The sequence below is a fragment of the Microbulbifer sp. TYP-18 genome (genome assembly GCF_040932045.1).
GTDB lineage: Bacteria > Pseudomonadota > Gammaproteobacteria > Pseudomonadales > Cellvibrionaceae > Microbulbifer.
Genome location: NZ_JBFRBC010000009.1, coordinates 1 through 57,671 on the forward strand (window position 1 = coordinate 1; position 57,671 = coordinate 57,671).

The following is a 57,671-nucleotide window of genomic DNA, read 5'->3' on the forward strand; positions in this document are numbered from 1 at the left end:
GAAATGAAGTAGAGCGTCTGTTTCGCCGCTTGAAAGGTTTCCGAAGAATATTTAGTCGATTTGACAAGTTGGATGTCGTTTTTAAGTTCTTCATCAACTTTTCACTGATCGTTGACCGGCTAATTAGTGTTAACAGGCCCTAGCTGAGCGGGCGGTCAATTGTGCCAGATGGATAATTTTTAAATTTTCTCCACTACTGATCCGAGTTGCGATTGCAGCAAAGTTTCCGCTAGATGCCGGTAATCTGGATTTGCGTAATACTCCTCTTCCCTCCAGCAACTGTAGGTCAGCTTAATGACGTGGGTGTCCCTGCTGCCGCAGGCGCTGGTGCGCAGTTCGCCCCAGTCCATGGATTCTGCCGGTGTTTCGCCTGTGGTGCGCTTGCGGTTTGTGCTTAGGAAAGCGATGACGAGTCCGCTCCAGAAGTACCGCAGCGCGGCTTCCGGATCAGTGCAATAGCTTAAAATCAGGCGCAATGCGTGACAGCCGGTGACGCCGTGCAACAGGGTAAAATCGCCGCTGTTGCGGTAAGCACTCAGTGCGACTTGGGCAATAGTCTGCAGGTCCAGTTGCTGGGGCTGCACAGGTGTGTCGAACCATCCACTCTGATGGGTGACTGCTGCCATGTGGGCGGCGATATTGCCTGGGGCCGCTGGCATGGTGGGATACCGGTAAGCCAATAGTGAGGGGATTTCTGCTGCCGGCACCTCTATTCTGTGGTCACAGGTGGGTAATGTCCGATATTCCAGATTCCAGTAGGCGAGGCCGGTAGCAATCTCCTGTTGGTGATTGGCATCCACACCGTAGGCGGTACGAATGAGTGGATGGAAAGCGGCGGAGGCAATCGCCGGCAACAGTGGTGGCAGTTCACGGCGCAGGCACTCTGCGATACCGAGCTGGCACAGCTGGTGTTGATAATAGTCGATGGCGGTGGGCAAAAGTTGTTCACGGTTGCGGCAATCGCCAATCGCAACTTCGGGGTTTGGCGGGGGCAACCGGGGGCTTTCCAAAAGGGGGGCGGAACGGTCGAAGGCCTGTTGCAGTTGTTCGCGGCTGGCCCCCATTTTGTCCAGTGCGATCAACACCATGGGCAGGTGGTTGGCCAGACGGTCGCCATAGTGAACATGGTAACGACTGGCCGCTTCCAACAGTTCTGCACAGTAGCGGGTAATGGCCATAGGTTCCCTCCTTGGCGGTGGTTTCTCTGTTATTTCAGTTTGCGCAATGGTCTATTGAGTGTTGCATACCGGATGGTTGAACTGCCTGGCGAAGCCGGTTGGTCACCAGATCAGAGCTAATCATAGCGCGCTCCGCAGAATTTGTGATTACGGAGTTGTTGTGGCACTGGCCTGGATGCTGTTCGCGCTGGTGGAATCCTGTCTGTTTGTTGCCCGTCGGTTTTGGTCGGTGGGCAACAGGTACAAAAAAGCCCGCAGTCTGCGGGCTTTGGCTCAGGTCTTGAGCTTCTTGTAGTGCATCCGGTGGGGCGCGGCCTGATCCCCTTTGCGCTTGACGAAATCCTCGTGGTATTCAGTGTAGTTGCCGGCGAAGAACACCGCTTCGCTGTCGCCCTCATAGGCGAGAATATGCGTGGCGACGCGATCGAGGAACCAGCGGTCGTGGGAGATTACCAGGGCGCAGCCGGGGAAGTTGAGCAGGGCCTCTTCCAGGGCGCGCAGGGTTTCGATGTCCAGGTCGTTGGAGGGTTCATCCAGCAACAGCAGGTTGGCGCCCTGCTTGAGGGTATAGGCCAGATGCAGGCGCCCGCGCTCACCGCCGGACAGTTCGCCCACGCGTTTCTGCTGATCACTGCCCTTGAAATTGAAGCGGCCTACATAGTTGCGTGAACCCACTTCGTAGTTGTTGATTTTGAGCATGTCGTGGCCGCCGGAGATGGCTTCCCACACTGTTTTGCTGTCATCCAGGCTCTCGCGCCCCTGCTCCACGTAGGCCACCTTGACGGTCTCACCGATGTTGATCTCGCCGGAGTCCGGCTGTTCGCTGCCACTGATCATGCGAAACAGAGTGGACTTGCCAGCACCGTTACCGCCGACGATGCCCACGATGGCGCCCTTGGGTATACGGAAGGACAGGTTGTCGATCAGCAGTCGGTCGCCGAAGCCCTTGCTCACCCGGTCGAATTCGATCACATTGTCGCCGAGGCGCTCGCCGGGTGGGATATAGATTTCGTTGGTCTCGTTGCGACTCTGGAACTCCTGGGACTGCATTTCCTCCAGGCGCGCAAGGCGTGCCTTATTTTTGGACTGGCGGCCCTTGGGGTTCTGGCGCGCCCATTCCAATTCCTTTTGCATGGCTTTGATACGGGCCTGTTCGCCGCGCTGCTCCTGTTCCAGGCGCGCTTCTTTCTGCTCCAGCCAGGTGGTGTAGTTGCCCTCCCAGGGGATGCCGTGGCCGCGGTCCAGTTCCAGTATCCAGCCGGCGACATTGTCGAGGAAATAGCGGTCGTGGGTGATGGCCACCACGGTACCGTTAAAGTCGTGCAGGAATCGCTCCAGCCAGAATACGGATTCCGCATCCAGGTGGTTGGTGGGTTCGTCCAGCAGCAGCATATCCGGGCGGGACAACAGTAGCCGGCACAGGGCTACGCGGCGTTTCTCACCCCCGGACAGGTTGCTGACATCCGCGTCCCAGGGTGGCAGGCGCAGGGCATCTGCGGCCACTTCCAGGCGGTGCTCCAGATTATGGGCATCCCAGGCCTGGATAATGTCTTCGAACTGTTGCTGTTTTTTTGCCAGGGCATCGAAATCCGCTTCCGGCTCTGCGTAGTCGGCGTACACCTGTTCCAGGCCGGCGAGGGCGTCGATGGCCTCACGCACACCATCTTCCACATTGCCCCGCACTGTCTTGCCGGCATCCAGCTGGGGTTCCTGGGGCAGGTAGCCCACCTTGATACCGGGCATGGCGCGTGCTTCACCATTATAGTCCTGGTCGACCCCGGCCATGATACGCAGCAGGCTGGATTTGCCGGCGCCGTTGAGTCCCAGCACACCGATCTTGGCGCCGGGGAAGAAAGACAGGGAAATATCCTTGAGAATTTCACGTTTGGGCGGCACTACTTTGCCCACCCGGTTCATGGTGTATACGTATTCGGCCATTTGGGGTTCCGTACTGGGTGTTGGAATCGGTCAGAATTTGCGCGCAACTTATCAGTTTGCGTAAAAAGTGCAACTGTGCCGGAGGTCCATGGGTGGCTGTAATCCGGTGTAGCTGACGCCGGCGTTGATCTGTGTTTAACTGCGGCGTTATCGCGGTCAACGGCAACAAGGCGTGCAGTAATGAATCAGGATTCTCCGGTATTGTTTTCCCGGCACGGCGCCCTGGCGGTCGCCACCCTGAACCTGCCCGGGGCCCTCAATGCGTTGAACCTGCAGATGATAGAGCTGCTGGCGGCGCAGCTGGACGCCTGGGTCGCGGATGATGAAGTGGCCGCTGTGTGGATAGACGGCAGCGGTGACAAGGCTCTCTGTGCCGGCGGTGACGTGGTGGCCTTGTACCGGGAGTCGACCGTTTATGGCGAGACCCCCGATTACAGCTACACCACCAGCTTTTTTTCCAGCGAGTACCGCCTGGACTACAGGATACACACCTACCCCAAGCCCATCGTGGTGTGGGGGGACGGTATCGTCATGGGGGGCGGTATCGGCATCATGGCCGGTGCCAGCCATCGCATAGTGACCGAGACCACCCGCATGGCTATGCCGGAGATCACTATTGGGTTGTTCCCGGATGTGGGGGGCAGCTGGTTTCTGAACCGTATGCCCGGCCGCCTGGGGCTGTTCCTGGGTCTGACAGGCGTACAGTTCACTGGCAGCGACGCACTGTTTGCGGGCCTGGCGGATCGGCTGCTGCCGGCAGAGGCTGCCCGGAAGGTACTGGATAGTGTGGCGGCACTGCCGTTTGGCGCCAATGCGGAACAGAACCACCAACTGGTTACCGACTGTCTGCGAGAGCTGGAGATGCCGCGAGACCGCTGGCCGATACAAAAGCTGCGGCCTCGCTATGAGATGATCCAGCAGTTGACTGACGCCGCCACGCTGCCGGAGGTTTGCAGGGAGATCGTCGATTACCGCGGTGACGACGAGTGGCTGCAGCGGGCCGCCACCACACTGGCTGGCGGCTCGCCACTGACACCCTGGATTGTCTGGGAGCAGTTGCGCCGGGGCAGGGACCTGCCGCTGGCCGACATATTTCGCATGGAGCTGGTGCTGGCGGTGAATCTGTGTGCCAGTGGGCACTTCCGCGAAGGCGTGCGGGCCCTGTTGATCGACAAGGATCGGCAGCCACGCTGGCAGCCGGACAACCTGTGGGAGATTCAGACTGCACAGGTGGACGCCTGCTTTGTGCCCCCCTGGCCAGAGAATCCGCTGAGGGATCTAGGGAACCTCTGATTAAGTCAGTGCAATCTCAGGCTTTGCGTCGAGTTCGCCAGTTAGGCGCAGTTGCGCAGGAATGCTGGCTACCTTTGTAGGGGCTGCAACGCAGCGGGCGGACTCGACGCAAAGCCCCGCAGGGCGGGCCTGTGGCGCCACTTGGACTTTGTTGCTGCGCTCATCAAGGACAACCAGCCTTGACCTTCGCGCAGCGCCTTGCCAAGCGGTGCCACAGGCTCCGCTGAGACAGTACTGACTTAATCAGAGGCTCCCTAGCAGGCTGTTGAAAAAGTCCTTTTCAGCAGCCTGCTGTCCCGAACAGGGATGTTCGGGCCGCAAATCAAGCATGTAACTGCTTGATTTGTCGTGGAGGGTTTGCGGACATGAGCCGCAAACCCGGGTTGAGGGAAGCCAGGGAGGGCTTTCTCAACAACCTGCTAGGAGTCTCTGACTAGCTAAGTGCAACCTCAGGCTTTACGCCGGGTTTGACATCAAGGCTGGCTGCCTTTCAAGCGCAGGGGAAGGGCCCGACACAAAGGCCACAGGACCTTGCCAAGCGAGGCCACAGTCTTCGCCGGGGCAGTACTGAATTAATCAGGGGCTTCCGGGCTGAGCGAGGCGGCGTCCGATAGGGCACAGGGAGATAATTACAATTTAGGAGCTGCAACAATGGCAAAGGTCGCGTTTATCGGTCTCGGCAACATGGGCGGGCCCATGGCCGCCAATCTGGTCAAGAAAGGTTTTGCCGTCAGTGCATTTGATCTGTCCCGGGAGGCGATGGCACAGGCGGAGGCCCACGGGTGCGCGCTGGCGGCGAGCGCGGCCGAGGCGACGGAGGGCGCCGAAACTTTGATCTCCATGTTGCCCGGGGGAGAAGCGGTGAAAGGACTTTTTCTCGGTGCGCGGGGGCTGTTGCAGGCCCTGGATGACGACGTGCTGGTGATCGACAGCTCCACTATCGCCGCCAATGACGCGCGTCAACTGATCGCCGCAGCCGGTGAGCGCGGTCTGCGTGCCATAGATGCGCCTGTTTCCGGTGGCACTGCGGCGGCTGCCGCGGGTACTCTCTCCTTTATGTGTGGCGGTGACAGCGGGGCGGTGCGGGCGGCGGAACCCTATCTCAAAGCCATGGGTACCAATATCTTCCATGCCGGACCTGCGGGCAGTGGGCAGGTGGCCAAGATCTGCAACAACATGCTGCTGGCGATTCATATGCTCGGCACTGCAGAAGCGCTGCAACTGGGTGTGGACAATGGCCTGGACCCACGGGTGCTGTCGGAGATTATGCAGGCCAGCTCCGGCGACAACTGGTCGCTGGACAAATACAACCCCTACCCCGGTGTGATGGAGGGTGTCCCGGCCTCCCGGGGCTACACAGGTGGTTTTTCCGTGGCGTTGATGCAAAAGGACCTGGGTCTGGCGATGGATACGGCTGCCAACAGCGCCTCTTCGACGCCCCTGGGCGCCCTGGCAAAAAATCTCTATCAGTTGCACGGGGTCGACAGGGAAACCCAGCAATTGGATTTCTCCAGTATTCAGAACCTCTTCCGCCGCCCTGCGGGCGACTGATGGGTTGCGAAAGCGCAGCGGTTTTCTTTAGGTGCAAAGGCGCTCCGGCGGTGCCGTGACGTAGGCGTGCAGCGATTCATACAGCTTCCGGGTCGGGGTGCCGAATAGCGGATCCTGCTGTCGCCGCAGTTGCCGACCAATCTTACGCCAATCCTCCTCTGTCAGCAGTTGTTCGAGCTGCGGAAAAATATGCGTGTTTTCGCGTTGCATGTGCTGTCGCTGCAGTTCCAGGTAATTCTCTGCGGCCCTCAGCAGCTGGCTGCGCTCCACGGCGACATCGTTGGCAACGGCATAGAAAAGCGCCGCCGTATGACTGGTTGCGGCGGCAATCGCCTTGTGTTCCTCCCGAACTGTCAGTATCTCCGCGCTGCAGTTGATGGATTTTTCCATTAGCCTGGCCATGGCCAAGTCTTCCAGTGGGTGGTGCCAGCGGTCTGGATAGACACTGATATAGTCGAGGGCGTCGAGAATCAGGCTGAGGGTGGAGGGGCTTCGATCGCGTCTATCCAGGTCGGCCAGCAGGCGTTCCACGGCATCCAGCAGCAGTTGCATATTGTGGTGGTCCCGGCACAGCTGTCGGTACAAGTAGTGCATGATGCCCTCCCAGGCAGGTTGACTGGTCCGATGTTATGGCGTCGCGGGGGCTGTCACTTGACGTAGATCAATTCCTGCCGCCGAGCTGGCGCGGCATTTGGCCTGTTGCCGGTAACCCCGAACAAACCGGACCAGGGCCACCTCGCCAGTTGGGTCAGGCAACCCGGCGTTGTTTTGATTTGGATCAAGGAGTTGCCCCCGGTCGCGGCTAACCTGGGCCTGCCCCGCTCATAGTCGTAGCGCCGATAACAATAAAATGGATGGATACCCTTGCGGGCGGGGCAGTTTTTTATGAAATTTTGGAGAGCCCGATGAAATTGTTTGCCGCTCTGGCTACATTGCTGTTGTCAGTCCCCACTATGGCTTATGAGGCCGGTACCTTTATTGTGCGCGGAAGTGTCGCCACAGTCAGCCCGGATGTCAGTTCCAGCTCCCTTTCCCTGGGGGGAGCCGAGCTGCCGGGCACTGCTGCGGATGTGGATGACGCCAGTGCATTGGGGCTCACCGGTACCTATATGCTGAGTGACCACTTTGGCGTCGAGGTCGTGGCGGCCAGCCCTTTCAGTCACGGCCTGGAAGTGAGTGGACTGGGGGATACCATCTCCCTGGGTGAAACCAGCCAGTTGCCCCCCACAGTGTTGCTGCAGTGGTACCCAATGCAACCCTCGACTTCGGTTCAGCCTTATCTAGGTCTGGGGGTGAACTACACGGTGTTCTTTGATGAGGAAGTCAGCGGGGCTGCCAATAGGCTCTTCGGGACCCTGGGGGCCACCGGCAATGCTGATTTGTCGTTGGAAAACTCCTTCGGTCTGGCGGCCGAGGCCGGCGTAGACATGGCTTTTGGCGCGGATCGGCGCTGGCTGCTGAACCTGGCGGTATTGTGGGTGGATCTGGACACAGAGGCGAAGGTTTCTGTTCCCGGTCTCGGCAATGTTTCTGCGGATGTGGATGTGGACCCATTGGTGACTATGGTAGGTCTGGGCTATCGTTTCTAATTTTCGCCGGATCAACGCGGAGCGGGAAGAGGTGCCGCCATTAGAGCAAGGGAAGCGCTGGCCATTGAAATATCGGCAAAGCGGCGTTGTCGCGCGGTTTTTCGCGGCAGGGGCAAGTTGACCATGCATTATTTATTAAATTGGCGATTGCCTAGCAGGGTAATGACTACCCGCGCAAACCCCATCGATAAAACCGTTATTTTGGTGGACCTCTTCCCCGGTATAAGCCCAGTCCCAGGGCAGGGTTCTCGCCTCTATCGGCGATAATCCCCAGGCACCTAACAAGGTTGCTGGTAGATACATAGGGTAGAGCGTTACGGCTATGAGTATCAAATTCATCTTAAAGAACCTCTGGTCAATTCAGTACTGCCACAGGCCCGCTCTGCGGGGCTTTGCGTAGAGCAGGCTCGCTGTGCTGCTGATGGGGGCACAACTGATATAGCGACCCGAAACCCTTGGAAATAGTGGGGCAATTGTTGCACCCTAGGAGGTTGCCAAGGATACCCCTGATTTTTTGTGCCTATGAGTTTTACAAAAGAGTTTTTGTCGCACCTGGCCTGGGCCCGGGCCCTGGTGGCCCAGAACCAGCTCAATCAGGCGGAACAGCTGTATCGACAGCTTTTGGAGACTGGAGAGGGGCGTGAGGGGCTGCTGCGCGAGATTTTCCAGCTGCATATGCAACAAAAGGAATTGGTCAAAGCGTCCGTTTGCCTCCACCAGCTGGCCAATGAGTTCCCAGCGAAACCAGACTACTGGTTGCGTGTGGCGGAACTGGCACAGTCGATGGGAGATCTTGACAAGGCCATCGGTGCCTATCGCAGTTTTTTGCAGCGGCTACCGGACAGCCCGGACAATATCTACAACTTTGCCCGCTTGCTCAAGGGGGCTGGCCACCTGGAGGAGGCCCTGGAGCAATATCGGAAAGCTCTGAGTAAAAACATCTCACACCCGGAGGAGGTTTATACCAATATCGGCGTGATCTGTTCCGAGCTGCGGCGGGAGCAGGAGGCGCGCCAGAACTTTGGTAAAGCTTTGGACATCAACCCCAACTATATTCCGGCGCTGGTGAATCTCGCCGGGTTATTAGAGGAAGAAGGCGATAGAGAATCCGCAGCGGATTACTATCGGAAAGTCCTGTCCATCGACGGCAACTATAGTCTGGCTCTGTCCCGCCTGGCTTATCTGCACAGGGCGCACAGTGCAGAGGATCCACTCATTCAACAGATTTCTTCTCAATTCGTCAGGCAGGGGATACCCCCGGAGAAGTTGGAAGAACTGAATTTTGCCCTTGGCAAGTTGCTGGATGACTGTGGCAGCTACGACGGGGCATTTTCTTCCTACAAGACCGCCAATGAGCTGGGCATACGGCGTCTTGCGCCCTACAGCCGGGCGGGTCACACGGAGCTGGTTGACCGGTTGATACAGGTGTTTTCGCGGGATTGGTTTTCCCGGGAGCGCCGGAGCCTATCCGATACACCGGTGTTTGTCTGTGGCATGTTCCGCTCCGGTTCGACCCTGGTTGAGCAAATTGTAAGCGGTCATCACCAGGTCACCGGGGGAGGAGAACTGGAGTTTTTCCCCGCTTTGGTTGCGGCCATGGGGGAGCATTATCCACAGGCAATAAAGGACAAGGGTAGTGATTTTTTTCGCCGGACCGGTGGTGACTACCTGAGTTACCTTAAAAGCAGATTTTCATCTGAGGATATTGTCACCGATAAGCGGCCGGATAATTTTCTGCATATTGGCCTGATCAAGAGTATTTTCCCCGGGGCCAGGATAATCTGGACCCGGCGCACCTTTCTCGACAACTGCCTGTCCATTTACTTTCAGCAGTTGGGTGGGGGTATGAATTACTCCGCAGATCTCGACAGTATTGGTCACTATTGCGTTGAACAGCTGCGACTGATGGAGCATTGGAAGGGGTTATTTCCAGACAGTATTATCGAGGTCAGTTACGAGAAGTTGGTGGCCGAGCCGGAGGCGGAGACGCGCAGACTGTTGCGCTTTCTGCAGTTGCCGTGGGATCCCGCCTGCATGAACTTTAGCGAACGAAAAAACTATGTGAAAACTGCGAGTATCTGGCAGGTACGTGAAGGCATCCACCGCGGATCCGTCGGTCGTTATCGGCATTACCAGTCTCACCTGGGGGTGCTGGAGAAATACCTCTCCGACCCATTGCTGGAAAAGCAGCCTTAAAACACGGACTTTAACCCGGCGGCCAGTTCGGCTGCCGGGTTATGGCACTGAAAAATCAGAAGTCCAGCGTCATGCCCAGGAAGGCGTAACGGCCCAGTGCGTCATAGGTGCCTGGGAAGGTGTTGCCGTTACCGAAAATATCGGCTCCGGCGTCTGCGGTGAGAGGCGGCTCCTCGTCCAGCACATTGTTGATTCCGCCGCGCAAGGTCACATTGTCGGTCGCGACCCAGGCCGCCGACAAATCGAAGTAATTCACCGCATCGAAGTTGGCGCCATTGGCCCCCAGGTCGTCAACTGCTCCGATATAGCGCCATCCACCGGTAACATCAACATCCCAGGGCGAGACCCAAGTCGCGCGGACCGTGCTGGCGAATTCAGGAGTTGGTTCGCCGCAGGCACCATTCCAGACACCGACGCAGTCTTGAACCGGTTCACCGATAAACTCCTGCTGATCCCACTTGGTCAGGTAAGTGGCGATCCAGTTGATGTCGATTGCGCCCAGAGAGCCGATGTCAAAGCCGTAGTTGGAGTTGATGTCGATGCCTTCGGTTTCGAAGAAGCCAATATTGACGTCGGTGGCGGTGATGCCGGCGGAGCCAATCCATAGGTTGCCATTGGCGCCACGGTTAATCGCATCACAGAAGAGAGCGTCACCGGTTTCCAGACACTTATTCAGAATGGTTTCGGGGTCGATGCCGGCGATAGCGTCGGTGACCTGGATATTGAAGTAATCGACGCTAAAGGTCAGGCCTTCCACGAAGGACGGCGAGTAGACAAAACCAAACGACAGGGTTTCAGACTCCTCCGGGGCTAAGTCCGGGTTGCCGCCGCCGACTACGTTGTACTGGCCGGCCGAATTGTCAATAGCATCGCCATAGGTGGCCGCTGTGATACCGGAGTTCTGGCACTGTTCCAAAGTGGCAGTAGGGCCTATGAGATTACCGCTAGCGTCGGTGCGCGAGCCGCAGGGGTCCTGGGTTAGATCGAATAATCCGATCGCTTCGGGGCGGAAGAGTTCGCGAATGCTCGCGTGACGTACCGCGGACTGGAAGCTGCCGCGCAACTTCAAGTCCTCGGTAGGTTGCCACTCGACGCCCAGCTTGTAAGTGTCGGTCTGCACGTCGGTGGAGTAGTCGGAATAGCGATAGGCCAGGTCCAGGCCCAGATACTCAATGCCGGGTCGATCGCTCACCAAGGGCACACTCATTTCACCGAACACTTCCTGCACGCTGAGAGAGCCGGATACCGGTAGAACCGGGCCGCCCTGGCCCGCGCCGTCACCGGTCTGAAAACCGTTGTCGGGGGAGAAATTCAGAGAATCGCGGCGGCTTTCCAGGCCCAGGACCACCGCTACACCTGTGTCGGCGGTGGGCAGCTTTACCCCATAGTCGGTGAGGTCGCCGGAAACATAACTGGAGAAGATTTCCTGTTCGGTGGTTCCGCGGGCAAACAGTGGCAGTACCAGATAGTCGATGGCTTCCTGGGTGACGCCGCCCTCCTGGAAGATGTTCCAGGGTACGCAGCTGGGATCCGAGCCGTCCAGCACTGACTGACAGACCGGGTTGCCGTTCTCGTCCCGGCGCACGTCGAGGGCGCGGCGGATGCGGTTGATGGAGAAGTCGTTGAAGTAGGTTTCCTCCAGGCTCACTTCTGAATATTGCCAATAGACATCGTAGGACCAGTTGTTGTTGAGGTCGCCCCGAAGACCGAACACACCGCGAAAAGTGGTGTGGCGCAAGTCGTCCTGACGGGCTCCGCCCTCCACATTGCGGCGGCCGATGTAGATAGCTCCATCAGTGCTGGTGACTGCGCCTGTATCCGGATCCGTATTGGTCACCGTCAGGTCGCTGACGAAATCGTTCTCCGTCAGGCCGTAAACGCCGCAGATGGCGTCAAACTGGGCGTCGGACAGAAAGGGGTTGCCGCAAAAGAGGTCATTGGTGACGAAAAAGGCGCCTGACGGAGCTATCTGCGCCACAGAGCGGTCGTCGGCGTACATGAGCTGCGTATAGATCTCCGCTTGGTCATTCACTTCATAGTGACCGAAGGCGCCCATGGTCCAGCGCTCGTCCGGGCGTTGGAAATAGTTCAGTGGGCCGAAATTGTAGTCACTGGTGGGCGGAACGAAATTGTTCCCGTCAACCGCGTACTCGAATCCTTCGGTGGTGTCGCCCTCGTTCAGGCCAAAATCGGTAAAACGACCCTCGGGTGTGGTAGGGGAACCGCCACAGCTAAAGGCGCCGGGCCTGCCCCCCAGCGCGCAACTGCTGTAGTCGCGGTCGGCCTGCAGCACTGGGTCTATCCTGCGATAGTTGGCATAGGCGGTAACATTGCCGCGGCCATTGTCCAGGTTGGCGCCCATGATTAAGGAGAAGTCGTTGGTTTCGCCGTCGGTCACGCTGCCATCGGCCGCTTCGAAGCCGGCGTTTTCCACCACGCTTTGAATTCCGCTGTTATCGTTGTTGTGCTGGTAGATGCCGGTTTGGGCCTCGAAGCGCACCCCTTCAAAGTCGTCCTGCATGATGAAGTTCACAACCCCAGCGATAGCGTCCGAACCGTAGGTCGCGGAGGCGCCACCAGTCAGAACCTCAACCCGCTCCACCAGAGCTGCAGGGATCTGATTCAGGTCGGCGCCGGACCCGCCTGCCAGCGGAGAGCCGGCTGGCATACGGCGGCCGTCGATCAGTACCAGGGTGCGCTGCGAGCCCAAGCCGCGCAGGGAAACAGTGGCGGTACCAGTGGCGCCGTTGGCTACGCCGGCGGTCTGGGTGGCGGCAACCTGGGGGAGGTCGTTGATCAGGTCTTCGACGCGCACCGTGCCGGTTGCCTTAAATTCATCGGCATCCACGGTAGCTACCGGACTGATGCTGACATCGTTAGCGCGCTGGATGCGCGAGCCGGTAACGACAACCTCTTCTACGGTAGGGTCAGGCGCAGAGTTCTGTGCCGATACACTGGCGGCGGCGACAGCGCCGAGAGCCGCAATAGCAACACTCAGTGGGGTCTTGATCATGGTTTATCCTTAGAAATGCAAGGTATTTATGTGAGATATGTGACGTACTTATATGTTGTACATTTACTTCTTTTAAGGAACTAATCGACTTTAATGTACTAAATAGGCATGGGGAATTTTAAGAATTAATTGTCAGTTCTTTCAGTTGATTGCGTTGATTTAAAAATAGCCGTAACGACTATTTGTTGGCCGACATGGCGGGGGAAATATCCCGCCTTAAATCGTTTAAGCGTTATTTTTTTTTAAAAAAAACCAATTTGTTGTGAAATTTTATTAATTTAACTGGCGCCTGTTTTTTGTGGTTAATATATAGCCAGCCTGTTGGTGAAGCCGGCCTGCGAGAGATTTGGCGAGAAAGTCAATCAAGGGAGGAGAGTCGCCCAAAGGGTTTCGCCCATGGGCCCTATGGCGTAGTCAGAGTCCTGCTACCGAGTCCCGATGACCGATACGGAGATTGATGTGGATCAAGCGGGTGTTGCGGCTGGTCGTTTACTCTCGCCGCGACCATTCGCTGCATGAGGTTGCCCTATGGCCCGAGTTGACGCCTGCCCGCAAGACGGTGCCGGCGCCCTGTCCGTCGAAATGCTCAACCGCTTCGCCGGCCCCTGTCCCCGCTATACCTCTTATCCCACTGCGGACCGGTTTTTGCCCCTGGAGGCCGGCAACTCGCCCGCAGAACCCTGGCGGGCTCTGCGCGGTAGTACCAGTCTGTCGCTCTATGTGCATATCCCCTTTTGCCGCTCCCTGTGCTACTTCTGCGCCTGCAATAAGGTGATTACCCAGCAGTACGGGCTGGTGTCCAGCTACATAGACCGATTGCTGGAAGAGGCGCACTGGTACCGCGACAAGGTGGCGGACCTGCCCGTTATCCAGTTGCATCTGGGCGGTGGAACGCCCACCTTCCTGACCGATGCCGACCTGCGCCGGCTGGTCTCCGGATTGGCGGAAGTGTTCAACCTGCATCCTCCGGGCCAAGTCGAGTACAGTGTTGAGGCGGACCCCCGCACCCTGGATCCGGAGACCCTCGAAACCCTGCGCGAGCTGGGCTTTAACCGCCTGAGTATGGGTGTACAGGATTTCGATCCGCGGGTTCAGCAGGCGATCAACCGGGTCTGTGACGAACGCTCGGTGGCGAACCTGACCCAGGCCGCGCGGGCCTGTGGATTTGGATCCATTTCCTACGACCTGGTCTACGGCCTGCCGCACCAGAGTGCCGACACCATGCGCGCCACAGTGAAAAAAGTGCTGCAGCTGGCCCCAGACCGCATAGCGCTCTATCACTACGCCCATCTGCCCGCTCGGTTCAAAGCCCAGCGACTGATCGATTCCGATGCCATGCCGTCGGCACAGGAAAAGATCACAATGCAACTGGCGGCATTGGAAGAGCTGGGTGCGGCGGGATACCAATTCCTGGGCATGGATCATTTTGCTCTTCCGCACGACGAGTTGGCCCTGGCCGCTCGGGAGGGCAGGCTGAGGCGCAACTTCCAGGGTTATACCCTGATGCCTGCCGATGCGCTGATCGGCCTGGGTGCCTCCGCCATCAGTTATAGCGCCGATGGCTACTGGCAGAATCACCACCGCCTGAAGGACTATGTGGAGCGGATTCGCGCCTGTGGCAGTGCTGCCTACAGAGGCTGGACCCTGAGCGAAGACGACCGGTTGCGCCAGCATCTGGTGATGGAGCTGATGTGCCGCATGCGCCTGGATAAAAGCGATCTGGCAGACCGCGCCGGTGGGCCCTTTGAGAAGAGGTTCGCGGAGGAGCTGCGGCGCCTGCAGCCCATGTTCGACTGCGGCCTGTTGCGCCAGGATGCGGACTCCCTCTACCTGACCGAGGAGGGCCGCTGGTTCGCCCGCAACGCCGCCTCTGCGTTCGACAGCTATCTGCACAGTGAGGCGGATACCGGTCGCTATTCCCGGGTGCTTTGACTGGCATATGGCGACTAAAAAGTGTTCAGCGGTTACAATGGCGCCTGGTGAATGTAATGGCGGCAGGGGCGCGGATATGGCGAGAAATTCGGCGGCGGTGAAGTGCAGTGAATGTACGGTCAGGCGGCTGTGCCTGCCAGCGGGGTTGCCCGAGCCGGACCTGGAGCGATTGGAGGCGCTCACCGGCGCCAGGCTCACGGTAAAGTCGGGGGAGGCCCTGTACCGAGCCGGCGACCCTTTCCACAACCTCTATGCCATCCGCTCCGGCAGTTTCAAGTGCTCGGTGCTGTCGGCGGACGGCGACGTCCAGGTGACCAACTTCGCCCTGCCCGGCGAACTGCTGGGGCTGGATGCCTACAGCACCCGCTGCCACCCGAGCTTTGCCCGGGCCCTGGAAGACAGCAGCGTGTGCGTCTTCCCATTTGCCCAGCTGGAAGTGCTGGCGCAACAGATACCGGCGTTGCAGCAGCAGATCTATGCGCTCTTTTCCGAGGAGCTGCGCCAGGAAAACGAAATTCTGTTACTGCTGGGCAAGCGCTCGGCCAATGTGCGGTTGGCCGCGCTGCTGGTGAATATCTCCAGTCGCTATGCGCGCCGGGGCTATTCCGCCAGCCGCTTCGTGCTGTCCATGCCGCGGACGGATATTGCCAATTACCTGGGCCTAACGGCGGAGACCGTCAGCCGCTTGTTTTCCGCCTTTCAGCGCGATGGGTTGCTGCGGGTATCCGGTCGCGACGTGGAAATTCTCGACATCATCGCCTTGAGCGAGCTGGCCGGTACGCATTTTGTCTGCGATGAGAACGCCGTTGGGCGGGCGGTAAACCTTTAGTAGCTCGTTGAAAAAGCCTTCCCCGGCTTTCCTTTTGTGTGAACAGGCCCTAGCCCGGGTCTGCGCCGGTTTCCGATACAGGTTTTTCCAGCCAGGACACCGCCTGCTCGGGCGAGTCGAATAGCTCTACCTCAGCGGAAACAAACCAGCCGGCCACTGCCGAAGCGGCGCGCAGCCAATGCTGATTGCCGACGATGGCCGCGCGGGAGAACTGATTGCCGTGCTTTAGCCCCAGCTTGAAATCATCCCAGGCCGCGCGCAGTTCCCAGCCCTCCAGTTCTCGGGCGTCGAACAGTGCTTTTACTTTTGGCTCAGTGACCGCGTCCAGGGCGCGGTCGATCATCGGCACGATGATTTCGTAATCCCGGTGGGTCAGTTTGCCGGTGGCTTTTAAATAGAGAAACACACTGTCATTGGTGCGTTGAATTCCAATGGATAAACCGTGCCTGTTGGCTTCTTGCATATCACTTTCTCCACTATCAGATTTCAGAGGTTCCCTGGTTCAGTATCCGCCGCCCCTGGGTCAGCGTTGCCAAGTCTATACCGAACAATTGTCCCGGCCGTGCAGTTGTCCCGCTTGATTTGGATCAGGCGGAAGGGGTTTGGGTTCCGAACGGCTGACATTGAGTTTGGTGATGTCGATGGATTTCGTAGCCCGGCCCGTAGAATCGATTTATGTCGCCCGGGTATTGATGTGAACCCGTGGCTGTTCGGCGCCTGAGAAGCCCGCTACAATCCGCGCAATTTTATCCGACAAAACACAGGAGATTATGATGCGTAATTTTGTAATGGGCGCGGCTGCGCTTGCCCTGAGCCTGACTTCCGCTGCCGCCATGGCGCAACAGGGCGGTGCCTACTGGGGTGTCACTGCGGGCATAATGGATATCGACTTGGGGAATGCTGACAGCCCGTTCAATGTCGGTCTGCGCGGAGGTTTCACTTCCCCGTCCGGTTGGGGGTTTGAAGCCGAGTACACCAACTCCCTGGTCAGCGGTGAAGCAGATCTGTTTCGCGGCCCAGCGGATGTGGATATCCAGACGCTGGCAGGCTACGGCACCTACCGCTCCCACGGCGATATTTATTTCAAGGGTCGCCTGGGTCTCCTGTTCGAAGATGTCAGTATTGGCAGTGCCAGTGACAACGATACGGGTATTTCCCTCGGCGGTGGCGTTGGTTTCAATATCAGCCCCAACACCAATCTGGAGCTGGAATACACCGTAATTGAGCAGGACGTAGGCTTCTGGTCCGGCAGCATGACGCTATCCTTCTGATCCCTGCGGGCGGCGTCCTGCCGCCCATGTCTTCGGCCCACCGGGCGCTGAGCTGATTCCCCCGGAGTGCTGCCTCGAAGAGGGCTGCGCAGCCGGCCCCCAAACCCGCAACGTGTTGGTGTACAATGCGCGCCCTTGCGGGGTGTGGCGACACTACACTGTAGCCACGGCGCCGGAGTTGCGGCCCTGGGCCGCCTCAATGCGCCACCGGCCCCTGTCATACCAGCCACCTGGCGAAATTGCCGGGGTGGGGCAGCGATCAAATAGGTCGCGTAAGGTCTGTTTGAATGCCCGATTAACCGTTGAAATCGTGGAATTTGGCATCCGCCAGCAACCCGCTTTACCGAGGGAATACCATGTTTGATTCGTCCGTGACACTGGCCTCATTCGATCCCGAAATCTGGCAGGCTATCCAGGAAGAAGACCGCCGCCAGGAAGAGCATATCGAGCTGATTGCCTCCGAGAACTACACCAGCCCGTTGGTGATGGAGGCTCAGGGCAGCACCATGACCAACAAGTATGCGGAAGGCTACCCGGGCAAGCGTTATTACGGTGGCTGTGAGTATGTGGACAAGGCCGAAACCCTCGCCATAGAGCGCGCGAAGAAACTGTTTGGTGCCGACTACGCCAATGTGCAGCCCCATTCCGGTTCCCAGGCCAACGCCGCTGTCTACCAGGCGCTGTGCGCGCCCGGGGATACAGTCCTGGGCATGAGCCTTGCCCACGGCGGTCACCTGACCCACGGCGCGCGGGTGAACTTCTCCGGCAAGATCTACAAGGCGGTGCAGTACGGTTTGAATCCGGATACCGGCGAAGTGGATTATGAAGAGGTGGAGCGGCTGGCGCTGGAGCACCGGCCAAAGATGGTGGTGGCGGGCTTTTCCGCCTATAGCCGCGTGATGGACTGGGCCCGTTTCCGCGCCATCGCCGACCGGGTCGGCGCCTATCTGCTGGTGGATATGGCCCATGTGGCGGGTCTGGTGGCAGCGGGTGAATACCCGTCCCCCCTTCCCCATGCGGATGTGGTGACCTCTACCACCCACAAAACACTGCGCGGTCCGCGCGGCGGTATCATCCTGGCGCGCGCCAACGAAGAGATTGAAAAGAAACTCAACAGCGCCGTATTTCCCGGCGGTCAGGGCGGCCCACTGATGCATGTCATCGCCGCCAAGGCGGTCTCCTTCAAAGAGGCGATGGGTACGGAATTCAAGGCCTACCAGAAGGCCGTGGTACAGAATGCCCGCGCCATGGCGGATACCTTTCTCGATCGGGGCATCAACATCGTGTCCGGAGGTACCGACGACCACCTGATGCTGGTGGATCTGATTGGCAAGGAATACACCGGCAAGGATGCGGATGAAGCCCTGGGCAGGGCCAATATCACCGTGAACAAGAACGCGGTACCCAACGACCCCCGCTCGCCGTTCATCACCAGTGGCCTGCGCGTGGGCACACCGGCCATCACCACCCGCGGTTTTGGTGTGGACGAAACCCGTCAGCTCACCCACTGGATCTGTGATGTTTTGGATGCGCTGGAAAAGAAGGATGCAGAGGCGACCATTGCCGAGGTGAAAGAAAAAGTACTGGATATCTGCGCGCAGTTTCCGGTGTATAAAAGCGACTGATCGACATTGAACCGCCGCCCGGTTTGCCGGGTTGCGGTTTGTATCGGCCTGTCCGGGCCGCGGTCCCAGTGCAATGGCTGTGGTAGACTGCGGTCTATTTTGATACAGGGACACAGCTCCATGCACTGCCCTTTCTGCGGCGCAGAGGATACCAAGGTGGTCGATTCCCGGCTGGTCGCGGAGGGCGACCAGGTGCGCCGCCGGCGCGAATGCCTGGGCTGCCGCGAACGCTTCACCACGTTTGAGACCGCAGAGCTGTTGCTGCCGCGGGTCATCAAGCAGAATGGCAAGCGCGAATCCTTTGACGAGAAAAAACTCCGCGCCGGTATCCAGAGGGCGGTGGAAAAGCGCCCGGTCAGCACCGAGCAGGTGGAGACGGCGGTGGCGCATATCAAGCATTCATTGCGGGCCGCCGGCGAGCGCGAGCTGCCCGCCAGGGCCATCGGCCAGCTGGTGATGGAGCAGCTGCGCGAACTGGACCAGGTAGCCTATGTGCGCTTCGCCTCGGTCTATCGCCGTTTCGAGGACGTCAGTGACTTCGGAAGGGAAATCGAGCGCCTGACCCGCAAGCCGTCGGAGATCAGATGACCCCCACAGCGGAGTCCCTTATGGCTCGCGCCGTACAGTTGGCGCAGCGGGGGCTGTACACCACCATGCCCAATCCCCGGGTCGGCTGTGTTATCGCCGATGCTGCCGGTGCGATTCTGGCGGAGGGCTGGCACCGCCGCGCCGGCCTGCCCCACGCCGAGATCGAAGCCCTGGAGGCTGCCGGCGGACGCGCTGCGGGTGCCACTGTCTACGTCACCCTGGAGCCCTGTAGCCATACGGGCAAGACCGGCCCCTGTGCCGAGGCGCTGGTCGCCGCCGGCGTGACGCGGCTGGTGTTTGGTATGGAGGATCCAAATCCCTCTGTTAGCGGCTCAGGTCTGCAAAAACTGCGGGAGGCCGGTATTGAGGTAGAGGGGCCTGTGCTGGAGAGAGAGTGCCGGGCCCTCAATCCCGGCTTTATCAAGCGCATGACACTGGGACTGCCAATGGTGCGCTGCAAATCGGCCATGAGCCTGGATGGGCGCACCGCCATGGCCAGCGGTGAATCGAAATGGGTGACGGGTCCGGCGGCCCGGGCCGATGTGCAGCGGCTGCGGGCGCGCAGCTGCGCGATTGTCACCGGTGTCGAAACCGTGCGTTTCGACAACCCCAATCTGAATGTGCGCGCCGATGAGATGGCGCTGGAACTGCTCGCTGCGGAAGAGGCCGCCCTGGTGCAGCCCCTGCGGGTGATTGTGGACAGCCAGCTGCGCACCCCGGTGGACGCCTTTATTTTGCAGGGTGATGCCCCCACATTGATCTGCACCACGGAGCAAGCCGACCCCTCCCGCCGCCAGCGCTTGCAGGGGGCCGGTGCCGAAGTGCTGACCCTGCCTGCCGACGGCGGCGGCCGCGTGGACCTCTCGGCACTGCTGCGGGAACTGGCGCGCCGCCAGTGCAACGAGGTGTTGATAGAAAGCGGCGCCACTCTGTCGGGAGAGTTTCTTTATCGCGGTCATGTGGACGAGTTGATTGTCTATATGGCGCCAAAGCTGCTGGGCAGCAGTGCGCGGCCGCTGTTTGAGTTGCCCATCGCGCGCATGGGCTCGGTACTGCCCGTAACCATTACCGATATGCGCGCGGTAGGCCACGACTGGCGTATTACCGCCACCACGGATATTGAACGCTAGGGCCGATTCTGATGTTTACTGGAATTATTGCAGCCATCGGTGAGATAGCCGAGCTCAGAGCCCAGGGCGGTGACCTGCGGGTGCGGGTCAAAACCGGCCGGCTGGATTTGTCGGATGTGCAGCTCGGGGACAGCATCGCCACCAATGGCGTCTGCCTCACGGTGGTGGAGCTTCCCGGCGACGGTTACTGGGCCGATGTCTCTGCCGAGACCCTGGACGTCACCAGTGTCGCAAGCTGGAAGCTGGGCGACCGGGTCAATCTGGAAAAGGCGCTGACGCCCAGTACCCGCCTCGGCGGGCACATTGTCAGCGGCCATGTAGACGGCATTGGCGAAGTGATCTGGCGCCGGCGCGAGGCGCGGGCGGAGCGTTTTCGCCTGCGCGCCCCCGACACACTGGCCAGATATATCGCCCACAAGGGCTCCATCACCGTGGACGGCACCAGCCTCACCGTTAACGCCGTGGATGGCGCCGAGTTCGAACTGACCATAGTGCCGCACACCCTGCAGGAGACCATTATCGGCGATTATAGCGCCGGCACCCGGGTCAACCTGGAGGTGGACCTGATCGCGCGCTACCTGGAGCGCCTGCTGCTGGGGGAGAGGGCCGCGACATCAGACAGTGGTGGCCTGACAGTTGAATTACTGGCCCGGCACGGTTTTTCCAAGGGCCGCTAGCGCATTTCGATACGGGGGCAGCAACCCCCGGATAGCCGAGAGAGTACGATGGAATTAAATACGGTTGAAGAATTGATCGACGATATCCGCCAGGGCCGCATGGTCATACTGATGGATGACGAGGACCGCGAGAACGAGGGCGACCTGGTGATGGCGGCGGAGCAGGTGCGCGCCGAAGATATCAATTTCATGGCCACCCATGCGCGCGGGCTCATCTGCATGCCCATGTCCAGGGAGCGCTGCGAGCAGTTGGATCTGCCGCTGATGTCGCGGGACAACGGCGCCCAGTTCAGTACCAATTTCACCGTCTCCATCGAGGCTGCCGAGGGGGTCACCACCGGTATCTCCGCTGCCGACCGCACCCGCACCATCCGCGCCGCGGCCGCGCGCAACGCCAAACCTCAGGACCTGGTGCAGCCCGGCCACATTTTCCCGATCATGGCCCAGCCCGGCGGTGTGCTCAGCCGCGCTGGCCACACCGAGGCCGGCTGTGACCTGGCGCGTCTGGCCGGCTTCGAGCAGGCGGCGGTGATCGTCGAGATCATGAATGAGGACGGCACCATGGCGCGCCGCCCGGATCTGGAGAAATTTGCCCGCACCCACAATCTCAAGGTCGGCACCATCGCCGACCTTATCACTTACCGCGCGCTCAATGAAAAGACAGTCGAGTGCACCAACGAACGCCAGGTGCAGACCGAGTTCGGCCAGTTCAAACTGCGCACCTATCTGGACAAGGCGCGGCGCGAGCGTCATTTCGCTTTTGTACTCGGCACGCCCGCGCCGGAAGAGTCTACCCTGGTCAGGGTGCATGTGGGCAACACCCTGCGCGATGTGCTGACCATCCGCCGCGGCGACGAAGAATTTATCCCCTGGACCTTTCGCCGCGCCATGCAGCGGGTGGCCGAGGAGGGCAAGGGAGTAGTGGTGCTTATCTGCCACAACGAGACCACCGAAGAGATCGAAGAGAGCATCGACTGGCTGATCAGCGGCAAACAGCAGCGCCCCAGCCAGGCGCTGGTGTACAAGCAGGTGGGTACCGGCTCCCAGATTCTGCGCGATCTCAAAGTGCGCAAAATGCGCCTCATGAGCGCGCCGTTTAAATTCAATGCCATTTCCGGGTTCGATCTGGAAGTGGAAGAGTATCTGAACGCTGACTGGAACTAGGCAGGACACGACAATGAGCGACATCCAGGTAATCGAAGGTGATTTCGTCAACAGCCGGGGCAGGTTTGTACTGCTGGTCAGCCGTTGGAACAGCTTTGTAGTGGAGAGCCTCAAAGACGGGGCGCTGGATACCCTGCGCCGCCAGGGCATCGGGGAAGAGAAGATCACCATCTGCTATGCGCCGGGAGCCTTTGAACTGCCGCTGGTGGCCAGGAAGCTCGCCGCCAGCGGAAATTTTGACGCGATTATCGCTCTCGGTGCCGTCATACGCGGCGGTACGCCGCATTTTGAATACGTCGCCGGCGAGTGCACCAAGGGGCTGGCCCAGGTATCCCTGGACAGCGGCATCCCGGTTAGCTTTGGCGTGCTCACCGTGGATTCCATCGAACAGGCCGTGGAGCGTTCCGGCACCAAGGCCGGCAACAAGGGCGCCGAAGCGGCGCAAACCGCACTGGAAATGGTTTCCCTGCTGGGCAGGATTTAACCGGCGGCAAGGGTTTATCGGATACAGGGTTATGACAGTGACCGCATCTGCGCGCCGCAAGGCGCGCCACTTCGCCATGCAGGCGCTCTACCAGTGGCAGATGGCTGGCGCCAGTCTCAATGCAATTGAGGCCGAGTTTCACGCCGACAACGATATGAGCAAAACCGATGTGCCGTATTTTCGCGATCTCTTCCACGGGGTGGCGAAAAATCTCGATCGGGTAGAGGCCGCCTTTGCGCCGCACCTGGACCGGCAGATCGACGATCTGGATCCGGTCTCCCGAGCCCTGTTGCGCATGTCCACCTACGAACTGCAGCAGCGTGTCGACGTGCCCTACAAGGTAGTCATCAACGAATCCGTGGCGCTGGCGAAAAAATTTGGCCCCACCGACGCCTTCAAATTTATCAATGGCATCCTGGACAAAACCGCCGAGGATTTGCGCGCGGCGGAAGTGGCGGCCGCCAGAAACAGCGGAGAGCAGGGTGCAGGCCAACCCCGGTGAATTCGAAATTATCCGCGACTATTTTGCCCGCGCCCCCCGGGGGCCTGGGGTGGTGCTGGGTATAGGCGATGACTGCGCCCTGTTGAGTGCCCCCGCCGAGGGCCTGCTGGCCACCAGTGTCGACACCCTGGTGGAGGGGGTTCACTTCCCCCGCCAGGCCCCCCCGGAACTGATTGCCGAGCGGGCCCTGCGAGTCAACCTCAGCGATCTGGCGGCCATGAACGCCCGACCCCTCTGGTTTACCCTGGCGCTGACCCTGCCCCGCAGCGACGCCGCCTGGTTGCAGGGCTTTGCCGCCGGCCTGCTGGAGACCGCCGCTGAATTCGATATTTCACTGGTGGGTGGCGATACCACCGCCGGGCCATTGTCGATCACCGTGCAGGTGACCGGCAGTGCACAACAGCCGCTGCGGCGCGACGGCGCCGCACCCGGTGACGATATATTTGTCGGAGGGCCATTGGGCGCGGCGGCGGCCGCCTTGCCGGTGATTCTGGGGCAGCGCCGGGTCAGTGAGGCCGAGTCCCACCAGGTGTGCGACGCCTACTACCGGCCGGCACCGCAACTGGCCCTCGCCGCTATAGTCGGCGATCTGGCCCACAGCGCCATCGACATCTCCGACGGACTCCTGGCGGATCTCGGACACCTCTGTCGCGCCAGCGGTGTCGGCGCGGAACTGGCGCTGGAGACACTGCCGGTCGCTGAGCTGGCCCGGCGGCTGGCGGGGGAGGAGGCGCTGGCACTGGCGGCCACGGGCGGAGACGATTACCAGCTGTGTTTTACCCTGCCCAAAGCCCGCACCGAAGAGCTGTACCGGCGCTGCGCTGCGGCCGGTTTCGAACCGGTGCACATAGGCTGGGTGACTGACCGCCGGGGCGACGGAGAGCCGGTGCGCTGCCGGCTGGAGGGGCGCCCCTGGCATTGCAAACAAAGTGGCTACCGGCATTTTCAGTGATGACTCAGCCTACTCTACGACAAGTGTTGCGCAGCCCTACTCTGCTGCTGGCGTTCGGCTTTGGTTCCGGCCTGTCGCCCAGAGCGCCGGGCACCGCCGGCACCCTGATGGCGGTTCCTTTCTGGTGGCTGTTGCAGAGCCTGCCACCCGCCTGGTATCTGGCCATAGTGGTTGCGGCGGCACTGCTGGGCTGTTACCTCTGCGGTGCGGCGTCCCGGGCACTGGGGGTGCACGATCACGGCGGCATAGTCTGGGATGAAATGGTGGGTTACTGGCTCACCATGTTTATGGCCCCGGCCGGCTGGGGCTGGGCACTGTATGGATTTTTGCTGTTTCGCCTGTTCGATATCGCCAAGCCGCAGCCCATCCGCTGGGCCGACCGCCAGGTGCGCGGTGGTTGGGGCGTCATGCTGGACGATATACTGGCAGCTGGCTACGCAGCGCTGGTGCTGCAGCTCACCGCCCTCTGGGTAGCCTAGGGCCTAGGAGACCGCAATGATATCCCGCCTGTTTCTGTGCTGGCTGTGCCTGATCCCTCTGCCCCTGGCCGCGCAGCAGGTACAGTTGAAGGGGTTGTTCGATGGCAGTGCCCTGCTGCAGGTGGACGGCCGCCAGCGCCTGCTGAAGGCGGGGCAGAAATCCCCCGAGGGGGTCGAACTGGTGGAGGCCACCAGCAGTTACGCCCGGGTGCTGGTTGACGGCCGTGAGCGCAAACTCACCCTCGATGCGCCGGTCGCCGCCAGCTACGCGCGCAACAGCCGCGCGGAAGTGCGGTTGTTGCCGGACAGCCGCGGCCACTACAGTACCAGTGCCTGGGTCAACGGCCGTCGCGTATCGGTGCTGGTGGATACGGGTGCCACCAGTATGGCCTTCAACTATCCCACCGCCCGGCGCCTGGGACTTAATTTGGAGCGGGCAGAGCCCATCCGGGTTTCCACCGCCAATGGTATCGCCGATGCCTATCGCATCCGGTTGCGCAGCGTCACCATCGGCGGTATCAAACTCGATAATGTGGATGCCACTGTGCACACTGACGACTTTCCCGGCATTGTGCTGTTGGGTAACAGTTTTCTCAGCCGGGTGGACATGGAGCAACAGCAGGGAATGCTAATACTGCGCGCGCGCCATTGACTGAAGAGGTAACAGCTTGACCATTCGCTATGTGGAGTCCTCCAAACTGCCCACTTCCTGGGGCATGTTTGCAGTGCACGGCTTTGAAGACACCGACTCCGGCAAGGAGCACCTGGTGCTCACCATGGGGGACCTGGATACCGACGCCCCGGTACTGGCCCGCATTCACTCCGAGTGTCTCACCGGAGACGCACTCTTTTCCCTGCGCTGCGACTGTGGCGCTCAGCTTCAGCACGCCCTGCACCGTGTCGCCATGGAGGGGCGCGGTGCAATTTTCTATCTGCGCCAGGAGGGGCGGGGTATAGGCCTGTTGAACAAGATCCGCGCCTATCACCTGCAGGATTGCGGCGCCGACACCGTGGAGGCCAACGAGCAACTGGGTTTCGGTGCCGATATGCGCGACTACTCTATTTTGCGGGCCATGCTGACCCACCTGCGAATCACGTCCATGCGCCTGATGACCAACAACCCGCGCAAAGTGAAGGCGTTACAGGATCTCGGTATTGCAGTGGTGGAGCGTTTGCCCCATGAGACAGGCCGCAATCCCCACAATATCGAGTATCTGTCGACGAAAAAGGGCAAGCTGGGGCACTGGTTACAGGAGGACCAGGATTCTGGGCCCGATAGCTCCAAGGATGGAGATTGAGCGCGCTTTAAACTCGCTTGTGAAAGCGGTTACTTTCTCCCATTGTCACTGCGGGTGTGGTGGCGGCCTACTGACCCATCCAAACCGGCCACTGAGCTGGTTTTTTACGCCTATTGAGACGTTTCTTGTCTGGCGACAAAGTCAGCGGACGCGGCAAGCGTCGCCGCGGTGCTTTGGGCGTTATATTCGCCTAGTACCGGAATATGGACGTTTCGGTAAAATCGACGACGCCTAAGTCGTTGATTTTGGTAGAAAAGTGAAAACCACACTTTTCACTTTTCGTGTTTTGAAACAGGCAGAATGCCTTTTTCAACAACCTGCTAGTGAGTTGATCATCACTATGAGAAAAAAATCATCTGAAAGTCATAAGGACGTCAGAAGTTTATAGGTTGGTTTCAAATAAACTGATGACTTGTTAAACCACGCCATATGAAAATAAGGATGAACTATGAAAGATGTTTGTAAATCAATTATCCTGTTGCTCTCTACTCTAGTTATAAGTGGCAAAAGTTTTAGTCAAGAAGAACTTGCAGTTCTAGAAGGCCCTTATATTGGACAAAAGCCCCCTGGCTTGATCCCTGAAGTTTTCGCGCCTAGTGTCTCAACAGAATATCGTGATTGGGGCGGTAGCTTCACACCCGACATGAAGGAGTACTACTTTGGTAGGAGAAACAACAATAGTGGAAAATCGTCGAATGTTGTTTTTAAATCCAACAATAATCGATGGCATGAGTCAATAGTGCCCTGGGGAGGCTTTATCTCACCTGATGGGAAGACTATGCATAATGGCAAACAATTTAGGGAGCGCATCGGTGACGGTTGGTCAGAGTTAAAGAGCCTTGGCCCTCTGTTTGAAGACTTCCGCATCATGCGCCTTACGGCTTCGTTAAAAGGAACCTATGTTTTTGATGAGGTGGGTACAAACGGAGATGGTATTCTGCGATATTCACGACTGGTAAACGGAAAGCGGGAAGCGCCAAGACCCTTTAGTGAAGTGATAAATACTGGTAAATGGACTGCTCACCCCTTCATTGCTCCGGATGAATCTTACATAATTTGGGATAGTGAAAGAGACGGTGGGTACGGTGATAGTGATATGTATATCAGTTTTCGGCAGGAAGATGGTTCATGGGGTGCAGCCATTAACTTCGGAGAAAAGATAAACACGGATGGTGAGGACGGTGGAGGGTACGTAACGCCGGACGGAAAATATCTTATTTATTGTCGCCGTTGTGTTCCTCCAGATTTTGAAATAATGTGGGTGGATGCGCAGATTATTGAAAAACTTAGATCGAAATAATTAATCATATAATAGACACTGTAAGAGTGATGTCAAAAGCCCGCGTGTCTTCTCAGGCGTTAAGGAGCCGCGAATTAATTCGGTGCAGTCTCAGGTTTGGCGTCGAGTTCGCCAGTAAGTCGCTGCCGCACAGGAAGCCCGGTTGCTTTTCAAACGCAATGCAGCGGGTGGGCTCGATGCAATGTCCCGTAGGACGGGCCTGAAATAATGGGATTGTAGTAAATGGCAGCCACCACCAGAGCGACTGGAGTGGCGACCTGACCCGGCAGAGGGATCTCCCCGCCGGCCAGGGCCTCATCACCCGGCGCAGCTACTCCGGCCCGTCTGTTGTATCTGGATAGGTCAGAATAATTGCTATCGAATATACAGTGACCATCGGGAGTGATGCCTACTGTAAAAGGAAGGCGGTGGCTATTTTGAACTTCGATGTTCAATAAGCAGGCCTGACAGAAGGTGGATTATTCAGGCATTGCTGAGCTGTGGTGCTCGACGATTAACCACTGATTACCTGTGCGTCGATAAACAAAGGTGAAGCGCGCTGCGGCGCTAGAGCCGTCCGCGAATGTAAATTCATAAGTGCCGGAGTTGATAAAGGTATCAGCAGAAAGTTCGCGTACATTGCATTCCATCAGTTCGCCCTGAGGGCCCTTTTGCAGAAATTGGTGAAAGTAATCTTCGCGCTCGGGGGTGCTGTGACGCACTTGGTTTGAAATAGTGGGTAACAAAATCGCATCCTCCGCATAGAGTGCGGCAACCCTGCTGGGCGAACCGCTGGCAAGCGCATCGTTCCACAGTTTAAATGCGCCCTTCGCTGTTGCTTCGTTCATGTTTCCTCCTGGTTTCTGTGTTTTATAACTAGCAGGCTGTTGAAATTCGAAGAATTTCGACGCCTGGTACCGGAATATGGATGTTCCAGCAAAATCGACGACACCTAACTCGTTGATTTTGGGAGAAAAGTGAAAAGCACATTTTTCGCTTTTCGTGTTTCGAAACAGGCAGGATGCCTTGTTCAACAGCCTGCTAGGGAAAAAGAGGCTGCGCCATTCCCCTGTTTGCCAAAACATAATTAACTGGTGGCGGCAGATAGCCCAAATTTTAAATGGCGGGTGCTGTGTTGCTGTTTGTCAAGTCCGGCGCTCTGTAGAGCACTTTGCAGTGCTTCGAGGCGCGCTTCGAATCGCGTGTACGGGGGAATGAGTTCGCGCATGCCTAATCCATCCAGGGTCCGCGCAATTTGAGCAGCCATACCGCAAACCAGCAGCTTTTTGCCTGCATCTTTCGCATCCCGGGCAATGGTTTCCACTGCCATCGCTGCGGAGACGTCAATATAGGGGACGCGGTTGAAATCTAAAATGATACTTTCGCTGGATGTGCCCTCGTACAGGCTGCGTATATGGTGACCGAGGTCAGCTGCCGCAGCAAAACTGAGGGGCCCGCCAAATTCGAATAGTGTTACCTTATCTTTGGCGTTTTTGAGCAGTTGCGTCTCTTCCGGGTCCTTACTGGTGAAGCCTGGCCCGCCGAGCTGTTGCAACTGCAATTGCGCCATCTGGCGAACGAAGGCCAAAGCGGCCAATACAACACCTAGGCCCACTGCGGTAATCAAATCCACCATCACTGTGAGGCCCAGTACCAATACCATCAGCAGCAGGTCCCAGCGGGGCCCGCGGTGAGCACGTTTTAAATAATTCAGATCGACAATATCCATTCCCACCTTTACCAGTACACCGGCCAGTGCAGCGTGTGGTATTTCAGACAGCAATGGGCCTATGCCCAAGATAACTGCGCCGAGTACAGCGGAATGCACCATGCCCGACAAGCGCGTGCTGCCACCGGTACGGATATTGATTACCGTGCGCATGGTGGCGCCGGCACCGCTAATTCCGCCAAATAAACCGGATACTGCGTTGCCAACACCCTGCCCAATCAGCTCGCGGTTGGAGTCGTGGCGGGTTCGGGTCATGTTGTCGGCAACTAGTGAAGTCAACAGGGAATCAATGGTGCCCAAGATGGCGAGGATGAAAGCGGCTTCGAGAATCAGCACCGACATATCCATATCAAAGCTGGGCATCTGGAATGAGGGGAGGCCTGTGGGTATGTTTCCCAGCACCGGCAGGTTGGGTAGCGCCAGACCAATCACTGTTGCCAAAATCAACGCAGCCAGTGGTCCTGGCAAAAAGCGGCCCCACTTGGCGGGCCACAGATAGACAGTGGCCAGGCTTAGTGCGCCAATAAACAGGGCAGAATAGTTGATATGGCTGATTGCGCCGGGTAGGGACAGCAGTGCTGCTACGGGGCCGTTGCCTTCGGAGCTGTGCCCCAAAAATGCACTGCTCTGCAAAATAATAATGATCAGGCCAATGCCGCTCATAAAGCCGGAGATAACCGGGTAGGGCACCAGGCGTATGTACTGTCCAAGTCCAAGGAAGCCAAATGCTACCTGCAGCAGGCCCGCTATAAACACGGTGGTTAATATCAGTCCCACATCACCCGATAAACTGGCAAACAAACCTGCCAACACAACCACCATAGGCCCCGTGGGCCCGGATACGTTGGTGGGTGTGCCGCCCATCCAGGATGCGAAAAAACCGACGATCATGGCACCGTAAAGCCCTGCCATAGGGCCTAAGCCGGAGGCGACACCAAAAGCCAGGGCAAGGGGCAGGGCGACGATACCGGCGGTCAGGCCACCGTATAGGTCGCCGCGCCAGTGGGAAAGGTCGATGCGGAAAAGGTTCCTCATGGGTATGGTTTACCTCACAAAACACAGAGGTTGAGTTGTTTGTTGCCGAATGGTGTTGAGGATTCTGCCCGCTCAACGGAAGGAAGAGAATCTAAAATCTATGTGACTATCCTATAGAAATTTACTATCACTGAAATAGTTCAAAAGCTGTATCCCTTATCACCTTATATAGATATGATCTATCGCTGTTGGTTCTTCATCATTGGGAAGGCCGTAACCCCGCGATGCCTCTCGAATATGGGTGTTGCTTAGTTGTGCCGGCTTACCAAAAAGTGGTACTTAGATGAGTAATCTCAAACAGATTCAGTATTTCGCCGGTGTCGCCGAGTACGGCTCTATCCGCAAGGCGGCCGAAAAGCTGGGCGTCACACAGCCCACTATCTCTACCCAGCTCAACGCCCTTGAAGAAAAGCTTGGTGTGACCTTGCTGGAGCGTTCGCGCAGCAAGACCACGCTGACGCCGCAGGGCCGGGAGCTGTTGCATCCGGCTCGCAATCTCATTTCCCAGTGGCGCGATTTGGAAGAGCTTGCACACTCCCTATCCGATAGCGCAGCCATCACCCACCGCCTGGGTGTGCCGCCGACCCTTGGCCCCTATTTGCTGCCGCGCATCACACCCGCCTTACACAGTACCTTTCCCAGGTTAAAGCTGTATGTGCGTGAAGAGTCCCAGGCGGATTTAGAGGCGGGTTTGTTAGAGGGGCGCCATGACCTGATACTGGCAACCTTGCCACTTGCAAATGAAAATTTGGGAATGGAGGTGCTCTGTCGCGAGCCAATGTCCCTGGTTGCGCCTACTGAGATGGATATCGGTTCGGAGGGGGTTATCGATGAATCCGACCTTGCCGGTGTGGAAGTGCTCGGCCTGGATGATCGCCACCATGTGCAGCAACAGGTAAAGCGGATTTGCCAGCGAACAGGGGCGCGGCTTAATCGCGACTACGAAGGTACCAGCCTGGATACACTGCGCCAAATGATCAGCATGAATATGGGCGTGGCTTTTTTACCTGCGCTGTACATTCACAGCGAGATACATCGGCCTGAAGAGCTAAAAGTGATTCGGTTTTCAGGTAATGTTTTGTACTGTGACCATGCTCTGGTTTACCGCCCTGGCAGTGCTGAAAGGCATCTTTACCGCGGTATTGCGACGGTGATTCGCAAGGCTTTGGTAGAAAACTTCCAGGGTGCGGTAACGGTGATTGACCGTCGCTAACGCCGACAGGTTGTTAAAGCTATCCGGCGTTAGCATATCCCTGTACCGTATTAACCCGGCAATTTGCTTCATTGCCGGGTTAATAAATTGCCGGGTTAGTAAAGCGGCTTACTGGCCAAATACCTGTACCTCAGCCAGTGAAAGTGCCTGGTCGGAGCTGGTCAGCTGGATACGCACATAGCGTCCCATACCCACATTAATGACATATTTCAGCCGTTCGGCGGGCCTGGGGAGGAAAAACTCCCTCACGTTACTCTGCGCCCGTGCGTCTTCGATATTTGATCCGGTAAAAGGTAGGTCGGATACAAATACATGAAAATCCTGCAGGCGCTCGGTACAGCAGTCGGTGCGGTTCCAGATGGCAATATTCTCAATCTTCCTGATAGAGCCGAGGTCCAGCGTCCACGAGGAATTGGCGCTGGCACTGGTATGGGTGACACTGCCATCCCCCCAGCGGCCACTCAGGTTGCCATCGATGGCCCTGCTGGCATAACCGCCATAACTGGTATCGGATTGCGTGGCGGTGCCCTCCGGAGCCAGGTTTCTATAGCCGGAATTGGCCGCCGCCACTTCGGTGATGGCCCAGCGCTGATTCATACCGCCGTGGAAGGCCCACATGCCAACGGTGGCGCCTTTGGTGTTTCCATAACCATCCAGGACCATGTTGGGGTTGCTGGCATCACGTATCACGTCACCATCCAGGGTCCAGCGGTGGTCAATAGAGCAGGCGTAAATAGCGGCCCTTAAACCATTGACGGAAGTGCCATCGGCGTGGGTCAGGCACAGATCGTCATTCATGCGGTTGCGAATCAGGCCGGTGCTCCAATCCACCAGCCAATGCTGGTCAAAATGGTTGCGTGTACAGGTTTCCAGTTGAACCTTTGCGAGGTTGGTAACTCCGTTGTCCACACCGGGCACATCGAGGCACTGGCCACTGCGCTTGTCCCGGATCTGCACATACTGGCGGTTGCTTGTGGGCGTGGCGCGTTCCCACATCTGCAAATAGGCTTCAGCGGAATTGAAAAATGCTTCCATTGTCTGCGGGGAGGCATTGATTCGCATATCCTCCACCAAATCCGCCAGCAGGCCATAGTGGGCTAAGCCCTCGGTGTTGAGGTTAAAACTGCGATTCCCCGTTGTCTGCTGATCAAAAAGGACGCGGCCATCGTAGGAGCGGAAAGGGTAGGTGATGGGGTTGGTACCGGAGGTGGCACTGGGTCCCGCCTGTGGCGCCAGGCCATTGGTATCCGTACCGATACCCACGCCGATCAGGTAGGGGGTTGATGCCAGTGCATTACGAATAATATCGATATTGTGGATGTTGTAGTTACTGGGGCCGTTGTAGGGAAACATGACACCGCCAGCATTCAACAAACGCCGCTGCAATGGGCTTAAAGCACCATTGAGTTTTGGATTGGAGTGGCTTGAAATCACACCGGAGTAACCGCGACTCTCGACAATATCCATGGTGTCGGCGAAAGCACCCGCAGACATATGATCCACCTCGATAATCATTTCCTTGTCGATCATTCGGTGAATCAGGTATTTCCCCATGGCGGTGAGGTGTTTGCGATTACAGTGCTGGTCTATGCTCTGGTCGTAATTCGGGTTCGCACCCAGCAGGTTGATGATATCGCGAATAAAAGGCACATTGCCCAGTAACGGGAAGCCATTGGGCAGCTTGCGTCCGCTGGGCTCTTGCGGGGGGCAGGCCTCTATATGGTAGAGATGGCCGGTTTGAAGCTTATTGCCGATATTGATAATTTCATCCGCGCCCTGCATATGGGGGCCGCCGAAGTCATTGTCAAACTTGTGGATTGGGAAGAGGCTGCGAATTCCACGGCTATACAGGTACTGTAGCTTTTGATCGATCCGGGCCTCGGAGCAGCCGCTGCCCTCATCGCAGTCCAGGACGCTGGATACCTCTACCCCCAGGACGACGGCGAGCTTGCCACTGGCAATCACTGAGCGGGCTTCCGCGGCACTGGTGACGATACGGAAGAATCCCTTGCCTACACCGCCGGCCTGGGCATCGATATAGTCCTGCATTTCATAGACGCGCCTCAACTGCAGATCGATACTGGGGGAGTCACCACAGGCATTGGCATTGACCCAGGATACCGGATTGACGACCCTTTGCACTTCGCACAAAACTTCGTTTTGCACCATATTGGTAACCATCAGCTTTAAACCGGCCCTATGCACCCGCTCTATCCACTTGTAGTAGGCCTGCTGGTGGGACTGGGTGTGGTAGTTGGGCCAGTAGGGAAAGTTGGGCCAGCCGCCGGTGGCATGCCGGGCATCGAGATTGCCGCCATCCTGGAGGTTGCCGATAATGTCGAGGCCGCCATAGGGGCCGTGTATGCCACTGCCGTCGTCCAGTGCATTTTGAATGCCGTAGGGATGGAAAGGGCGGCCGTGTAAAAACTTGCCGCCCATAAATTCATTGGAATTCAAATGGGTGTGTACATCCGCAAAACCCACCACTGGCTGGTTTACATCCCCGGTGGCGGGGACCGCCGGATTCACTTCCGCATTCAGTTGCGCTTCCGGGAAAGGTGCGCAGTCATTCTGTTCAACCAGTTCGAAAACGTTTTCACTATTGCGATTGCCCAGGTTGAACAGGTCGAATAAATAAGTGCCGCCATCGCCTTTGTTATATCGCAGGTCCTTCCAGAACTTGGTCGAGAATAACCTGAAATGGCCGTTCCCGGCCGGCTCGACGGACCACTGGGCCCATTCGGAGGCGGCGGTATTGCGCGCTATATCCAGAGGTCCCCGGGTGGTGAGAAAGTTGCCGGTTCTGTCCCGCAGCATATACATGCCAAGCCTGGTGGGCTTGAAATAAAAATGGGACGCAGCGGTCACATCAATAGCATCGAAGCGGTAGTCGCCACCACCGGGATGCATGTAGCGACCGGTTTGCGGGGCTTTAATCGCATAGCAGCCTTGGGCCAGGGCGTAGGAGGCTTCGACGGTATTGGCCTCTAGGTGGGAAGAGATACCGGCCATCAGTATGGGAATCGACGCCCAGACCTTTATGAATGTGAATTTCATTATCCATTTCCATTATTGTTGAAATTATGGGAAGTTTATTAGACGTCACAACCATTGGGATTGAATGATTAGTAGGAACGTCAGCGGCGAGAATATAGGGATTTTTACTGGATGTCTTGAGGAAACTCCACAGGTTTGCGTTAGAAGTGCCCTAATACTGACCTGAACGATGAGTCGGAATTATTTCACGTTAATCGTGGTCCCGAAAATTAACCCGCGAACTAACAGTTTGCCAAAAAATTACTGGATCAATTTGGTACAGGGTTGTGCCACCAACGGGTAGAAGCTGGTGAAAGCGCTTGAAATACAGGTGATTCCGCATGGCTGCGCAATTTTCAAAGGAGACAGGCTGTTGGATAAGAGGGCATCGACTGTATGGTCAGGGTAATAGTCGCCATAGCAAACGTTTTCCCAACAGCGTTATCTTTTGGTGTTGCAGGAAGCACAGAGGTTTTGCTGTGCCGATAGGCGGGGTGCCAATATTCCCGCCGTGAGGCAAGCCGAAAGTGGCTTGCCTCTGCAGTCTGCCGGGCGTTATGATCCCCAACCCCGGAATATGCCCTGCCAATAGGGGGAGACTGGTTCCTTTGGCGCGGGGACGCACTACCCTTTGCACCGCCGACCGGGTCAATAGCGCGCAGGGGCTATGATATAGCTGACAAACTTGCGGGATTTGAGATGTCACGCCAGATGCAAGAGTTAATCGATTTATCGAGGCGGGCACTGCAGCGGGCAAACCCCTTGCCCTTTTCGGTTTATGCCTCCATCAAGGAGCAGCATATCTTCAATGTTCCGGTTATTAACCCCACCCTGATCTGTATTCTTGAAGGCTGTAAAAAGCTGGGCAGGGACAGCAAACTCAGTTGTCCAGCCGGTAGCTTTCTTTTTTTATCCAACAATCCCAAGGTGGAGATGCGCAATATCCCGGACGATATCGCCTACTTTGCGCTGATTGTCGAGTTTGAGTTTACGGATTTCGATATCTTCACAAGCAAAAAGACCGCGGCGAAAACCTTTTTCACCGGTGATATGGATGCGGTTTTACGGAAGACTTTACAGCAGTTGGTGGAGTGGTCGGGATTTGCTCCCCCCGAGCTTTGGGCGATACGCAGACGGGAAATCCTGCAGTTGCTTTATCACTCGGGCTATACGCAGCTGGGCGCAGTGGTAAAATCCCCGAGCCTGAGCCAGCAACTTTACACGATCATCGCCGCCGATATTTCGGCCAACCTGGGCGCGGATGCCCTGTCATCCAGGCTGGCGATGAGTGAATCGACCCTGCGCAGGAAGCTGCACGGGGAGGGGACCAGCCTGCAGGTTATCAAGGACCGGGCCAGGCTTGGCCACGGCCTGCACCTGCTGCAAAGCACCTTGGAACCCGTGGGAATTATCGCTGAACGGTGCGGTTACCTTTCCCAATCCCGCTTCACCGATAAGTTTAAACAGCTGTTTGGCCTCACCCCGACAGAGCTGAGAAGGACCAGGATGCCGGATTAGGGCGAATGGTTGACCGTTTCGGGCGAATCCGGTTGTCCCCTGGCGCCTATGATAGGCCCTCTTTAGCCATTCTTGTGTCGGAGGTCTTATGTGGCACCTAGCTAGCAAATCGGCGCTGCTGGTCATGTTGATCAGTGGTTCTGCATTGGCGGATGCACTCACCCTGAAAAGTACGGAAATCGCCCATGGCGAATTTATGCCGAAAGCGCAGGAGTTCAAAGGCTTTGGCTGCAGCGGGGGTAATCTGTCTCCACAGTTGTCCTGGTCCGGTGCTCCCGAGGGAACCGAAGCATTTGCGCTGCTGGCCTATGACCCCGATGCCCCCAGCGGCAGCGGTTGGTGGCACTGGCAGCTGGTGAATATTCCCAGGGATGTGAATGCTCTACCCAGGGGCGCGGGGGATGTGGGGCAGAAACACCTGCCGGAAAGCAGCATACAGATGAGGAACGATTACGGTGTAAAGGGATTTGGTGGCGCCTGCCCTCCAGAGGGGGACGGTGCGCATCGCTACCAGTTTACGATACATGCCCTGTCAAAAAGACTGGAGTTGCCGGAAGATGCTTCGGCGGCTTTGACCGGATATATGGTCAAGGCCCATTCACTGGCTTCCAGTACCATTGAGGCCTTGTATAAACGCGATTGATAATCTGGCAATCCAATTGATGATCGCTCATCCGTTGGATTGCCGCTCCTGCAAAGCCGTGCAACTAGGTGGAACCGTTTGCTTTGTAAGGACTCGCGTCGGTCTCCGTCCGGCGCCATCAAAATAGCGGATTTTGATGGCCTCCAGTATTTCGGCATCAAACATTCTGTAGTTGATCGCCAGTCTGGCCGGGGAAACGGTGGTAGTCGTGTGATAGTGGGTGGCGCAGTGGCAGTGATTGCAGCTGATAAAGCGGATGCACTGGTCCCCATAACTGTAGGCGGACACGCCTTTCTCACCGATGCTCACGGCGACCTGGGCCGGTTGGAAATAGCCCCAGATTGCCCCATAGCGACTGCAAATTGAGCAGTTACACTGGGTTGCCTCGGCGGAAGGCTTGTCGATTGTCAGGCTGACATTGCCGCAGTGGCATTTTCCATGAACCATTTTTACGGTCTCCTTCAACGGCCTCCTTGGGTTTCTCCCGCTATGACAACACAGGTGGCTAGGCTGTCTTCACTGGGTTGATGGTAATGGGCGGTATAGTCTGCCGACGGAAGAAATTCGCCGACTATGGATTGTGGATTGATACTGAAATGGGCCCTGCGGCTGTTTGGCTCAATCGCGGAGATGCTGATTGCATCGAAACCGAAAAAACGTCTGACAAGCGGGTACAGGGCTTTGAAAAAACTTTCCTTGATGGAAAAAATCAGTGTGAATACGATGGCAGGGTCCAACTCTCCCCAGTTTAGCCACTGCCGCTCGCTGCTGTTCAGCACCTGTGGATGGAGTTCCTCTACCAGGCGGGGGGCCACCAGGTCCTCGATATCGATACCGACGCCGACAATGGATTTGTCACGGCTGGCTATGGCGGCGGCCCTGCCGTTACTGTGGCTGATGGAGCCGATAATGCCGCCGGGCCACCCGGGCTGGCGATCCGCACAGATGTCGACGAAGGTCTTCCTTTCCCCCAGGCGCAGCAACACCTCTCTGGCACAGTAGCGCCCGGCCAGGAACTCGGCTTTTCGTTTTGGCACGGCACGGTCGAGTGCATCGGGCCGCTCAATCCCCAGTATGGAGAAGAAATCGTCGTGGTATCCACCGGTGTGAAAGCTCAGGCTGTGCTGTTCTATGCCCCGGACTGGCCACCAGATGGAGCTGTCTTCATCGGACAGAAAGTTATCGGAGTTGAGGGCGGTGGCCGCGGTATCGTGAATTGCCATGATATTTAGCTTTGTTGTTATCGTATACAGATCGATGGGTCGGCTTGCACCTGGCTCCCGTGCGGGCAGTGATCAACCCGGCAATCCGGTTGATGATCTCTCATCGATTGGATTGCCACCGTTGAAAAGCTACGCAAATATGCGAAGCCTCAAAGCCCCAGGCTGGTCCACATCTCATCCACTTTTTTTACCACTGCGGGATCCTTGCGGATGGGCTGGCCCCACTCGCGATCGGTTTCACCGGGCCACTTGTTGGTGGCATCGAAACCAATTTTGGAGCCCAGGCCCGATACGGGGGAGGCGAAGTCCAGGTAGTCGATGGGGGTATTTTCCATCATGACGGTGTCCCGCGCAGGGTCCATACGAGTGCTCAGGGCCCAGATCACATCCTTCCAGTCGCGGGTGTTGATGTCGTCGTCGGTGACAACAACGAACTTGGTATACATAAACTGACGCAGAAAGGACCAGACACCCATCATCACGCGTTTGGCGTGGCCGGGATATTGTTTTTTCATACTGACTACCGCCAGCCGGTAGGAGCAGCCCTCCGGCGGCAGGTAGAAGTCGACGATTTCCGGAAACTGCTTGGTCAGCAATGGCACGAAGACTTCATTCAGGGCCTCACCGAGAATGGCGGGTTCGTCCGGGGGCCGGCCCGTGTAGGTACTGTGGTAGATGGGGTTTTCCCGGTGGGTGATTTTTTCGACGGTGAATACCGGGAAGCGGTCCACTTCGTTGTAATAGCCGGTGTGGTCCCCAAAGGGGCCCTCGTCGGCCATGTCGTCGGGGTAAATAAAACCTTCCAGCACATATTCCGCACTGGCGGGTACCTGGAGATCACTGAGACTGGCGCTGGCCACTTCGGTCTTGCCGCCGCGCAGCAGTCCGGCGAAGGCGTACTCGGATAGTGTGTCCGGCACTGGGGTCACGGCGCCGAGGATGGTGGCCGGGTCGGCTCCCAGGGCGACCGCCACCGGGTAGGGTTCACCGGGGTGGCGGAGACACCAGTCGCGATAGTCCTGGGCGCCGCCGCGGTGTGACAGCCAGCGCATGATCAGGCGGTTTTTTCCGATCAGCTGCATGCGGTAGATGCCCAGGTTCTGGCGCCGCTTCTCAGGCCCCCGGGTGATCACCAGGGGCCAGGTGACCAGGGGGGCGGCGTCGCCGGGCCAGCAGGTTTGGATGGGCAGCTGGTGCAGGTCGACCTGGTCGCCACTCAGGCTGACCTGTTGGCAGGGGGCCTGGGAAACGACCTTGGGGCTCATGTTGAGCACCTGCTTGTAAAGCGGCAGCTGTCCCCAGGCGTCGCGCAGACTCTCCGGTGGCTGCGGCTCTTTGAGAAACGCCAGCAGTTCCCCCAGTTGGCGCAGTTCGCTGACATCCCGCCGACCCATGCCCAGGGCCACCCGCTTCGGGGTGCCAAACAGGTTGGCCAGCACCGGGGTGTCGAAGCCGACAGGGTTTTCAAACAGCAGCGCCGGGCCCCCGGCACGCAACACACGGTCGGCGATCTCGGTCATTTCCAGGTGCGGGTCGACCGGGTGCTCGATACGCTTGAGCAGGTGTTTTTGTTCCAGCAGCTGGATAAATTCACGCAGGTCTTTGTATTTCATCGCTTGGGTGGGGGTCTATTGGGTTGGCACAGTGTAAATGGCCGGGCACAAAAGGGGGAGTGGCTCCCTGCTGGGGGAACTCAGGAGAGGGGGGTATGAAACACCCCGCCGGAACTGTGGCGGGGCAAAATCCTTGAGCGCGAATCAGCTCAGAAGCGTGGCCGGCGCGGACGATCTTCTCGCGGCTTGGCTTCATTAACACGAATGTTGCGGCCGGATAGCGGATGATCGTTCATCTCTTCGATTGCCTTACGTGCTTCATCGTCGTTCGGCATTTCGACGAAACCAAAGCCTTTAGAGCGGCCAGTCTCACGGTCGGTAATGACAGTAGCCCGAGAGATTTCCCCGAAGGCGCCAAATGCTTCCTGCAGGTCTTCAGAGGTTACGCCGTAGGCCAGATTTCCAATATAGATATTCACAAAAAGTTCTCACTGAATACGTGGGCTGTCGTAAAGTCACAAACGAATGACCAGCTCCACCAGATCATTCATCTGAGATTGCCCCCTTTTGCCGGCCGGATAGCGGCTGACAGAGGTCAATTCGTTGCGTGCCAATTCCCTGTGCGGCACTAGCTTGTGGGCCTTTATATGCTTATTGATGCGCCTTTTCAATCGGATTCGGCGCAAACAATCGCCTGATTCGTCGTGTTTTATCCTCTGCTCAACCCGGACAGGGGTATCATCGGCGCTGTTACTTGCGTCTCATGGACAGGAAGAACTCGTCGTTGGTCTTGAAGTCCTTGAGTTTGTCCACCAGGAATTCCGTCGCCGCCAGGTCTTCCATGTCGTGCAGCAGCTTGCGCAGTATCCACACTCGCTGCAGTTCGCCCTCCGGCATCAGCAGCTCTTCGCGACGGGTGCCGGAACGGCGTACATTGATGGCGGGATAGACGCGCTTCTCGGCGATCTTGCGGTCCAGCTGCAATTCCATGTTGCCGGTGCCCTTGAACTCCTCGAAGATCACTTCGTCCATTTTCGAGCCGGTATCGATCAGCGCGGTGGCAATGATGGAGAGGCTGCCGCCCTCTTCGATGTTGCGGGCGGCACCAAAAAAGCGTTTCGGGCGCTCCAGTGCGTGGGCATCCACACCGCCGGTCAGAACCTTGCCGGAGCTGGGTACGGTGGTGTTGTAGGCGCGTGCCAGGCGGGTGATGGAGTCCAGCAAAATCACTACGTCTTTTTTGTGCTCCACCAGGCGCTTGGCTTTTTCGATCACCATCTCGGCCACCTGCACATGTCGCGCCGGCGGCTCGTCGAAAGTGGAGGCGACCACTTCACCGCGCACGGACCTCTGCATCTCGGTGACTTCCTCCGGGCGCTCGTCGATCAGCAGGACTATCAGGTGGCACTCGGGATTGTTGCGGGTGATGGCCTGGGCCATGTTCTGCAGCATGATGGTCTTGCCGGCCTTGGGCGGGGCGACAATGAGGCCCCGCTGGCCCTTGCCGATAGGGGCCACCAGGTCGATGATGCGGCCGATCAGGTCCTCGGAGGAGCCGTTGCCACACTCCAGGGTGAGGCGTTCATTGGGAAACAGCGGGGTGAGGTTTTCAAATAGGATCTTGCTGCGGGCGTTTTCGGGCTTGTCGAAGTTGATCTCGCTGACTTTCAGCAGTGCGAAGTAGCGTTCCCCCTCTTTGGGTGGGCGGATCTTGCCGGAAATGGAGTCGCCGGTGCGCAGGTTGAAACGTCGAATCTGGCTGGGGGAAACGTAAATATCATCCGGACCCGCCAGGTAGGAGGAGTCAGCGGAGCGCAGAAAGCCAAACCCATCCTGAAGAATTTCCAATACGCCATCGCCGTATATATCTTCACCGCTTTTGGCGTGGCGCTTGAGGATATTGAAAATAATGTCCTGTTTGCGCGAACGGGCCAGGTTCTCAAGGCCCATGCCAGTGGCTATTTCGATCAGTTCTTCAATGGGTTTTGTTTTTAATTCGGATAGGTTCATACGAATTGCTTTATAAAGTTTCTGTTATGAGTTGGCGCGAACACACCAGATTCTTGGGGAGGGGTTTGAAAATTGCTCACTATTACCCACGCTTGGGCCTTACCAGTTTCACCGGGTGCGAGATCAGTCAGGAGAACTTACTGTTTCCACCGCAAATAACACTGCTGCGGAAAAGTTCAACTTGAGAAGCTTACGTGTCGGCGATATTCAGGGACCTTGCGAAGGAGGGCGTTGCTCAGCTCGGACCAGTTCAACTGCCTTGGTGCCTGAGCGGTTTAAAGAATAGTATCCAGTATAACGGCAGAATGCCATCCTGCAAGAGGTATTTGACCTGACGCAGGATGGCGTTCGTCTCACAGCTGACTGTCGATAAACTCAGTCAGCTGGGCGCGGGACAGGGCGCCAACCTTGGTGCCTTCCACAGAGCCGTTCTTGAACAACAGCAGAGTGGGAATCCCGCGAACATTGTATTTGGCCGCGGACTCCTTGTTGGAATCGACGTCTACCTTTACGATTTTCAGCTTGTCGCCATAGTGGCCGGCCAGGTCCTGCAGCACCGGAGCGATCATTTTGCAGGGACCGCACCACTGGGCCCAGAAATCCACCAGTACCGGGCCTTCGGCCTGCAATACCTCTGCTTCGAATTCGGCGTCGGTGACGTTGACGATTTGCTCGCTCATGTTGCTTTCCTGTTCTTGGGTTGGTCGGTGTGCTGAGCCCGCGGGCACCTGGGCACATGATAAGAAGGCCCCGACTCACTCGCAAGGCGCGACTTCCTGCCATATGGGGGCATGGGCGCCAGCTTTCAAGACTGCTCGAGAAAGCGCTGCAGAATCTCGTCCAGGTAGTCGTAGCCAAACTGGCTGGCGGCGATCTGCCCCCGCAATGGCTGCACTAGTTCCAGTGCCTCCAGCGCCGGCCACTGGCGCTCCAGCACTGCGATGGGCAGACCCGTATAGTGGCTGAAGCTCTCCAGGGGTACCCCCTCGGCCAGCCGCAGGGCGTTCATCAGGAACTCCAGCGGCAGCTCCTCCCGCTCGACCGCCTCGCTGGCCGGTGGCAGCAGCCCAGTGCCGTCCCGGGTTTTGGGGGCGGCCAGGTAGTGTCGCGGCGCGCGGGTGCGGCGACTGCGCAGAATGCCCGCCTGGGGCAGGGTGACTTTGCCGTGGGCGCCGGCGCCGATGCCCAGATAGTCTCCGAATGACCAGTAGTTAAGGTTGTGCTGCGACACCCGCCCGGCGCGGCTGTAGGCGGACACCTCGTAGCGCCCATAGCCCTCCAGGGCCAGAAAGCCGCGCCCGCTGCCCTGCATGGAAGCGATATGGCCGCTGGCCGGCACCGCCGGTGGTGCACTGTAGAAAGCTGTGTTTGGCTCTATGGTGAGCTGATACCAGGAGATATGCTCCGGGGCCAGCGAGACCGCCCGGCGCAGATCTGCCAGTGCCGCCTCCTCGGTCTGCTGCGGCAGCCCGTGCATCAGGTCGATGTTGAGATTGTCAAAACCGGCCCGACGCGCGGCTTCCACAGCCGCTGTGGCATCGCCGCCGCTGTGTATGCGGCCCAGGTTCTCCAGCTGCCGGTCGTCAAAACTCTGCACCCCGATGGAGAGGCGGTTGACGCCGGCCGCCCGGTAGCCGGCAAATTTCTGTTGTTCGCTGGTGCCGGGATTGGCTTCCAGGGTGATTTCGATATCGCTGGCGAAGCCGATGTCCGCCGCCGCGGTCTCAAGGATTGCGCCAATGGCCGCCGGTGAGAAGAGGCTGGGCGTGCCGCCGCCAAAGAAAATCGAGCCGAGTCGGCGCCCCTGCACCCAGGGCAGCTGGCTGCGCAGGTCCCGCTGCAGCTGTGCGACATACTCCGCCTCCGGCAGGTTTTTGCCGGCGGCATGGGAATTGAAGTCGCAATAGGGGCATTTGCGCACACACCAGGGAATGTGCACATAGAGGCCCAGCGGCGGCAGCTTTAGCTCCGGCTGTCGCATGTCACTCAAGGGTTCCGGAGCGCGCAGCATCGGCCCACAGGCTGGAGAAGAGGGCGACGGCCTGTGCGCGGTGGCTGATGCGATTCTTGAGCGCCCGGGGCAACTGCGCGGAGGTCAGTCCCTCGGAATCCACAAAAAAGAGCGGGTCATAGCCAAAACCCTGTTCGCCGGCCGGTTGGCGCAAAATTCTACCTCGCCACTGGGCGCTGCAAACCAGTGGCACAGGGTCGTCGTGGCGGCGTACAAACGCCAGTGCGCAGTGGAAGCTGGCTCCGCGGCGGTCATCGGCAACAGCTGCCATGGCCGCCAGCAGTTTGCGATTGTTATCGGCATCCGTGGCGTCCCCGCCGGCGTAGCGCGCGGAATAGATTCCCGGCGCCCCCTGCAGCGCATCCACCGCCAGGCCCGAATCGTCGGCCATTGCCGGCAGTCCGCTGACGCGGCTGGCGAGACGCGCCTTGATCAGTGCATTTTCGATAAAACTAAGGCCCGTTTCCTCCGCCTCCGGCACCCGGAATTCCACCTGCGGTACCACCTGGATATCCCAGCCGGCAAATAGCTGGGCGAACTCCTTCAGTTTGCCCGCGTTGCCGCTGGCCAACACTATTTTTTCCACTGGGGGGCAATTTCCTGTTGATCAATAAAAAGCGAGCGCCTGGCGCTCGCTTGCGGTGTGCCGGCAACTCGTGCCGGGCGGGTTAATTTCTTTCCAGCTTGCGGCGAAATGTGACTTTTTCGGTCTGGCCGTTGGGCAGCTTCACATCGATGGCGAAAGTCAGTGTTTCCTCGTCCTCGAAGCGCAGCGGGGCCAGATAATAAACCGCGTCCCCCTCGCGGATCTCCATAAATTTCAGCGGTCGAGCTTGCTGCATCAGATTGGTGGCGGTACCGGTAAGTTCAGACCCGAGGCCGTGTTTGCCCTCCGGGTGTTCCACCACGGTGACGTTGACGAAGGCCCGGTCACCAGCGCGAACCAGCCGGTAGCTCTGTGCGATCTCCGGCTTGATAAATTCGCTGTTAAACACCGTATAGATCACGCGGTAATTGCCGAAATCATCGTGACTCTTGATGATTTTGGCTTCCTGCGCCGCCGCACTGATGGCCCACATAAGCAGGGCCGCGGCGGTGACTGCTGTCAGTATGCGCTTCAAGATTCACCTCCTTGGTCGATTTTGGTGCGCCCTCAGGGCGGCTGGTTGCGGACTGCTGCTGGCGCCTGGTTGTCTACCCATTAAGTCTAGCGAGTCAGATGGTAAATTGCGGTCTCGCCAAACAAGTTGGGCAATACATCTTTGAAAATCCGGCCGAGTTTGGACTCTGATACTACCTCGCGGTGCAGGATAGTCCAGTCGTTCTGTCGGCACAGCAGGTCAAAATCCCGGAAAGTACAAAAGTGAATATTGGGCGTGTCATACCATTCGTAGGGTAATAGGTCCGACACCGGCATGCGCCCGGAGAACGCCAGGTGCCAGCGGGCCTTCCACTGTGCAAAGTTGGGAAAGGTGATGATGCATTCGCGCCCCACCCGCAGCATTTCCCGCACCACCAGATGTGGCTGGCGCAGGGTCTGCAGGGCCTGGGTCATCACCACCGTATCGAAGCTGTTGTCGGCAAAGTTGCCCAGCCCCCGGTCCAGATTCTGTTCCACCACGTTGACACCCCGGGCAAGACACAGGGCTATCTGCTCGGCGCCGATTTCGAGGCCGTAGCCGTGTACCTGTTTGCGCTCCGCCAGTTGTTGCAGCAGCAGGCCGTCGCCGCAACCCAGGTCGAGCACGCGGGTATGCGGCGCTATCCGTTCCTGGATGACATCGAGATCGATACGCATCACAGTTCCCTGCCCAGTGCGGACTCCTTCGCCACCCGGTGCATATAGGTGGAGAAGATACGCTGGTAGCGTTGGTTCGGCAGCAGGAAGGCGTCGTGGCCCATGGAGGATTCTATTTCCGCGTAGCTGACCGGCAGGTTGGCGTGCATCAGTGCGTCGACGATTTCCCGCGAGCGCTTTGGTGCAAAACGCCAGTCGGAGGTAAAGGATACCAGCAGAAATTTACAGCGGGCGTGGGAAAAGGCGGCCACCGGGTCGTCGTCATACTCGCGGGCCAGGTCGAAGTAATCCAGCGCACGGGTCATAAGGATATAAGTATTGGGGTCGAAACTGCCGGAGAAACTGTCCCCCTGGTGTCGCAGGTAACTCTGTATCTGAAACTCCACCTGCTCTTCCACCCCCGGTTCCAAAGTGCCGGAGCGCAGTTCGCGGCCAAACTTGCTGCCCAGTCCGTCATCCGACAGGTAGGTGATGTGGCCGATCATCCGCGCCACTGCCAACCCTTTGCGCGGCTGTTTGTTTAACTCCAGATAGCGGCCGTCGCAAAAATCCGGGTCCGATGTAATGGCCTGGCGGGCGGTTTCGTTAAAGGCGATATTCTGTGCCGAGAGCTTCATGGCGGAAGCGATCACCACACAGTGCCGCAGACGTTGGGGGTACTCCAGTGCCCAGCGCATGGCCTGCATGCCGCCCAGGCTGCCGCCGACTACCGCGGCCCACTGTTCTATGCCGAGCAGGTCCGCCAGCCGCGCCTGGCTGTGTACCCAGTCGCGCACGCGCAGCGTGGGAAACTCCGGTCCCCAGGGGCGCCCGGTCCCGGGGTTGGTGGAGGCGGGGCCGGTGGATCCGTGGCAGCCGCCCAAATTGTTGAGCGAGACCACAAAAAAATGATTGGTGTCGATTGGCTTGCCGGGCCCTATATAGTGATCCCACCACCCGGGGCGTTTATCATCCGCGCTGTGGCGACCGGCGGCGTGGTGGTGTCCGGACAGTGCGTGGCAGATCAGTACCGCATTGGAACGCTCGGCGTTCAATTCGCCGTAGGTCTCATAGACCAGGGTGTACTCCCGAAGAATGCGGCCGCAGGCGAGCGCCAGCGGTTCGCCGAAACTGTGCTGTTGTGGCACCACTATACCGACGGACCCGGCCTCCGCACTTTCGGGTGTGGCAGTATTTCGGTTGCGGGTGGCCGCAGAGGGCGGTGACAGTTTTTCCTGGGACAAGGCGGCCACGCTATTGAATAAATCGCAATTGAAGATGGGCTGAGGCAAGTGTACGGGAGCCCTGAGCACTAATACAAATCAGTGTCAGCGGTATTGTCGCCCGGAGACCTTTTCGCCGCCCCGGTCAGGGTTTGATGGGGCGGCGGCGGTTTGCAGCGGCCCGCCTCAGTGGCTGGCGGGCGCCTTGAGGGGGGTGACATTGTCAGCCCGGGGTGCGGGGGCCGCCGGCAGGGGCGCGGCTGTACTCTGACCCAGCAGCTCCTCCAGGGCGGTCAGCGCATTGTCATTGCGCAGTATCTCCGTTTCCAGGGCGCGCAGGTCTGTGCGTTTGCTGTGGGTCTTCTGCTTCAGCTCGGTGAGCTTGATCATATGCCGGTTGAGCAGGTGTTTGTGGTATTGCGCATGTTGCTTGAGCGGTTCCAGTGCCTGTTCCAGCCAGGTGTCGGTTGCCGCGGTGAGCCGGTTATACAGGCGGCCCACCTCGTTGGCCAGGGTGGTGATGAAGCGCTGGGTCAGGCGGTTGCGGCGCGCCAGCAGCAGTTGTGGTGAGCGGCGCAGCTGGGCCGCCTGGCGGTGCAGGCCGTGCAGGGAGAGGCGGAAGATACCGGCGTTGAAATACTGCGCGCTGACGTCCACATTCTTCAGGGTGGAGCGTTCAAAAATCGCATCCACGACCCGGTTGGCCCGCTCCACTTCACTCTCCAGGTTGGCCAGTTGGTGATCGACACCCTCCATAAAGCTGTCGATGGCCTTGGCCAGCCCCAATGGCGTCCAGCGCTGGTGCAGGGTGCTGCTGGTTTCATTGATCAACAGCTGCAGCTGTTGGCTGGAAATGGGGGCCAGCAGCGCTGTCCGCTTGCGCGCCAGCATGCGCTGGCTCGATTTGAGGGTCAGCAGCTCGTGGTGGCAGGTGCGGTGTTGCTCTTGGGTCGCTTTTTGCAGCTGAGCCAGTTCCGCAAACTGCGTATCCTTGCTGACCTTGTTGCGCTGCAGTTGCGTGAGCGCCGCGCGACTGCTGTTCAGACGGCGCTTGAGCAGATCGCGGGTATCCGCCATCAGGGTCAGGGCCTGGTGCAGCGAGCGGTGTTCGGACAATTTCTGGCGGTGCTCTACCAAACGCTGCACCAGCAGCGTCTCGAACTCTTCGAAGTGGCTCTGCCGCAGCAACTGCGGGTCGCGGCGGGCATGGGCCAGCAGGGCTTTTTTCGCCGATACGCCCACCACACCATCCGGGGGCAGATTCAACAGTTCGCCCACCTGGGTCCGCATCTGCAGCAACAGCTGCTCCGGATCCTCGTCCGGGTCGTCCCAAGTGGTGTCAATCTTGTTGAGCAGGGCCATGACCGCAGTGCCGCGATGCTGGCGCAGAGGCACCAGGTGTGTCTCCCACATATTGAGGTCGGTGCCGCTCACACCCGTATCCGCCGACAGTAGAAAGGCCACCGCCTGGGCGCTGGGCAGAGTGCTGAGGGTAAGCTCGGGCTCGTTGCCCAGGACATTCAGCCCCGGGGTATCGATAATACGCAGTCCCTGTGCCAGCAGCGGGTGCGGCAGGCACAGCAGTGCAAAACGCCAGGCTGGAATTTCAACCAGGTTGCCCTTGCCATCCAGGTGATTGCGGTCGAAACCGTAGCGCGCGGCCTCTTCGGGCAATACCGACTTGGTGGCCGCCACGCGCAGCAGGGCATCGCGGGTTGCCTCTGCGTCTTCGGCATTGAATTCATGGGTCACCCACTTTTGCGGGATGCGGCGGAAACTCTCCAGGCTGGTGCTGGTCGCCAGGGTCTCGATTGGCAGCAGGCGCAGGCTGGCCTGTTCGCCCCCGTCGCTGAAGATTTCTGTGGGGCACATGGTGGTGCGTCCCGGCCGGGACGGTAGCAGGCGCTTGCCATAGGTGTGGGACAGCAGGGCATTGATCAGTTCTGTCTTGCCGCGGGAAAACTCGCCCACCAGCACCAGGGTAAACTGATCCTCCGTCAACAGGGCGCGAGCCTGCTGCACCACCTGGCGCGCCCCGGCGGAGTTGGGAAAGTGTTCCTTCAGCCAGAGGTTGAACGCTGCAAACTGGCTGTCGAGCGATTTCCTCCAGCGATCATAGTCGGCAATGTGCCGACGCAAAATGGCATCTTCCATGGTGATTTCTTCTTTTTAGTGGCGCGTTTTGTAACTGCTTATTCTCGACTAAGCCGCGGCAGAATAGAAGCGCGGCTCTGCGAAAACTGTGCTGTAGTCGAGGAAAAACGTCGCAGGAGGGATCAGAAACCGGGGATGTGCCAGAAGAGGCTGTAAACGAAAGCTGGCATGTTTGCCATTTGTGCAAAACCAAGCAGCAATTTGTCGGCCACCGTCAACAGAATAAAGACAAAGATAGGGCTGATATCAATCATGCCCAGCGGCGGGATCACCTTGCGCACCGGGGCATAGACGGGTTCCAGCAGCTGGCGCAGCAGCATCAGCGCCGGATGGCTGCTCTGGGGCGCCACCCAGCTGAAGATGATCGAAATCAACATGCCCACAAAGAGGATCGCTATGGTCGTCGATACCGCGCCCAAAAGCGACCATAGCAGAGCGCTGAGGGGATTGAAGAATCCGCCTCCGGCGAGCATGCCGCAGACCATGATCATCACCCAGCCCACCAGCAGCGCCAGCACAACCGAAGCCATATCGAGGCCGAACACCCCCGGCACCAGCTTGCGCAGAGGCAGCAGCAGCGGGTTGGTGACCTTGACGATGCCCTGGGAAATGGGATTGTAAAAATCGGCGCGCGCCAGCTGCAGCAGAAAACGCAACAACACGGCGAACAGGGCCAGAATGCCGAGGGTGGCAACGAGAAATACACCGATATTACTGAAAGTACTGGTCATCTGGGTTTCCTGCATGGTCCCTGCGACGTCCGGGAGCGGCAGAGACTGGCCCGCTCGCGCCCCCGGGGAGCCGCATCACATCCAACTTGATTTGCGGCCTGATGGGGCCACATATCAAGCGTATAACTGCTTGATTGTTCGTTGAGGGTTTGCGGACATACGCCGCAAACCCGGGTTGAGGAAAGCCAGGGAAGGCTTTCTCAGCAACCTGTCAGGTGTCCAGCTCGCGCGCCATCTCCGCCGCCCGCGTCGCGCAATCCCGCATCGCCTCCTCTACCAGCTGCGGCAGGCCGCCGCTCAGGAAGCGCTGAATGGCCCGTTCGGTGGTACCATTGGGCGACATGACGTTGCGCTTTAATTGTGCCACATCCACATCGCTGGACAGCGCAAGTTTCGCCGCCCCCAGCGCAGTTTGCAAGGTGAGGCGCTCCGCGTCTTCGCGCCGCATACCGGCCTTTGCGGCGGCATCGATCATGGACTCCATAAACTGAAAAAAATACGCCGGGCCCGAGCCGGAAACCGCGATCACCTGGTCGATACCGCTTTCCCGCTCTACCCAGACGGCAATGCCCACCGCTGTCGCCATCTCCTCTGCGATCTGCCGCTGCGCCGCACTGACCCCGTCTGGGGCGAACAGGCCGGTTGCCCCCGCGCCCACCTGTGCGGGGGTATTCGGCATGGCGCGGACTATCGGCACCCCACTACCCAGCCAGCGCCTGTAGGCCGCAAGCGGTATGCCCGCGGCCAGGGTGATCACCAGGGGTTTGCGCTCGCGCACCGGACTGGCAATACTGGTGCACAGATCCTTCATCATTTGGGGCTTCACCGACAGCACCAGTACGTCTGCCTCGGACGCGGCGGCGGCATTGTCGGTGGTGACCTCTACCCCGGTGCGCGCCTTGAATTTGGCCAGTTTGTCATTGTTGCGACCGGTGGCCAGGATTTGCTCCGACGGATAACCGCTGGTCAGCAGGCCGCCGATTACGGCTCCAGCCATATTGCCGGCGCCACCGATAAAGACCAGTTTTTCCCGCTCCATTCAGTGTTCCTCCATCTTACTTGCCTGCCGTGGCAGGACGCGGGCCAAAAATATCTGTGCCGATGCGCACTATAGTGGCACCGGCCTCGATTGCCGCCTCCATGTCCCCGGACATGCCCATGGACAAGGTGTCCAGAGGCTGATCCGGCAGCGCCTCGCCCAGCTCCTGCAACAGTCTGGCCAGCCGCTGCAGCGATTCCCCCTGCGCCTCCCGGCCCGGCCTGGGGGCGGGAATTGCCATCAGGCCGCGCAGCCGCAGGTTTGGCAGTCCGGCCAGTGCCCGGGCCAGTGGCAGAACCCCGTCCGGGGCGAGACCGGATTTGCTCGCCTCGCCGTCGATATTGACCTGCAGACACAAGTTCAGCGGTGGCATCTGCGGCGGGCGCTGACTGGATAGACGCTGTGCGATTTTTAATCGATCCACACTGTGAATCCAGCCGAAAGCTTCCGCCGCCGCCTGGGTTTTGTTGGATTGCAACGGGCCGATGAAATGCCACTGGATAGCCAGGTCCTGCAGTTGTTTCTGCTTGTCCAGCGCCTCCTGCAAGTAGTTTTCGCCGAAGTGGCGCTGCCCCGCCGCGAAGGCCAGGCGCAGATCCGCCGCCGGTCGCGTCTTGGACACCGCCAGCAGGGTCACCTCGTCGGGGTCGCGGCCGCAAGAGCGGCAAGATGTGACAATCCGCTCACGCACGCGAACAAGGTTTTCGGTGATCTCCCCTTTGCGCATATACTAGTCCGGCATCAGAAAGCGTGGATTCTACGGCAATCCCCTGAGAAGAATAAGGTAGCAGTATGGACATCACAGAACTCCTAGCCTTCAGCGCCAAACAAAATGCTTCCGACCTGCACCTCTCCGCCGGCCTGCCGCCCATGATCCGCGTGGATGGCGACGTGCGCCGCATCAATCTGCCGCCCATGGAACACAAGCAGGTGCACGGCCTTATCTACGAAATCATGAACGACAAACAGCGCAAGGACTTCGAGGAGTTCCTGGAGACCGATTTTTCCTTCGAGGTGCCCGGGGTGGCGCGCTTCCGTGTGAACGCCTTTAACCACAACCGCGGTGCCGGTGCTGTGTTCCGGACCATCCCCTCCAAAGTATTGACCATGGAGGACCTGGGTATGGGGCAGGTGTTCAGGCAGATTTTGGACACCCCGCGGGGCCTGGTATTGGTGACCGGTCCCACCGGCTCCGGCAAATCCACCAGCCTGGCGGCCATGATCGACTATATCAACGACAACAAGTACGAACATATCCTCACCGTAGAGGACCCCATCGAATTCGTGCACGAATCGAAAAAATGCCTGGTGAACCAGCGCGAAGTGCACCGGGATACCCACGGCTTTGCCGAGGCATTGCGCTCCGCCCTGCGGGAAGACCCGGACATCATCCTGGTGGGGGAGATGCGGGACCTGGAGACCATCCGTCTGGCACTGACCGCCGCGGAAACCGGCCATCTGGTGTTCGGCACATTGCACACCACCTCCGCCGCCAAAACCATCGACCGGGTGGTGGATGTGTTTCCGGCCGAAGAAAAGGCCATGGTGCGCTCCATGCTTTCGGAATCGCTGCAGGCGGTGATTTCCCAGACCCTGTTGAAGCGCAGTGGGGGTGGACGGGTGGCCGCCCACGAGATCATGCGCGGCACCCCGGCTATCCGAAATCTGATCCGTGAGGATAAGATCGCGCAAATGTATTCTGCGATTCAGACCGGTGCCAACGTCGGTATGCAGACCATGGACCAGTGTCTGGAGGACCTGGTTGCCCGTCGGGTTATCACTCGCGAGGTCGCGCGCGAAAAGGCCAAGATGCCGGAAAACTTCTAACTCATTAACCCGGCAACTCAATAAGTTACCGGGTTGTTGCCAGCGGGCAGGGGCCCGGCCGAATACAACAAGATAAGAGCAGTAGCGCAAATGGAAATCGAACGACTGTTACAGCTGGTGGTGGAAAAGGGCGCGTCAGACCTGTTCGTGACCGCCGGTGTGCCCCCTTCCCTGAAGCTGCACGGCAAGGTGGTGGCGGTGACTAGCAATGCCCTGTCGCCGGAAAAGGCCCGCGAACTGGTCGTGGGTATTATGAACGACAAGCAGCGAAGGGAATTTGCGCAAAACAAGGAACTGAATTTCGCCATAGCCGTGCGCAATGTGGGGCGCTTCCGGGTCTCCGCATTTTTTCAGCGCAATCTGGTGGGTATGGTGTTGCGGCGCATTGAAACCACGATCCCCACCGTCGATGGCCTCGGCTTGCCGGACGTGCTCAAAGATCTGGCCATGACCAAGCGCGGACTGATTATTTTTGTCGGCGCTACCGGTACCGGTAAATCCACCTCACTGGCATCGATGATCGGCTATCGCAACGAAAACTCCAAGGGCCATATCATTACCATCGAGGACCCGATCGAATTTATCCACCAGCACCGCGGCTGTATCGTCACCCAGCGCGAGGTGGGGCTGGACACCGACTCGTTCGAAGTGGCCCTGAAAAATACCCTGCGCCAGGCGCCGGACGTGATCCTGATTGGTGAGGTGCGCTCCCGCGAAACAATGGACCATGCCATCGCCTTCGCCGAAACCGGTCACCTGTGTCTCTGCACCCTGCACGCCAACAACGCCAACCAGGCGCTGGACCGCATTATTCACTTTTTTCCCGCCGATCGGCACGAACAGCTGTGGATGGATCTTTCCCTGAATTTAAAGGCCATGGTGGCCCAGCAGCTGGTCCCGACACCGGACGGTGATGGCCGCCGCGCCTGTCTGGAAATTCTGATCAACACGCCCCTGGCTTCGGATCTTGTCCGCAAAGGCGAAGTCCACAAACTCAAGGAGCTGATGAAGCGTTCCACCGAGCAGGGTATGCAGACCTTCGATCAGGCTCTGTACGAACTGTATGACCGCGGTGAAATCACCTACGAGGACGCCCTCGCCCACGCCGATTCCGCCAATGACCTGCGCCTGCTGATCAAGCTCAAATCAGAATCCGATGCAGAATACCTGCAGCAGGCGGCCGGCGAGCTGAGTCTCCAGGGCGACAGTGACGACTACAGCGGCCCACAACCCTATTGAGCATATATTCCCTCCATGGCTGGCGCTGCCAGCCGATTATCGGTATTTGGCTACATTGCTCCCCAACGCTGTTTACGCAAGAGTGATATCAGCCCTTATTCACCCAGTGATCCAATAAGTTGCGGGACCGGTGGTGGTGGCCCGGCCACATAAGGTTTCGTTGATTGCACTGGTGTTCCAGTTGGTACATATAGCCCTACCCCCTTCCCCTAGATTGAATGCCTCGAATAGACGCTCTTAAATCCAGACTTTTTTTGTGGAATTTCCAGTTGGCATAATAGCGAGACTGCGAATGGGAAAATCCGTTTAAACAGAAACTTTCAAAACGAAGGTGTAATTGATTTGTAATTTAGGTTGAAAAAAGCGACATACAGGTGAAGTTTTTCATCTTTTCAGCAAATAAATACAAAATAAATTGAAACGCCAACTCGTTATCAGATAAATTGTCCGAAATGAGTTTGGGGGTCGTTTTTATAATGCTGAAATAGGTAAAATCCAAGTTGTAAACAAAGTATTTATAGAATTTTTCTGGCTATTTCATTGATATGGCACGCTAGTATTAGCGAAATATATCGCTTGTTCGATGATAAGCTTCACCAGTTTGGTGCTGTGGCTCCTAATTCAATTTATCCTCTAAAAATAGTAAGGAAGCGCTAACCAATCCGCAGGGATGGGGAATTCTAAAATGATTTTTTATTCTGTGTTACTTGGCAGATCACAGCCTGGCTGAAAGCTCTTCAAATAAAGAATAAGTAATCTGCACAAAAAATATAGAGAATAAACTCATTGGCATGATTTGCGATTTTAGATCATATGAAAAGTTTTTGCGACAGATGAGGTTTGCTGTTTGCTAGAGCTATAGCGGTTTTAGTGTATTTTATTCGTCAGAATAAATTCACAGTGGAAAGTAATAGTTGAAAGGAAGAGGAAGAAATGAATAGGGTAAGAAAAAAAAGTTTAATAAATTGTCTGATTGTTTTGGTTATTGTAAGTCTGGGATCTTCCCTGGACAGAGCCATCGCCTATAGCAATGATGCAGGCGCTGGCAACCTGAGCGCCACCATATCGAAAGAGCAGAGAGTGGGCAGCCGCGCCAGTCAAGCTGCCGGATTTGCAGAATTGTCGGAAACTGAAACCACTTACAGCCTGGCACTTGAGCTGGATACTGCGCAGCAGCTGCGCCAACGGCTCTACTACAATGAGGCCGATTCTGTTCCGCCGGAACAGGAAGATCCGGCTGCGGGTGTCTATTCCCGGGATAAAGCCGCATTTCGTTATTTAGATCTGATGTATGTTGTCGATCAAAACACCAATAAGGTGACTAATCATTTTTTTAGTGGTGATTCAACACTGGAAGTCTCCACATTGTACGATACTGCCGAGCGAAATCGTGCTGCTGAAGTGGAGGCGATGGTCGTCCAGCAGCTGATAGGAAATCCCGGTAGTGAATCCATGCAGCATCTGCTTCTGGATGTTTATTATGACCGTGCAGTGGCTGAGATAGTTTTGGCCAATCAAGCCTTGGATAGAGCGCATGGCAGCCGCTTGAGCAATGAGGCAGCAAGTACCGAAGCCGCGTATGTGGATAGCGCATATCAGCTGCTGGATGGCGCATTGGTACAATATTATTCATTGCTGGAAAATTCGCCGGACTTGTTGGCTAACTGGAGTTCCTCGCGGGGTCAAATCAGTCCCCGCTACTACGACGCCAACTCCATGGCGCAAAAGGACGTCGCTGCCCAAGCATCGCTTTTCAGTGGCTACAAGGATGTCACTATGTTCTACCAGCTGATGAGCAGGTTGGTGGAAGCCAAAGTGCACCAGGCCAGATTGATGGTGACGTCCGGCCAGGCCGACGCCGCATTGGGGGCTGAGCTGGCCACATTGCACAGTGATATTATGGGCATGGAAGCGACATTGCGTGCAATTTTTCCGGGTGTCGATCTGATGCAGCTCGAAGTAGTTTCCGGCCTGCCGGAGGCAGTCTATGAGTGGCAGGCTCGTATGGCCCAATTGGACAACGCCGCTTACTGGGCTGCTGGTGATACCAGTCTTTTGGGAATCGCCGAAGATTCGATAGCCCATGTTACCGTTGGTGCTAATAGTGACTTTGCCACTGCCCTGATCGAATTGCTGGGTGATGAAAACAATGGATTTATCGCGAGGGCGCAAGGCAGCTATAGCACAGCAGAAGTGGGCTATAGTAGCTATCATCACAATGCCGATACTTTGGCTGCTGAGTACGCTGCTCGCCACCAGCAGTTTGCCAATCAATTGTACAGTCTCCTGGGGGTGCATTTTACCAACAGCTGTTTCGAAATAAGCTGTGCCACAACCAGCACCCAGCTGCGGGAAAATAGTGAAATATCGCTTTGGTCGCGAAATATCCATAACTCGCAGAGTACACTAACCCGAAATCTTCAGCGGCTTGAAGAATTACTCAATGGAATTGAGCTGGAAATCGAAACTCTTGCTCTGGAAAAGGGCATCAATGATGGTCTATCCAGGATTTTTCTGGATTACGGTGCCCAGCAGCTGTCCCTTGCTCAGCAACTTACTCTTATTCGCGATGAAAAAGAAGCGTTCAGCATTAGGGCAAATCACCTGGCATCATTGGCAGGGGCCATGACGCAATATACCGATGGTGAATGGAATGATGTAGAGGGTTTGTCAACGAGTGTGAACCAAATACTCCAGTCCATTAGAAGTCTGGAAAATGTCGAACAGCTAAGGGTTGCGACAAACCGTCTGGCCGCTGAGCATCAGATGCGGCTACTCGATAATACAGGTCAAATTTTGAGCGCTGGGGATGGTTTTCGCTTGGAAGGCCAGTGGGTGGAAGCAAATGCCATTGCCCTGGATATCGCCCAGACGGAAGCAATGCTGATACAGGAAGCCAAGCGTTTACCCCTGAATTTGAATGAGATTCAGAGGTTGATTGGCCAGGTGACCGCCGAAAATCCCAACTTGGCATTGAGGTCTTTCGCAGACCCTATTTTCAGTCGCCGGCTGACCGCGGCTATGTTCCAGGCCCAGCAGGATTTTCGGGAGGCGCAAACTTGGCTATTCCGCACACTCGTAGCACTGGAGTACAAATGGCAACAAACAATACAGGACGCCAGCCACTATATCAGTAAGGACACTATTCTAAGCCTGCGTAGTACAGACGAATTGGAGGACAGCTACACTAAACTGGCGGCCATTGAAGCTGGTTTTGGAGATGCTCTGCAAAATGCAACTGACACCTTGTCAGTAAAGGAACATGTGTTTGGCTATGTGGATACTATTCAGGGCGTCCAACAACTTTACCCACATCCAGATCCGGCCCAACAGGGCACACAGGGCTTAACTGCGCAACAGGCATTTCGGGAAAAATTAAAACTGCTGTCACGCACTTTCGGTTCCGATACCTGGATAACACTGGAGTTCAGCACGGCTAAAGAGCTGCCTAACAGCACTTTTTTTGCGGGACCGGTAATATCAGGTTCCGGTGAATCTGCCTGTATAGCTGCGGGAGGTACCTACCTGGATAAGATAGAGACCGTCGAAATAAATATCCCCATTTTGTACAGCAGCAGTGCAATATTAGAAACCCCTGCTTATTTAACCTATGGAGGCGCCAGTTTGTGGCGGGAAAGGGTTCCCGGTGGCTTAGTGGAGACCGAAAGTGGCACAGCTCAAGTGGGGGGGGAATTCAATGCTTATAGTGCACTGTTTTGGGGTGTTTCCGGCAGTTCAATCCTGACCGCAATTGATAACAGCCATCGCGTAGCAATGAAGGCCGCCCTGAGTCCTTTCGGGGGAAGTTCCGCATCTGTGAATACCGTGACATCTGCTTTTAAGGAGCGCAGTGTTGCGGCTACCGGCTGGCGCCTGTCTTTCAAGGTGGCAGATCTCTACGGGTCAATAGTGGATATTGCCGCGATCTCAGACGTTGAACTGATTTTCGATCATGCTTATAAGCCTCGCAATTACTCAAATTGTTCCGGCGGGGAAACGGGCGGTCCCCTGGCGCAGGAACCGATCGTTCACTAATTTTTCAAGTGATAACCTGGCTATTAATTTCAGCTTTGGTTGAGAAATTTATGACAGGACTATAGCTAAAATGTGAAGCAGTCCGGCAGCCTTAAAGCTAGTCGGGCTGCTGTACTTTTTCAGGTACATCCATTTAATGGATCTGGCGTTGCACTGAAATAATCAGAGGTTTCCCAGCTCAACATGTCGTCATGTAATGGAGCAATTGGGATAGAGTATTAATGGTTGAAAATTCAAAACAATTGGAAGGCTTAGAGGACAAGCTTACAGGGCATTTGTCTAAAAATTGCCATGCGGCGCATTTTCATCCATTAAAAGGTGTCATTATCAATCTGGCTATTAGTGCGTGTGATGATATGGATGGAGAATTGCGGGTTGCCCTGGAGAAAGCTCTTGAACTATGGAAGGACAAAGCTTGCTTCGGAGAAAGAGGTGGTAATTTAATTGAAAGAAGTAGAAAAGAACTTGATAAATCAATTAAATATGCTGACGTTGATTCTAAGGAGGCTTGGCTTGCAAGACTTAATTATACTTCTCTCCATAATATGGCTGAAGATGACGACACTTTACTGACACTTATTTTTGAATATTCCACTACTAACGAGTTAGATGCTCATGAGTTATCGAAGATTCTAATCGATCAGTTTCCAGATTTTAATATTTAAAAAAGCTAAGAGAGTGCTCAAAGCCTCAGTGAGAAGTAGGAC

The 57,671-nt window shown here is 57.5% G+C and carries 49 protein-coding genes; 26 read left to right on the top strand and 23 right to left on the bottom strand.

Annotated elements, in window-relative coordinates:
- Positions 1-179: 179 nt before the first annotated feature.
- Both ABVT36_RS09450 and ettA read right to left on the bottom strand, forming a co-directional pair.
- Positions 180-1,178, bottom strand: a complete 999-nt coding sequence (locus tag ABVT36_RS09450) for a questin oxidase family protein (RefSeq protein ID WP_368456352.1) — start codon at positions 1,176-1,178, stop codon at positions 180-182.
- Between the two features lie 273 nt (positions 1,179-1,451).
- Positions 1,452-3,116 carry an energy-dependent translational throttle protein EttA gene (ettA, locus tag ABVT36_RS09455; protein WP_368456353.1) on the bottom strand — a complete coding sequence of 555 codons (1,665 nt, stop codon included), beginning with the start codon at positions 3,114-3,116 and terminating at the stop codon, positions 1,452-1,454.
- Positions 3,117-3,296: 180 nt separating this feature from the next.
- Between ettA and ABVT36_RS09460 the strand changes: the two genes are divergently transcribed.
- Positions 3,297-4,409: an enoyl-CoA hydratase/isomerase family protein gene (locus ABVT36_RS09460; protein ID WP_368456354.1), complete on the top strand. Its 1,113-nt coding sequence runs from the start codon at positions 3,297-3,299 to the stop codon at positions 4,407-4,409.
- A 651-nt stretch (positions 4,410-5,060) separates the two neighbouring features.
- Complete coding sequence (gene mmsB, locus ABVT36_RS09465) at positions 5,061-5,960, top strand: 3-hydroxyisobutyrate dehydrogenase (RefSeq protein WP_368456355.1); 900 nt, start codon at positions 5,061-5,063, stop codon at positions 5,958-5,960.
- 27 nt (positions 5,961-5,987) lie between these two features.
- Here mmsB and ABVT36_RS09470 read toward each other — a convergent pair whose 3' ends face one another.
- Positions 5,988-6,554 carry a hemerythrin domain-containing protein gene (locus ABVT36_RS09470; RefSeq protein WP_368456356.1) on the bottom strand — a complete coding sequence of 189 codons (567 nt, stop codon included), beginning with the start codon at positions 6,552-6,554 and terminating at the stop codon, positions 5,988-5,990.
- A 311-nt stretch (positions 6,555-6,865) separates the two neighbouring features.
- Between ABVT36_RS09470 and ABVT36_RS09475 the strand changes: the two genes are divergently transcribed.
- Together ABVT36_RS09475 and ABVT36_RS09480 are read left to right on the top strand one after the other, a co-directional pair.
- Entirely contained in the window at positions 6,866-7,549 is a 684-nt protein-coding gene (locus ABVT36_RS09475) for an OmpW family protein (protein WP_368456357.1), read from the top strand.
- Positions 7,550-8,071: 522 nt separating this feature from the next.
- A complete protein-coding gene (locus ABVT36_RS09480) occupies positions 8,072-9,745 on the top strand; it encodes a sulfotransferase (protein ID WP_368456358.1) in 1,674 nt (557 codons plus the stop codon).
- Between the two features lie 55 nt (positions 9,746-9,800).
- On the opposite strand, the gene ABVT36_RS09485 is transcribed toward ABVT36_RS09480, so the two are convergent.
- Positions 9,801-12,758 (bottom strand): TonB-dependent receptor, encoded by a 2,958-nt coding sequence (locus tag ABVT36_RS09485; protein WP_368456359.1) that lies wholly within the window; start codon positions 12,756-12,758, stop codon positions 9,801-9,803.
- 528 nt (positions 12,759-13,286) lie between these two features.
- Between ABVT36_RS09485 and hemN the strand changes: the two genes are divergently transcribed.
- Both hemN and fnr read left to right on the top strand, forming a co-directional pair.
- Positions 13,287-14,690: an oxygen-independent coproporphyrinogen III oxidase gene (hemN, locus tag ABVT36_RS09490; RefSeq protein ID WP_368456360.1), complete on the top strand. Its 1,404-nt coding sequence runs from the start codon at positions 13,287-13,289 to the stop codon at positions 14,688-14,690.
- 76 nt (positions 14,691-14,766) lie between these two features.
- Entirely contained in the window at positions 14,767-15,519 is a 753-nt protein-coding gene (gene fnr, locus ABVT36_RS09495) for a fumarate/nitrate reduction transcriptional regulator Fnr (protein ID WP_367151058.1), read from the top strand.
- Positions 15,520-15,568: 49 nt separating this feature from the next.
- On the opposite strand, the gene ABVT36_RS09500 is transcribed toward fnr, so the two are convergent.
- Positions 15,569-15,982 carry an STAS/SEC14 domain-containing protein gene (locus tag ABVT36_RS09500; RefSeq protein WP_368456361.1) on the bottom strand — a complete coding sequence of 138 codons (414 nt, stop codon included), beginning with the start codon at positions 15,980-15,982 and terminating at the stop codon, positions 15,569-15,571.
- Between the two features lie 310 nt (positions 15,983-16,292).
- On the opposite strand from ABVT36_RS09500, the gene ABVT36_RS09505 reads away from it, so the two are divergent.
- From ABVT36_RS09505 to ABVT36_RS09565, 13 genes are all read left to right on the top strand, one after another.
- Positions 16,293-16,790 (top strand): outer membrane beta-barrel protein, encoded by a 498-nt coding sequence (locus tag ABVT36_RS09505; RefSeq protein ID WP_367151062.1) that lies wholly within the window; start codon positions 16,293-16,295, stop codon positions 16,788-16,790.
- 356 nt (positions 16,791-17,146) lie between these two features.
- Complete coding sequence (gene glyA / locus ABVT36_RS09510; RefSeq protein ID WP_368456362.1) at positions 17,147-18,415, top strand: serine hydroxymethyltransferase; 1,269 nt, start codon at positions 17,147-17,149, stop codon at positions 18,413-18,415.
- 120 nt (positions 18,416-18,535) lie between these two features.
- Entirely contained in the window at positions 18,536-19,003 is a 468-nt protein-coding gene (nrdR, locus tag ABVT36_RS09515) for a transcriptional regulator NrdR (protein ID WP_368456363.1), read from the top strand.
- Positions 19,000-20,133 (top strand): bifunctional diaminohydroxyphosphoribosylaminopyrimidine deaminase/5-amino-6-(5-phosphoribosylamino)uracil reductase RibD, encoded by a 1,134-nt coding sequence (ribD, locus tag ABVT36_RS09520; protein ID WP_368456364.1) that lies wholly within the window; start codon positions 19,000-19,002, stop codon positions 20,131-20,133. The genes nrdR and ribD overlap by 4 nt, the downstream gene beginning before the upstream one ends.
- An 11-nt stretch (positions 20,134-20,144) precedes the next feature.
- Positions 20,145-20,810, top strand: coding sequence for a riboflavin synthase (locus ABVT36_RS09525; RefSeq protein ID WP_368456365.1), 666 nt, complete (start codon positions 20,145-20,147; stop codon positions 20,808-20,810).
- A 48-nt stretch (positions 20,811-20,858) separates the two neighbouring features.
- Entirely contained in the window at positions 20,859-21,974 is a 1,116-nt protein-coding gene (ribBA, locus tag ABVT36_RS09530; RefSeq protein WP_368456367.1) for a bifunctional 3,4-dihydroxy-2-butanone-4-phosphate synthase/GTP cyclohydrolase II, read from the top strand.
- 13 nt (positions 21,975-21,987) lie between these two features.
- A complete protein-coding gene (gene ribE / locus ABVT36_RS09535) occupies positions 21,988-22,458 on the top strand; it encodes a 6,7-dimethyl-8-ribityllumazine synthase (protein WP_367151070.1) in 471 nt (156 codons plus the stop codon).
- Positions 22,459-22,489: 31 nt separating this feature from the next.
- Positions 22,490-22,960 carry a transcription antitermination factor NusB gene (gene nusB / locus ABVT36_RS09540; RefSeq protein ID WP_367151072.1) on the top strand — a complete coding sequence of 157 codons (471 nt, stop codon included), beginning with the start codon at positions 22,490-22,492 and terminating at the stop codon, positions 22,958-22,960.
- On the top strand, positions 22,941-23,912 hold the full coding sequence (gene thiL / locus ABVT36_RS09545; RefSeq protein ID WP_368456368.1) for a thiamine-phosphate kinase: 972 nt from the start codon (positions 22,941-22,943) through the stop codon (positions 23,910-23,912). The genes nusB and thiL overlap by 20 nt, the downstream gene beginning before the upstream one ends.
- Positions 23,912-24,391: a phosphatidylglycerophosphatase A gene (locus ABVT36_RS09550; RefSeq protein ID WP_367151076.1), complete on the top strand. Its 480-nt coding sequence runs from the start codon at positions 23,912-23,914 to the stop codon at positions 24,389-24,391. Before thiL ends, ABVT36_RS09550 begins: the two co-directional genes overlap by 1 nt.
- A gap of 16 nt (positions 24,392-24,407) precedes the next feature.
- A complete protein-coding gene (locus ABVT36_RS09555; RefSeq protein ID WP_368456369.1) occupies positions 24,408-25,043 on the top strand; it encodes a TIGR02281 family clan AA aspartic protease in 636 nt (211 codons plus the stop codon).
- 16 nt (positions 25,044-25,059) lie between these two features.
- Positions 25,060-25,689 (top strand): GTP cyclohydrolase II, encoded by a 630-nt coding sequence (gene ribA / locus ABVT36_RS09560; RefSeq protein ID WP_368456370.1) that lies wholly within the window; start codon positions 25,060-25,062, stop codon positions 25,687-25,689.
- Positions 25,690-26,137: 448 nt separating this feature from the next.
- A complete protein-coding gene (locus ABVT36_RS09565; RefSeq protein ID WP_368456371.1) occupies positions 26,138-26,989 on the top strand; it encodes a hypothetical protein in 852 nt (283 codons plus the stop codon).
- A 458-nt stretch (positions 26,990-27,447) separates the two neighbouring features.
- Here the strand turns inward: ABVT36_RS09565 and ABVT36_RS09570 are convergent, their stop codons facing one another.
- On the bottom strand, positions 27,448-28,053 hold the full coding sequence (locus ABVT36_RS09570) for an SgcJ/EcaC family oxidoreductase (RefSeq protein ID WP_368456372.1): 606 nt from the start codon (positions 28,051-28,053) through the stop codon (positions 27,448-27,450).
- Between the two features lie 2 nt (positions 28,054-28,055).
- Positions 28,056-29,732: a SulP family inorganic anion transporter gene (locus tag ABVT36_RS09575; RefSeq protein ID WP_368456373.1), complete on the bottom strand. Its 1,677-nt coding sequence runs from the start codon at positions 29,730-29,732 to the stop codon at positions 28,056-28,058.
- Positions 29,733-30,015: 283 nt separating this feature from the next.
- Here ABVT36_RS09575 and ABVT36_RS09580 point away from each other — a divergent pair, with 283 nt between their 5' ends.
- Entirely contained in the window at positions 30,016-30,945 is a 930-nt protein-coding gene (locus ABVT36_RS09580) for a hydrogen peroxide-inducible genes activator (protein ID WP_368456374.1), read from the top strand.
- Between the two features lie 108 nt (positions 30,946-31,053).
- On the opposite strand, the gene ABVT36_RS09585 is transcribed toward ABVT36_RS09580, so the two are convergent.
- On the bottom strand, positions 31,054-34,002 hold the full coding sequence (locus ABVT36_RS09585; RefSeq protein WP_368456375.1) for a ricin-type beta-trefoil lectin domain protein: 2,949 nt from the start codon (positions 34,000-34,002) through the stop codon (positions 31,054-31,056).
- A 690-nt stretch (positions 34,003-34,692) separates the two neighbouring features.
- Here ABVT36_RS09585 and ABVT36_RS09590 point away from each other — a divergent pair.
- Together ABVT36_RS09590 and ABVT36_RS09595 are read left to right on the top strand one after the other, a co-directional pair.
- Positions 34,693-35,499: a helix-turn-helix transcriptional regulator gene (locus ABVT36_RS09590; RefSeq protein WP_368456376.1), complete on the top strand. Its 807-nt coding sequence runs from the start codon at positions 34,693-34,695 to the stop codon at positions 35,497-35,499.
- Between the two features lie 88 nt (positions 35,500-35,587).
- Entirely contained in the window at positions 35,588-36,142 is a 555-nt protein-coding gene (locus ABVT36_RS09595) for a YbhB/YbcL family Raf kinase inhibitor-like protein (RefSeq protein WP_368456377.1), read from the top strand.
- Positions 36,143-36,169: 27 nt separating this feature from the next.
- Here ABVT36_RS09595 and ABVT36_RS09600 read toward each other — a convergent pair whose 3' ends face one another.
- From ABVT36_RS09600 to ABVT36_RS09670, 15 genes are all read right to left on the bottom strand, one after another.
- Positions 36,170-36,589 (bottom strand): GFA family protein, encoded by a 420-nt coding sequence (locus ABVT36_RS09600; RefSeq protein ID WP_368456378.1) that lies wholly within the window; start codon positions 36,587-36,589, stop codon positions 36,170-36,172.
- A gap of 14 nt (positions 36,590-36,603) precedes the next feature.
- Positions 36,604-37,365, bottom strand: coding sequence for a 4'-phosphopantetheinyl transferase (locus ABVT36_RS09605; protein WP_368456379.1), 762 nt, complete (start codon positions 37,363-37,365; stop codon positions 36,604-36,606).
- A gap of 149 nt (positions 37,366-37,514) precedes the next feature.
- Entirely contained in the window at positions 37,515-38,978 is a 1,464-nt protein-coding gene (gene ubiD, locus ABVT36_RS09610) for a 4-hydroxy-3-polyprenylbenzoate decarboxylase (RefSeq protein WP_368456380.1), read from the bottom strand.
- Between the two features lie 149 nt (positions 38,979-39,127).
- Positions 39,128-39,397 (bottom strand): RNA recognition motif domain-containing protein, encoded by a 270-nt coding sequence (locus ABVT36_RS09615; RefSeq protein ID WP_367151095.1) that lies wholly within the window; start codon positions 39,395-39,397, stop codon positions 39,128-39,130.
- A gap of 271 nt (positions 39,398-39,668) precedes the next feature.
- Positions 39,669-40,928 (bottom strand): transcription termination factor Rho, encoded by a 1,260-nt coding sequence (rho, locus tag ABVT36_RS09620; RefSeq protein WP_367151096.1) that lies wholly within the window; start codon positions 40,926-40,928, stop codon positions 39,669-39,671.
- A gap of 353 nt (positions 40,929-41,281) precedes the next feature.
- Positions 41,282-41,608: a thioredoxin TrxA gene (gene trxA, locus ABVT36_RS09625; protein ID WP_367151097.1), complete on the bottom strand. Its 327-nt coding sequence runs from the start codon at positions 41,606-41,608 to the stop codon at positions 41,282-41,284.
- A gap of 125 nt (positions 41,609-41,733) precedes the next feature.
- Positions 41,734-42,909: a radical SAM family heme chaperone HemW gene (hemW, locus tag ABVT36_RS09630; protein ID WP_368456451.1), complete on the bottom strand. Its 1,176-nt coding sequence runs from the start codon at positions 42,907-42,909 to the stop codon at positions 41,734-41,736.
- A gap of 1 nt (position 42,910) precedes the next feature.
- Positions 42,911-43,525, bottom strand: a complete 615-nt coding sequence (rdgB, locus tag ABVT36_RS09635; protein ID WP_368456381.1) for an RdgB/HAM1 family non-canonical purine NTP pyrophosphatase — start codon at positions 43,523-43,525, stop codon at positions 42,911-42,913.
- 82 nt (positions 43,526-43,607) lie between these two features.
- Entirely contained in the window at positions 43,608-44,060 is a 453-nt protein-coding gene (locus tag ABVT36_RS09640) for a DUF4426 domain-containing protein (RefSeq protein WP_368456382.1), read from the bottom strand.
- A gap of 86 nt (positions 44,061-44,146) precedes the next feature.
- Complete coding sequence (metW, locus tag ABVT36_RS09645) at positions 44,147-44,737, bottom strand: methionine biosynthesis protein MetW (RefSeq protein WP_368456383.1); 591 nt, start codon at positions 44,735-44,737, stop codon at positions 44,147-44,149.
- Positions 44,737-45,945 (bottom strand): homoserine O-acetyltransferase, encoded by a 1,209-nt coding sequence (locus tag ABVT36_RS09650; protein WP_368456452.1) that lies wholly within the window; start codon positions 45,943-45,945, stop codon positions 44,737-44,739. The genes metW and ABVT36_RS09650 overlap by 1 nt, the downstream gene beginning before the upstream one ends.
- A 180-nt stretch (positions 45,946-46,125) precedes the next feature.
- Complete coding sequence (locus tag ABVT36_RS09655) at positions 46,126-48,093, bottom strand: dynamin family protein (RefSeq protein ID WP_368456384.1); 1,968 nt, start codon at positions 48,091-48,093, stop codon at positions 46,126-46,128.
- Positions 48,094-48,215: 122 nt separating this feature from the next.
- Positions 48,216-48,824 (bottom strand): YggT family protein, encoded by a 609-nt coding sequence (locus ABVT36_RS09660; RefSeq protein WP_368456385.1) that lies wholly within the window; start codon positions 48,822-48,824, stop codon positions 48,216-48,218.
- A 211-nt stretch (positions 48,825-49,035) separates the two neighbouring features.
- Positions 49,036-49,863, bottom strand: coding sequence for a pyrroline-5-carboxylate reductase (gene proC / locus ABVT36_RS09665; protein WP_368456386.1), 828 nt, complete (start codon positions 49,861-49,863; stop codon positions 49,036-49,038).
- A gap of 16 nt (positions 49,864-49,879) precedes the next feature.
- Positions 49,880-50,590, bottom strand: coding sequence for a YggS family pyridoxal phosphate-dependent enzyme (locus tag ABVT36_RS09670; RefSeq protein ID WP_368456387.1), 711 nt, complete (start codon positions 50,588-50,590; stop codon positions 49,880-49,882).
- Positions 50,591-50,655: 65 nt separating this feature from the next.
- Between ABVT36_RS09670 and ABVT36_RS09675 the strand changes: the two genes are divergently transcribed.
- From ABVT36_RS09675 to ABVT36_RS09690, 4 genes are all read left to right on the top strand, one after another.
- Positions 50,656-51,690 (top strand): type IV pilus twitching motility protein PilT, encoded by a 1,035-nt coding sequence (locus ABVT36_RS09675; protein ID WP_368456388.1) that lies wholly within the window; start codon positions 50,656-50,658, stop codon positions 51,688-51,690.
- A gap of 90 nt (positions 51,691-51,780) precedes the next feature.
- The gene (locus ABVT36_RS09680; RefSeq protein ID WP_368456389.1) at positions 51,781-52,929 is read left to right on the top strand and encodes a PilT/PilU family type 4a pilus ATPase; all 1,149 of its coding nucleotides are present in this window, start codon (positions 51,781-51,783) and stop codon (positions 52,927-52,929) included.
- 933 nt (positions 52,930-53,862) lie between these two features.
- Entirely contained in the window at positions 53,863-56,964 is a 3,102-nt protein-coding gene (locus ABVT36_RS09685; protein ID WP_368456390.1) for a hypothetical protein, read from the top strand.
- 221 nt (positions 56,965-57,185) lie between these two features.
- The gene (locus tag ABVT36_RS09690) at positions 57,186-57,629 is read left to right on the top strand and encodes a hypothetical protein (RefSeq protein ID WP_368456391.1); all 444 of its coding nucleotides are present in this window, start codon (positions 57,186-57,188) and stop codon (positions 57,627-57,629) included.
- The last annotated feature ends 42 nt before the right edge of the window (positions 57,630-57,671 follow it).

Coding starts and splice junctions, on each gene's coding strand:
- hemN (WP_368456360.1), top strand. CDS start 13,287: ATGGCCCGAGTTGACGCCTGCCCGCAAGACGGTGCCGGCGCCCTGTCC.
- ribE (WP_367151070.1), top strand. CDS start 21,988: ATGAGCGACATCCAGGTAATCGAAGGTGATTTCGTCAACAGCCGGGGC.
- nrdR (WP_368456363.1), top strand. CDS start 18,536: ATGCACTGCCCTTTCTGCGGCGCAGAGGATACCAAGGTGGTCGATTCC.
- ABVT36_RS09555 (WP_368456369.1), top strand. CDS start 24,408: ATGATATCCCGCCTGTTTCTGTGCTGGCTGTGCCTGATCCCTCTGCCC.
- ABVT36_RS09550 (WP_367151076.1), top strand. CDS start 23,912: ATGACTCAGCCTACTCTACGACAAGTGTTGCGCAGCCCTACTCTGCTG.
- ubiD (WP_368456380.1), bottom strand. CDS start 38,978: ATGAAATACAAAGACCTGCGTGAATTTATCCAGCTGCTGGAACAAAAA.
- hemW (WP_368456451.1), bottom strand. CDS start 42,909: ATGCGACAGCCGGAGCTAAAGCTGCCGCCGCTGGGCCTCTATGTGCAC.
- ABVT36_RS09480 (WP_368456358.1), top strand. CDS start 8,072: ATGAGTTTTACAAAAGAGTTTTTGTCGCACCTGGCCTGGGCCCGGGCC.
- ettA (WP_368456353.1), bottom strand. CDS start 3,116: ATGGCCGAATACGTATACACCATGAACCGGGTGGGCAAAGTAGTGCCG.
- ribBA (WP_368456367.1), top strand. CDS start 20,859: ATGGAATTAAATACGGTTGAAGAATTGATCGACGATATCCGCCAGGGC.
- nusB (WP_367151072.1), top strand. CDS start 22,490: ATGACAGTGACCGCATCTGCGCGCCGCAAGGCGCGCCACTTCGCCATG.
- rho (WP_367151096.1), bottom strand. CDS start 40,928: ATGAACCTATCCGAATTAAAAACAAAACCCATTGAAGAACTGATCGAA.
- ABVT36_RS09570 (WP_368456372.1), bottom strand. CDS start 28,053: ATGTTTTGGCAAACAGGGGAATGGCGCAGCCTCTTTTTCCCTAGCAGG.
- ABVT36_RS09660 (WP_368456385.1), bottom strand. CDS start 48,824: ATGACCAGTACTTTCAGTAATATCGGTGTATTTCTCGTTGCCACCCTC.
- ABVT36_RS09525 (WP_368456365.1), top strand. CDS start 20,145: ATGTTTACTGGAATTATTGCAGCCATCGGTGAGATAGCCGAGCTCAGA.
- ABVT36_RS09460 (WP_368456354.1), top strand. CDS start 3,297: ATGAATCAGGATTCTCCGGTATTGTTTTCCCGGCACGGCGCCCTGGCG.
- ABVT36_RS09605 (WP_368456379.1), bottom strand. CDS start 37,365: ATGGCAATTCACGATACCGCGGCCACCGCCCTCAACTCCGATAACTTT.
- ABVT36_RS09500 (WP_368456361.1), bottom strand. CDS start 15,982: ATGCAAGAAGCCAACAGGCACGGTTTATCCATTGGAATTCAACGCACC.
- proC (WP_368456386.1), bottom strand. CDS start 49,863: ATGGAGCGGGAAAAACTGGTCTTTATCGGTGGCGCCGGCAATATGGCT.
- ABVT36_RS09680 (WP_368456389.1), top strand. CDS start 51,781: ATGGAAATCGAACGACTGTTACAGCTGGTGGTGGAAAAGGGCGCGTCA.
- trxA (WP_367151097.1), bottom strand. CDS start 41,608: ATGAGCGAGCAAATCGTCAACGTCACCGACGCCGAATTCGAAGCAGAG.
- ABVT36_RS09600 (WP_368456378.1), bottom strand. CDS start 36,589: ATGGTTCATGGAAAATGCCACTGCGGCAATGTCAGCCTGACAATCGAC.
- ABVT36_RS09655 (WP_368456384.1), bottom strand. CDS start 48,093: ATGGAAGATGCCATTTTGCGTCGGCACATTGCCGACTATGATCGCTGG.
- mmsB (WP_368456355.1), top strand. CDS start 5,061: ATGGCAAAGGTCGCGTTTATCGGTCTCGGCAACATGGGCGGGCCCATG.
- ABVT36_RS09475 (WP_368456357.1), top strand. CDS start 6,866: ATGAAATTGTTTGCCGCTCTGGCTACATTGCTGTTGTCAGTCCCCACT.
- fnr (WP_367151058.1), top strand. CDS start 14,767: ATGGCGAGAAATTCGGCGGCGGTGAAGTGCAGTGAATGTACGGTCAGG.
- ABVT36_RS09675 (WP_368456388.1), top strand. CDS start 50,656: ATGGACATCACAGAACTCCTAGCCTTCAGCGCCAAACAAAATGCTTCC.
- ABVT36_RS09470 (WP_368456356.1), bottom strand. CDS start 6,554: ATGCACTACTTGTACCGACAGCTGTGCCGGGACCACCACAATATGCAA.
- ABVT36_RS09575 (WP_368456373.1), bottom strand. CDS start 29,732: ATGAGGAACCTTTTCCGCATCGACCTTTCCCACTGGCGCGGCGACCTA.
- ABVT36_RS09590 (WP_368456376.1), top strand. CDS start 34,693: ATGCAAGAGTTAATCGATTTATCGAGGCGGGCACTGCAGCGGGCAAAC.
- ABVT36_RS09505 (WP_367151062.1), top strand. CDS start 16,293: ATGCGTAATTTTGTAATGGGCGCGGCTGCGCTTGCCCTGAGCCTGACT.
- ABVT36_RS09670 (WP_368456387.1), bottom strand. CDS start 50,590: ATGCGCAAAGGGGAGATCACCGAAAACCTTGTTCGCGTGCGTGAGCGG.
- ABVT36_RS09485 (WP_368456359.1), bottom strand. CDS start 12,758: ATGATCAAGACCCCACTGAGTGTTGCTATTGCGGCTCTCGGCGCTGTC.
- ribD (WP_368456364.1), top strand. CDS start 19,000: ATGACCCCCACAGCGGAGTCCCTTATGGCTCGCGCCGTACAGTTGGCG.
- ABVT36_RS09450 (WP_368456352.1), bottom strand. CDS start 1,178: ATGGCCATTACCCGCTACTGTGCAGAACTGTTGGAAGCGGCCAGTCGT.
- ABVT36_RS09580 (WP_368456374.1), top strand. CDS start 30,016: ATGAGTAATCTCAAACAGATTCAGTATTTCGCCGGTGTCGCCGAGTAC.
- ABVT36_RS09565 (WP_368456371.1), top strand. CDS start 26,138: ATGAAAGATGTTTGTAAATCAATTATCCTGTTGCTCTCTACTCTAGTT.
- ABVT36_RS09690 (WP_368456391.1), top strand. CDS start 57,186: ATGGTTGAAAATTCAAAACAATTGGAAGGCTTAGAGGACAAGCTTACA.
- ABVT36_RS09595 (WP_368456377.1), top strand. CDS start 35,588: ATGTGGCACCTAGCTAGCAAATCGGCGCTGCTGGTCATGTTGATCAGT.
- glyA (WP_368456362.1), top strand. CDS start 17,147: ATGTTTGATTCGTCCGTGACACTGGCCTCATTCGATCCCGAAATCTGG.
- metW (WP_368456383.1), bottom strand. CDS start 44,737: ATGCGTATCGATCTCGATGTCATCCAGGAACGGATAGCGCCGCATACC.
- ABVT36_RS09585 (WP_368456375.1), bottom strand. CDS start 34,002: ATGAAATTCACATTCATAAAGGTCTGGGCGTCGATTCCCATACTGATG.
- ABVT36_RS09685 (WP_368456390.1), top strand. CDS start 53,863: ATGAATAGGGTAAGAAAAAAAAGTTTAATAAATTGTCTGATTGTTTTG.